This window comes from Collinsella sp. AM23-17 (genome assembly GCF_003470945.1).
In the GTDB taxonomy this organism is placed as follows: domain Bacteria; phylum Actinomycetota; class Coriobacteriia; order Coriobacteriales; family Coriobacteriaceae; genus Collinsella; species Collinsella aerofaciens_O.
The window spans coordinates 1-57671 of the sequence record NZ_QRHU01000011.1 but is presented as its reverse complement, the minus strand read 5'-3'; the positions used below and the strand labels follow the sequence as shown (position 1 = coordinate 57671).

Sequence of the window (57671 nt, the reverse complement as noted above, 5' to 3'; positions counted from 1 at the left end):
TAAGACCCTTGATAAACGATGCGGCTGCGCGCTCGGTGTTGTTCATGCCGGCAAGAATGCGACGCAGACCAAAGACAAACGGACGCATCTGCTCGTCGACCAACAGGTCCTCGTTACGCGTACCGGAGGCAACGGGGTCGATAGCCGGGAAGATGCGGCGGTCGGCCAGGTCGCGGTCGAGCTTAAGCTCCATGTTGCCGGTGCCCTTGAACTCCTCAAAGATGACTTCGTCCATCTTGGAACCGGTGTCGATGAGGGCAGAGGCCAGGATGGTAAGCGAGCCACCGTTCTCGATATTGCGGGCTGCACCCAGGAAGCGCTTGGGCGGATATAGGGCCGCCGAATCGACGCCGCCCGAAAGGATGCGGCCCGAGGCGGGCGCCGCCAAGTTGTAGGCGCGGGCGAGGCGCGTGATGGAGTCGAGCACCACCACGACGTCGCCACCCAGCTCTACGATGCGCTTGGCGCGCTCGATGACGAGCTCTGCCACGCGGGTGTGGTTGTCGGCAGGCATATCGAAGGTCGACGCCACAACCTCGCCCTTGATGGAACGCTGCATATCGGTGACCTCTTCGGGGCGCTCGTCGACGAGCAGGCAGATGAGGTGCACCTCGGGGTTGTTAATCGAGATAGACTGGCAGATCTTCTTGAGGATCGTGGTCTTGCCGGCCTTGGGCGGGGACACGATCAGGCCGCGCTGGCCCTTGCCGATCGGTGACACGATGTCGATGGCGCGGCCGGTAATAGAGTCCTTGCCGTGCTCCATGCGCAGCGGCTCGTTGGGATAGACCGGGGTGAGGTCGCCGAACTTGGGACGGTTGCGAATCTGCTCGGGGTCCAGACCGTTGACGGTCGTGATTTTGGCGAGGCCGGCGCGCTTGTCGCCGCCGCGCGAAGGACGCAGCGAGCCCTCGATGACGTCGCCCGTGCGCAGGCGCGCGGAGCGGATGAGGTAGGCGGGCACGAAGGCGTCGTCGTTGGACTTCATGTAGCCATGGGCGTGGATGATGCCGGAGCTGTCCGGGCGAATCTGCAGAATGCCCTTGATGTCGCGGAAGCCCTCGGCCTTCGCAGCGGTGACGTAGATTTCCTCGACGAGCTCGGCCTTCTTCTTGCCGGTCGTCTCGATCTCGAACTCCTTAGCCTTCTCGCGCAGCTCAGCGACCTTCATGGCCGCGAGTTCCTCGCGCGAAAGCGTGGGCTCGGTGGGAGCGGCATTACGCTCCTTGTTGCGCTGTTTGCGATCGCGCTGGCGGTTGCGACGGTCGTTGTTGCGGTCGTCCTTACGCTCGTTGCGCTCGTCGTTGCGCTTGTGCTGGCGACGGTTGGGACGAGTGCCGTCTTCGCCCTCAGCGGGGGCGGCACCATCGGTTGCGGCGGTGCCAACATTGGCCGCGGCGGCGTCATTGGCCTCGGCGCCAGAATCAACCTGCGCTTCGACATCCTGCTGCTCGGACGCCTTGGCCTTAACGGACTTCTTACGACCGCGCTTGGGCTTCTCGGACGCAGGCTGTTCGACGTCCTGGGCCTTGGCGACATCAGTCGACGCATCGGCGGTCGTCTCGGCAGAATCCTCGGACGCACCCTTCTTGGCAGCCTTGGCCTTTGACGTGCGCTTAGCAGCAGTACGACGGCTGCGACCGGGACGGACGTCGGCGGGCTCGGCATCGGCGGGAGCGGCCTCGGAAGTCGTAGCATCCTGGACGGGTGCATCGGCAGCGGTTGCAGACTCGGCGGTCGCCGCAGCATCCCGAGCGGCGGCGGCTGCTGCTGCGGCCTTCTCTGCCTCGACAAAGGCCTTGGGCTTGCGACCGCGACGGTGCGGGCGCAAAGCCGGATCGACAACGGGAACTTCGTTGGCCTCGACAGGCGCAGCGGGCTCAACAGGCAATGTGCCCTCCCCTGCCGCGGAACGGACCGAAGCCTCAGTGAGCTCGGGGGCTACCTGTTCCGCAACTTGCTCGGCCTTAGCAGCCGTGCGGCGGCGTGTGCGCGGTGCCGGCTTCTCGGTCGGCAGGTCGGCGGCAGGGGTCTCGATGGCGGCAGGCGTCTCGGGCACAGACGGAGCTGCAAGCTCGGTCAGAGCCGCGGCCTCGCGCTCGGCAGCACGACGGCGGGCGCGCACCACCTGAGCCTCGCTAATCTGCGCCAACGCACGTGCCTGCGCGACCTCATCGGAAATTGGCGCCGAGGAGTCAGCTGCAACGGTGCGCTTGGCGCGCGTCGTGCGCGTGGTACGGCGCTTGGGCTTGGTGACCTCCTCGCCGTCAGCGGCAGGCTTGGCCGTGCGGCGCGCGAGCTTGGGCTTTGCCGGAGCAGCCTCCTCACCAGTTGCAGGCGCAGGCGTCGAAGCAGCCTTAGGCGTCTCGGGAGCCGAGGCTTGCGCGGGCGCCGCGACCTGGTCCGACGCAACCGGTGCAGCGGGAGCGGCTTGCGTCGTCGTTATTTCGTTTTCTTGCTGTTGATCAGACACAGTGTTTGCTCAACTTTCTTTTCAAGCCCTGTGATCACATGCTCCCTGCACAAACCTTCAGGGCGGCTAAACAGTCTAGTTCCGTTCAAAACGACGGACATCATTGATCTGTATCGAGATGATTGCGTCAACTACGCAGCGTTAGTGTAACACAACCGCCGCCACCTGCAACTTAGTCATTGGGGGCGTTCTTAAACGACTAGTCAAAAGGGACACTCTTTGGTCTACCACCCACAAATCAGACTGCCTCCGCCAAAACTATGGCGGTTTACTACGACGAATCGATCAACCGCGACCACTCCGAAACATGTTGAACTAAAACCGCAGGTAGATGCCTTGCGCTTTTTTGCGAAAAGCCGGCGTGGTTGGAAATTCCCAATTCATCGTAGTAAACCGGCATAGTTTCGTATTTCCAGCAGTTCCAAATTCGTCAATACGTCGGCATTTGCGAAAAAAGCCCGACCTCCATGGGAGATCGGGCTTATAGGGCTCAGTTAAACCAAACCTACACGGTCAAATGACCCGCAGGTTACATCTGCTCGGGCGCGGAAACGCCAACGAGGGTGAGCACCAGGGCGAGCGTCACGCGGACGGCATCGCAAGCGGCCAGACGGGCACGCGAAAGTTCGGGGTCGACGGGACGGCCCTCGCTCGGCAGCACCTGGCAGGCAGCGTAGAAGCTGTGGAAGTCACCGGCGAGCTCCTCGGCAAAGTGCGTCAGACGGAACGGGGCGCGATCGCGAGCGCAGCTGGCGATCAGGTCGGTAAGCTCATTGAGCTTGCGCGAAAGGGCGAGCTCGGTCGGGTCGGTCAGCAGCGAGTAATCGACGTTCTCACCGATGGCCTTGGCGGCAACGGCCTTCATGCCCATCTCGTCGGCCTGCTCAGGCGTTACGTCAGCGGCACGGCGCAGGATGGAGCAGACGCGAGCGTGAGCGTACTGCACGTAATAGACCGGGTTGGAGTTGTCGCGCTTCTTAACGGCCTCAATGTCGAAGTCGACCATCTGGTTGGAGCTCTTGGAGATGAGCGTGTAGCGAGCGGCATCGGAGCCGACCTCGTCGACGAGCTCCTGCAGGGTCACCATGGTGCCCTTGCGCTTGGACATACGGACGGGCTTGCCGTTACGCAGCAGGTTGACGAGCTGGCCCAGTAGAACCTCGAACTTGCCGGGGTAACCCAGAGCGTCGCAGACGCAGCGGACGCGCTCGATGTAACCGTGGTGGTCGGCGCCCCAGATGTCGATGACGTGATCGACGCGCTGGAACTTATCCCAGTGATAGGCGACGTCGGAGGCGAAGTAGGTGTACTCGCCGTCGGACTTGATCAGGACGCGGTCCTTGTCGTCGCCCAGATCGGTGGAGCGGAACCACAGGGCGCCGTCCTTGGTGTAGAGGTAGCCCATCTTGTCGAGCTTCTCAAAAGCGCGGTCGACGGCGGAGGTGCCGGCGGTCTCGCCCTCGGTGTCCTTCACGTACAGCGAGCGCTCGGAGTACCAACGGTCGAAGTCGCAGTTGACGGCGTGGCAGAGGTCGCGCATGTTATCGACCATCTTTACATAGCCGCGCTCGCGGAAGCTCTCCATGCGCTCCTGCGGATCGGCGTCGACCCACTTGTCGCCGTCGGTGCGCCAGAACTCGGCGGCCTCGTCGATGATGTAGTCGCCGCCGTAAGAGTCCTTGCCCAAGGTCTCGGCAAAGTTGTCCTGATACGGATGGGTCTCGGGGTGCTCGTCGTTCTCGTCGGCAACAAAGGCGTCGCGGTCGGCGATCAGCAGCTTGTGAGCCTCGTCGATACCAACGCCCTGCTTGGCGATGATGTCGGCAAGCTGCATATAGCGCGTGCTGATGGAGTTGCCGAAGGTGTTCATCTGAGAGCCGTGGTCATTGATGTAGAACTCACGCTGGATGTCGTAACCGGCGTGGTCCATGACGCGGCAAAGGGAGTCGCCCAGAGCGGCCCAGCGGCCGTGGCCGATGTGCATGGGGCCGACGGGGTTGGCGGAAACGAACTCGACCTGGGTCTTCAGGCCACCACCGACGTTGGACTTAGCGAAGTCCATGCCCTTCTCGCGAGCCTCGCCAAAGATGGCATTCTTGACGGCAACGGAGAGGTAGAAGTTGATGAAACCGGGGCCTGCGATCTCAACCTTCTCGATCGCGGGATCCTCGGGCATATGGGCAACGATGGCCTCGGCGATCTTGCGCGGGGCGCAGTGGGCCAGCTTGGCGGACTTCAGGGCCATGGTAGAGGTCCACTCGCCATGAGAAGTGTCAGCCGGTCGCTCGATAGCGCAATCGTCAAGTTCAAATGCGGAAAGGTCGCCGGCCTCCTGGGCCGCAGCAAGCGCAGCGCGTACCAGCTCTTCAATCTTCTCGGGCATAGATCCTCCTTGTGTTAAAGCCCCCGAGCTCTTGGTCACTCGTAGGGCAAAAGCCAGAGTTTGTAGCACTCTATCACAAGCGAGGGGCACTGTCGCAGGGTAAAGCCAATCGAAATTGCATATGCACAAAATTGACTACAGCTTGTATGGAGTCACTCAAAGATGCCGGTCTGCCTGCAGATTATGCACGCGTTGAAAATGCATAAAGGTGTGAATGAGCTGCGTCTGTTATCGAATACTCTTACCTATCAGAGTTGTGTGCTTTTCCTGCATAAAGCGAGGATTTGCGCACGTCAGCGTGTTATTCTAGACATACGTAAATTCGTATAAGTTGGAGGTAGCATGTTCTCAATCGGTCAACACGTCATTCATCCGGGTCAGGGAGTCTGCACCGTCGTCGGTTTTAGGGACGACACGCCGCAGCCCATGTTGTTGCTCGAGGCCAAGCAGGGGCATGCGCAGACGATCCTTATGTACCCCGTGGCGCAGGCCGACCGTCTGCATGCCGCCATCTCTCAGCAAGATGCCGAGCACCTGCTGAGCCACTATGACGAGCTGGAGTGCGACACCTTTACCGAGCGCAACAGCTCGCTTGAAGAGACACACTTTAAGCAGCAGCTCAAGCTGGGCGCGCCCGAGACGGTCCGCGTGGCAAAGACCATGATGCACCGCATTCGCCAGGCCGAGGAAGCCGATAAAAAGCCCAGCTCTTACTATATGCGTGTACTCAAGGAAGCCAAGCGCCGCTCCATCGAGGAGTTCGCCGTGGCATTGGGCGTCACCGAGGAGGCCGCCGAAGCCCGCCTAGCCCAAGCCGCCCTCAACTAACCCATCCGCGCCAAAAACCACCACAAAGGGGACAGACACCTTTGTGGTGGTTTTTTCGTTCTAGTCGTTCTAGTAGTATTCATTCTTAGCGATACCTGCGAGCACAAGGAGTCTTTTATGGCAGAGCCACTTTCCGCCGGAATCACCCGCGACCGTGCGTTCGAATTGCTCAACGAGCACAATAAGGACCCGTTCCACATCACCCACGGCGAAACGGTCGAGGGCACCATGCGCTACTTTGCGCGCGAGTTCGACCCCGAGAACGAGGGGTTTTGGGGCATCGTCGGTCTGCTGCACGACCTAGATTGGGAGGAGCATGAGGACGACCCCATGAACCACACCATCTATGCGGCCGAGATCCTTGAAGGCGAGGGCGCCTCTCCCGATCTCATTCGCGCCATCCAGACGCACACGTCGGACTTCAACACCTCGCTGCCCAAGCCCGAGCTGCAGATGGAGAAGATCCTGTTTGCCTGCGACGAACTCACCGGCCTGATCGGAGCCGCCGTCGTCATGCGCCCGAGCAAGAGCGTCATGGACTTTACGACCAAGTCGCTCAAGAAGAAGTTCAAGGACAAACGCTTTGCCGCCGGCTGCTCGCGTGACGTGATTACGCAGGGTGCCGAGATGCTGGGCTGGGAGCTCCCCGAGCTCTTTGACCGCACCATCGCGGCCATGCAGTCCTTCGCCCCCGACCGCGACACCTTCCAGGCCTAACCGCCCACGCCACCTATAACCACCGCAAAGGGGACAGGCGCCTTTGTGGTGGTTTTTCGTTTGCAACAGGTTTAGGGACGGACCTGGCCGGTGCCGCGGAGCTTGTATTTGTAGGTGGTGAGGGCCTCGGCGGCAAAGGGGCCACGGGCGTGGAGCTTTTGGGTCGAGATGCCGATCTCGGCGCCCAGGCCAAACTCGCCGCCGTCGGTAAAGCGCGTGCTGGCGTTGGCGTACACGGCCGAGGCATCGACCGCGTCCAGGAAGCGCTCGCAAGCATCCGTGTCCTCGGCAACGATGGCCTCGGAGTGCATCGTGCCGTAGCGGCTGATGTGCGCGATGGCCTCGTCCTCGTTTGCCACGACCTTCACGCTCATCTCGAGCGCCAGATACTCGCGGCCCCAGTCCTCCTCAGTCGCGGCGACGTAGTCATCACCCTCGGCAAGCCCGGCATCGGCGCATGCGGCGCAGGTTGCCTCGTCGCCGTGAATGAACACGCCGTGATCATGCAGCACGGCCACGACCGCAGGCAAAAACGCATCGGCCACAGCACGGTCGACCAGCAGCGACTCGGCGGCATTGCACACGCCTACGCGCTGGGTCTTGGCATTAACGATAATGTTGAGTGCCTTATCAAAGTCGGCGGATTCATGCACGTAGATATGGCAATTGCCCGTGCCCGTCTCGATCACCGGCACAAGCGATTCACGCACGCAGCGCTGGATCAGGCCTGCACCGCCACGCGGAATGAGCACATCGACGATGCCGCGAAGCTTCATGAGCTCGCCGGTTGCCTCGCGGTCGGTAGACTCAATCATCGAGACGGCCTCACGCGGGAAACCCTGCGCCTCGAGGGCATCAGCCAGTAGCTCGGCAATCATGGCACACGAGTGATAGGCCAGCGAGCCGCCGCGCAGAATACAGGCGTTGCCGGTGCGGATGCAGATGCCCGCGGCGTCGGCCGTCACGTTGGGGCGTGCCTCGTAGACCATGGCGACCAGGCCCAACGGCACGCTCACGCGGGTGAGGTCCACGCCGCTTGCGAGCACGCGGTGGTCGAGCACGCGGCCCACAGGATCGGGCAGCTCGGCGAGCTTTTCCAGGCCGGCGGCCATGCCCTCGACGCGCTCGGGCGTCAGCAGCAGACGATCGAGCAGTCCGGCCGAGGTACCCGCATCGCGCGCGGCGGACATATCGAGCTCGTTGGCGGCAACGATGGAGTCGATACCGTTGCGCAGCGCTGCGGCCATGGCGCGCACGGCCTCCTGGCGCTGTTCATCGCTCGCCGTGGCAAGCGAGGCCGACGCTGCCTTGGCGGCAACGGCAAGATCGTGGACATACGTGGCTATATCGACCGACATGGGCGGCCCTTTCTCCTAGAAGTTTGCAACCATGGTAGCCGATTTGCGCATGGCCTCGCCCACGGCGGTAGAATTGGTCAACCCGAAACACCGCAACGAACGGAAGACTCACATGGCCCTCATCACTTCGTACCACGTCCCCGGCCTTTACGTCGAGGACCACAGCATCGACGTCCCCCTCGACTGGCGCGGCCTGGAGCCGATGCTCCTGGCCGTCGGCAGCACCATGCGCCGCGGCGCTATGCCGGCGCCCATCGCCGGCGCGCCCGAGAGCATCAAGCTCTTCTACCGCGTGGTTTGCGCGCCCGACCGCATCAACGACGATCTGCCGCTGCTCCTGTTTTTGCAGGGCGGCCCCGGCGGCGAGAGCCCGCGTCCGCTGTCGCCCACCAGCGATGGCTGGATCGAAGAGGCCGTCAAGCACTTCCGCGTGGTCCTGCCCGACCAGCGCGGCACCGGACGCAGTAGCTGCGTGGACGGACGCACGATTGCCACCTTGGGCGATCGCGCCGAGGCAGCCGGCGCCGATGCGGCCCGCTCGCAGGCGGACTTCCTCAAGCGCCACCTCGCCAGCTCCATCGTGCGCGATTTTGAGTACCTGCGCCTGGTGGGCTTTGGCGGCAAGCCCTGGGTCACACTCGGGCAGAGCTACGGCGGCTTTTTGACGTTGAGCTATCTGTCGCTCTTCCCCGAGGGCGTGGCGGCAAGCTTTACCTGCGGCGGCATCCCCCACGTGCCGGCGAGCGCAAGCGAGGTCTACGCGCACACCTTCCCGCGCATGGCTGCCAAGACACAGCAGTATTACGACCGCTACCCCGCCGACGTCGAGCGCGTGGCGGCTCTTGCCGATGCGCTCGAGGCTCAGAAGCCCGTGCTGCCCGACGGCTCGCCGATGACGGTCGAGCGCCTACAGCTCATGGGCAGCGACTTTGGCATGAAGCCGAGCTTTGAGCGCATGCATTGGATTATCAATCACGCTTTTGTTGACGGCGACGGCACGCTGACCTGCGGCGTCTCGATATCTGACAGCTTTTTGATGCGTGCCTTCGAGCGCACCAACACGCGCACGAATCCGCTGTACTGGACGCTTCAGGAGTTCATCTACGCCGACGGCGACACCATACCCATTCGCTGGGCCGCAGCAGAGGAGAAGGCCCATCGCGCCGAGTTCGACACGCTTACGCGCCCGCTCATGTTTACCGGCGAGGCCATGTTCCCGTGGATGTTTGAGCAGATGCCCGAGCTTAAGCCCTTCAAGCCCGCCATGGACCTGCTGATGGAAGACACCAGCTGGGACAAGATCTATGACCCGCAGCGCCTGGCCTGCAACGAGGTGCCGCTCCAGGCCGCGGTGTACTTCGATGACATGTACGTCGATTCGAGTCTGCAGCTCGACACGCTCAGCCGCGTGGGCAACTCGCACGCCTGGGTAACCAACGAGTTCGAGCACGACGGCCTGCACGGCAGTGTGGTATTCAAGCACCTCTTCGACGAGTCCCTCAACCGCGGAGACCTGCGCCGAATCTTCTAGCAAAGGAGTGTCCCCACCTGCCGGCACAATAGGAACGTCCCCAAGTGCCGGAAAAGGAGAGGCAGCACTGCTGGCAAAACGAGCCGCAGCGCTGCCTCTCTTTATGCAAACACTATCAAGTTGTCCCTATGGATTGCGGGCTTCTCGGCCAGGTCTGCGAGCAGGCGGTTGCTGGCAATCTGGTCCTGGCGGCGGCCGGCGGCGAGCTCCAGCACGTCCGAATCGGCCTCGGCGATACCGCGGGCGACAACCATGCCGCTCGGGTCGCACACGTCGAGCACATCGCCCTCGGCAAACTGGCCATCGACCTCGCGAATACCCACCGCGAGCAGCGACGATCCGCGGCTGACCAGCGCCTTCGCGGCGCCGTCATCAACCGTCACCGAGCCGTGCGCCTTGTCGCCCAGTGCAATCCACAGCTTGCGGGGTGCAATGTCCAGGCGCTCCGCCGGCGGATCGAACAGCGTGCCCACGCTCTCGCCGCGGGCCAAACGCACGAGCGCATCGGGCTCCTCGCCCGAGCAAATCACGCTCTGAATGCCGGCCGTCATGAGAATGCGGCTTGCACGGATCTTGGTGATCATGCCGCCCGTGCCCACCGATGTGGAAGAATCGCCCGCCGAGGCGATGATCTTGGCGTCGATCTTATGCACGACCGGGACGAACTCGGCCGTGGGGTCCTCGTGCGGATTGGCGGTATAGAGGCCATCGATGTCCGAGAGCGTCACGCACAGATCGGCGGAAACCAGACAGCTCACAAGCGCCGCCAGCGTGTCGTTGTCGCCAAACTTGATCTCATCGACGGTGACGGTATCGTTCTCGTTGACGACCGGCACCACACCCAGCTCCACAAGGCGCAGCAGGGCGTCGCGCGCGTGCAGGTAGGACGTGCGGCGCGCCGTGTCGTGGCGCGTGAGCAGCACGAGCGAGGTGAGCAGGTCGCGCGCATGGAACTCCTCGTCATAGGCCGACGAGATGATGCACTGACCAGCCGAGGCGCAGGCCTGCAGGCTCGGCAGGTCACCGACCGGCTTACGGTCGAAGCCCAGCACGGGATAGCCGCAGGCAATGGCGCCCGAGCTCACCACGACCAGGCGCCAGCCAAGCTCGCGCAGCGCTGCGGCCTGATCGGCAAGCCCGCCGATAAAGGCGCGGTTGACCTTGCCGTCGGCGCCCACCACCGTGGACGAACCGATCTTTACCACCATCGTTTTATAAGAAGTCGTCATACGTCAAACCAATCAACTGTTCAGCGAACGGCCGAGCTGGCGGCCAGGGAAGCGTGACTCGCCCCTACCGCCCAAGGAATTAGTGAGCCCAGGGAAAGGCAGAGGCCGCGGCCATGTTCTTACGCACGAGCTCGTCGCGCACCTGAGCCAGGCCCTGCTCCATACCCACCACATAGGTCTGCGGGTACAAGAAGCGCTTGAAAGCTGCGTCCAGATGGTCGAGCGCCCAAGCACAGCGCTCGCGCGCGTCCTGGATGCTCTCACGTGGAGCCACCGCACTGCCATCGCGCACGATCGGCACCAGCAGCTCGCGATACTCAAGTTCGGACACGTCGGTCACCAGGGCGGCATCGTTCACGGCCACAAGGGTATTGCCGCGCGCGGCGCCCTCCCCCGCCAGATGGTCCTCGTCGTAGATCATGTCGCAGACCGGGCCGCCAAAGCCGTCGTAATAACGGCGCACGCGTTGCACACCCGGGATCGTGCGCTTGTATGGCTGCTCAGAGAGCTTGACCACCGGCGTCCATGGATCTGCCTCGCTCGCACGGCGGGCGGAAAGCTTGTACACGCCGCCCAGCGCCGGCTGGTCATAGCAGGTCGCAAGCTTGGTACCCACGCCAAAGCTGTCGATGGGCGCGCCCTGGTCGAGCAGCGACTGAATCGTGTACTCATCCAAATCGTTAGAAACCGAGATCCCCACATAGGGCAGGCCCTCGGCATCAAAACGGCCGCGCACATACTTGGAGAGCTTGGCGAGGTCGCCGGAGTCGATGCGAATGGCCGACAGGCGCTCGCCCACCGCTTCCATCTCCTTGGCAACCGTAATGGCATGTTCACAGCCCTCGCGCACGTCATAGGTGTCGATGAGCAGCGTACAGTTCTTGGGGCTCGACTTGGCAAAGGCGCGGAAGGCCTCGAGCTCGGAATCGAAGCTCATCACCCAGCTGTGCGCATGCGTGCCAAAGACGGGAATACCGTAGCGGCGGCCGGCGAGCACATTGGACGTAGAGGAGCAGCCGGCAACGTAGCTCGCGCGCGCGACGGCCAAGCCGCCATCGGGACCCTGAGCGCGGCGCAGGCCAAACTCGGCAACGGGACGGCCGTCCGCCGCCAGCACCACGCGCGCCGTCTTGGTGGCGACAAGCGTCTGGAACCCAACGATGTTGAGCAGCGCCGTCTCAAGCAGCTGGCACTCCAGCGCGGGGCCGGTGACGCGAACCATGGGCTCGCGCGGAAAGACGAGCTCGCCCTCGGGCACGGCGTCGATGTTTACATGCGCACGAAAATCGCGCAGGTAGTCGAGGAATCCAGGCTTGAACATCGCGCCGCCGGCCGGGGCCTGGAGCGAGGCGAGGTAGTCGATGTCCTCGGGCGTAAAGCGCAGATTCTCGACCAGCTCGGGCAGTTCGGCGGTGCCGCACATGACGGCATAGGCGCTGCCAAAAGGATGGTCGCGGTAAAACGCGGTAAAACAACCCTGCTCATTGGCCTTGCCGCTCTCCCACAGGCCCTGGGCCATAGTGAGCTCGTACAGATCGGTGAGCATTGCAATGTCGGTGGGATGCGAGATGTCGGTCAAAGCCATGGGGCGACCTTTCGGATGCGTTGTGCAGAGGTTGAGGGTTGGAAAAGGGCAGAGTGTTCGGGCATGGCACCCAACGCGAATGGGCTAGAGCAGGCCCATGCTGGTCAGGATCGTGTAGCCCATAAAGATGACAAACGCGATGAGGGCAAGGACAATGATGATTTTTTGAGCCGGCGCCATGCCAGGGATCTCGTTCTCGCCCGTAGGCTCCTTGGAGGTAACCATGCGCTGGGCAAAGGTCATCTCGTCACGGCTCGGCTTGGGCTCGACGGACTTGGAACGAGCGACCTTTTTAGGCTGAGGTTTAGGTGCGGTGGGCGCGGGCTTCGCGGCGGCGGGCTTGGGCGCGGGGGCGACGTTCGCGGCGGCCTCCTCGGCCTTCGCACGCTCGGCACGCAGGGCGGCCAGCTCCTCACGCTCGCGGCGTGCCTCTTCCTGGGCCTCGCGACGAGCTTTCTCGGCGCGGAGCTCTTCCAACTCGGCGCGTTCCTCGGCAGACAGTGGTTGGGACTCAAGCTTGGCCATGGTACAGCCCTTCCTTTTAAAAAAAGCCGCCGACACAATGTCAGCGGCTTATCAAATCCAAGGGTGGAGACGAAGGGAGTCGAACCCTCGGCCTCTGCCATGCGACGGCAGCGCTCTCCCAACTGAGCTACGTCCCCAAGACAAGTTGATATTTTACCTACGGCTCGCCAACTGTCAACGCCCAATACCCAGTCTTTTTGGGACGCGGCTATTTTGACAACTTTTCGAGCAGGCGATCCTCTCGATGATTTTTTAATCCCCGTCCCAGAAAAATCATCGGCGAGCGCACTACTTTGCGCTGGTGAGGACGCCGGTGGTGTCGAACGCCGGGGTAAAGCTCTCGTCTACCGCTCCGCCTTCTTGCCAAAACATCGTCGTAAAGCCCAGGTCGTCGGCATGGTCGAGCACCTGCTCGTACTCCTCGCGCGTCACGGCGCGCGCCAGGTCGCCGCCTTGTTCGCGCATGAGGGCATTGGGCGTGTACTGGTTCATGACCGAGATCGGCACGTCGCCCACCGTCTGCCACACCAGGTCCAACACGCGGCACGAATCGTCCGCATGCCCCGGCAGCACCAGATGACGCACGATTATGCCGCGCCTCATGAGCCCGTCCTCGTCTACCAGCTCTCCCCCGCGGCGCTCAATCTCGCGCGCCATCTGGGCCAGACCCGACACGGCCACGCGCGGGTAGTCCTTAATATGAGAAAGCGACTGCGCAAGCCCGGCATCGGCATATTTAAAGTCCGTAAGCCACACGTCGACCAGGTCGCCCAGCGCTGCCACGGCACTCGCGCGCTCGTAACCACTCGTGTTGTAGACAATTGGGATGACCAACCCGCGCGTCCGTGCCGCGGCAATCGCGGCAGGCAACAGGTGCGCATAGTGCGTCGCCGTCACCAGGTTGATGTTATTGGCGCCCTGGTCCTGCAGCTCCAGCATAATCTCGACCAAACGCTCGGGCGAAATCTCAAGACCGAAATTGCCCGTCGAGATCTCGTGGTTTTGGCAGTAGATACATTTGAGCGAACAGCCGCTAAAGAAAATCGTACCCGAGCCGGCCTCGCCCGAAATGGACGGCTCCTCCCACATATGGAGCGCCGCGCGGGCGACCTTAAGCGTGTTGTCGGCGCCGCACACGCCACGCGCGCCCTCGTCGCGCGCCGCACCGCAACGGCGCGGACACAAATGGCAGGCGGGCGAAAAAAGTTCGGTCAACGGCGTCGGCATAAAAACATGCTCCAAAACAATGATTCAGCAGCTCAAACGTAAAGGGACCAACCGCACAGACGGCTCGAGCCCAAGGCGCCGTAATCGTCCGACACGATTTTTATAATGTCAAGACTGGAATCGACAAAGTGCCGCTTTATGATGTAGGTATTCCGCCCCCCGCGGAGCAACTGGGTGAACCGTCGCGTTTATTTAGGGAGCCCACACAGTCGTACCTAGTACAGGTATCCTTCGTTGTTAAGGACGCTGGAACAGTCGATGAGGGCACCCACCTGTTTTAGGTGGGTTCATTTTCGTAACGTGGGGGGTGGTTTTCATTTGCCGAAAACCACCGTTACAGCCCATATGGATCCCCGCCGGTATCCCGACAAGCCATCGACAACATCCCAATATCTGGTAAGCGCGTGATTATCGCTGCATGCAATTCCATGCACCCCCCGTGGTCGAGTATCATGGTTCGGCTATGCCCTTTGCGCATGGCGTTCTTCTGACCTTTTCCTTCGACGCTTGGCGGTTTTTAGATTCATGGCTTCATCCCCGAGCTACATACCGTACCTATGCGTGGCAGCGGCGGCCTTTATCACGACCTTCCTCATGGTGCCCCTGGTCAAGCGCTTGGCAATTAAGCTCGACGCCGTCGACTATCCTTCCAAGCGCCGCATCAACACCAAGCCCATCCCGCGTTTGGGCGGAACGGCGGTGTTTTTGGGCCTGGTCGTTGCTTGCATTGTGCAAATCCTAGGCACCTGGCACCTAGGCTGGCCGCCCGTTTTGGTGCCCCACCCCCGTCTGCACATCAGCTACCCCATACTTGCGCTTTCTTTTACCGTCATCTTTGCGACCGGCGCTATCGACGACGTCTTCCAGCTCAAGCCCAAGCAAAAGCTAGCCGGACAGGTCCTCGCCGCGCTTATCGCCTGTATCGGCGGCCTGCGGATCGGCGTCATCGTCAACCCGTTTGCCCCCGGCGAGATCATGCTCGGATGGCTCGCCTACCCCATCACCGTGATCTATCTGGTGGCATTCACCAACATCATTAACCTCATCGACGGCCTCGACGGCTTGGCCACGGGCATCTGCGGCATCGCGTCGTTCACCATGTTTTCGATGGCCGTTCTCTCGGGCCGCATCGACGCCGCCGCGCTCTCCATTGCGCTCTTTGGCGCTTGCCTGGCCTTTTTGCGCTACAACTTCAACCCCGCAAGCATCTTCTTGGGCGACTCGGGGTCGTTGCTTCTGGGCTTTGCACTGGGCTCCATCTCGCTGCTCAACGTGAGCCGCACCGCCGCGCTCACCTCGCTTATCATCCCGCTCATCGTTGCCGGCGTGCCCATCATCGACACGTTTAGCGCCATCGTGCGCCGCAAGCGCGCCCACATTAGCATCGGGCAGGCCGACAAGGGCCACATCCACCACCGCCTGATCCAAGAGGGCTACAACCAAAAGCAGGCAGTGCTCCTCATCTACGCCTGGTGCATCATGCTTTCGGCCGGCGCCGCCGCGATTAACCAGGTCGAGGTGCCCATGCGCGTGCTCATCTTTACCGTACTCGCCATTGGCTCGGCGGCCTTTGCCAAGCACCTGCACCTGTTTGAGCCCGTGCTGCGCCACCATTACAACAAGCGCACGCACGAGGACGAGCTCGTCACCCCCGACGATCCCGCCTTTAAGCAGGAGGAGCAGGCGGCAGAAGAACGCAGGGAGGAGCGCCACCACAGGCGCTAGGGTAAGCTGCCGAGGCTGCGCCCAGGCGCCGCCGGCCAAACGCGCAGCCACGCCGCGCCCATCGCACATGCCGCCGCTCTCCCGCCCCTCGCGTACTTACGCCCCGACCCTCCAATAAACGCGTTATCATCTTGACCCATGAACATACGTTAGGAGCAATCATGCCAAACGAGAACAGCTACGAAGTCGCGCTGCAAAAGAGCAACGCCATTCGCGAGGGCCTGGCCAAAACGCCCGAGAAGTTCACCATGCTCACCGGCGACCGCCCCACCGGCCGTCTGCACCTGGGTCACTACTTCGGCACCCTCAAGGGCCGTGTTGAGCTGCAGAACATGGGCGCCAAGACCAACGTGCTCATCGCCGACTACCAAGTCATCACTGACCGCGATACGACCGAGCACATCCAGGACAACGTGTACAACATGGTCATGGACTACCTTGCCTGCGGCATCGACCCCGACAAGACCATGATCTACGCGCACTCCGCCGTACCCGCCGCAAACCAGCTCATGCTGCCGTTCCTGTCGCTGGTCTCCGAGGCCGAGCTGGCGCGCAACCCCACGGTCAAGGCCGAGATGGAGGCCTCGGGCCACGAGCTCACCGGCCTTCTGCTCACCTACCCGGTGCACCAGGCCTGCGACATCCTGTTCTGCAAGGGCAATGTGGTGCCCGTCGGTCGCGACCAGCTGCCGCACATCGAGCTCACCCGCACCATCGCCCGCCGCTTTAACAACCGTTACGGCAAGGTGTTCCCCGAGGTCGACGCACTGCTGTCCGAGACCCCGCTGCTGCCGGGCCTGGACGGGCGCAAGATGAGCAAGAGCTACGGCAACGCCATTAACATCTCGATGACCGCCGAGGAGACGGCCAAGCGCATCAAGAAGAGCCAGACCGACTCCGAGCGCATGATCACGTTCGATCCCGAGAATCGCCCCGGCGTGTCCGGCCTGCTTTCAACCGCCGCCATCTGCACCGGCCGTTCCGAGGTCGAGATTGCCGAGGAGATTGGCATGGGCGGCTCCGGCCAGCTCAAGAAGTACGTGACCGAGGCCGTCAACGAGTACTTCGCGCCGATCCGCGAGCGTCGTCAGCGCTATGAGAACGATCTGGACTATGTGAAGGACGTGCTGCACGAGGGCAACCGTCGCGCCAACGAGATTGCCGAGCAGACCCTGGCCGAGGTTCAGGACGCCATGGGCATGGTGTACTAGGCAAAGCGCCTTCGCACAACATAGACGGTGAGGCTGAATCCTCACCGAAACAGGAACAGGCCCGCTGGCAGATAGTTGCCAGCGGGCCTGTTCCCGAAGTACACCGTTGAATCGCACAGAGGGGAGGAATGCGAATCAAACTCAACAGGGCAGGCTTTTTCATCGCCTATTGCCTGCTCCGTTGCTGAAAACAATATAGTTCACCGTGGTTTACTTTGCTGCGACAAACCGCGCCGCCATACCTTCTCCATAAGTTAACCTCGGTAAACCTGCCAAAACCACCACAAAGGGGATAGGCACCTTTGTGGTGGTTTAAGCCACGGCAGAGCCGCTAGAGCCCTGCAGGCCAGCGACAGGCGGCCAGATCGACGTGCATGTCGTCCTTAAACGCCACACCCTCCCCCAGCAGGAGCTCACGCTGAGCATCGGGGCCGCCAAAGGCAAAGCCCTCACAGATACGGCCGTCGGCAAACACCACACGATGACAGGGAATCTGGCCAGGACGCGGATTGCTGTGCAGCGCATAGCCCACATAGCGCGCGCTTCGTGGACGACCGGCGAGCAGCGCCACCTGGCCGTACGTGGCGACCATCCCTTCGGGGATCTGCTCGACCACCTCGTACACCCGCTCAAAAAAGCCCTCAGACGCCATTGTTCGCTCCCTTCCACCCGGAATAGCATAAACCACCACAAAGGTGCCTGTCCCCTTTGCGGTGGTTTTGGCAGGTGGGCTAGTTAACAGGCTGGAAGAAGGCTACGGCTACGGCGCCGGGGCCTACATGGGTGCCGATGGTGGCGCCGATGGTGTGAACGGGCAGTTCGCCCTCGGTGTGGCCAGCCCACAGTGCCGCGCTGTCCTCGATATACTTCTTGAGCACCGCATCCGAAAGGCCCGTATAGCCGAGCGCCAGCGGCATGGAAAAGTCGATGCCGCCTGCCTTTTCGACCTTCTGGTTGAGCAGGTTACGGCCGTTCTTGGAACCGCGCGCCTTGCCCAGCTGCACGATCAGACCGTCCTCGGCAGCCACGACCGGCTTCACGTTGAGCAGCGTGCCCACAGCGCCCGCCGCAGCAGACAAGCGGCCGCCGCGCACCAGGTACTCCAGCGTCTCGAGCAGGCCGATGACGACCACGCGGTCGCGCACGGCCTCGACAGCATCCGCGATCTCAGCCGCGCCGCGGCCCTCGTCCACCAAGCGCAGGGCATACTCGACCAGCACGCGCTCGCCCAGGGTAACGTTATTGCTATCCACCACGTACACATCGCCGCCCGGGGCCTCGGCAAGTGCGGTGCGGGCACTCTGATTGGTGCCCGAAAGCTTAGCGCCCACGGTAATAATCACAGCCTCATCGCCGGCCTCACGCGCCTCGGCAATCGCCTGCGAAAACGCGTACGGGTTGACCTGGCCGGTCTTGGGCAGCTCATCGCGCTCCACGAGCATCTCGTAAAAGCGCTGGTGATCGATGTCGACGCCATCCATGTACACATCGGTGCCAAAGGTGACGGACAGCGGCAGAACATGCAGAGCGGGGTGCTCAGCCGGCGACATATCGCTTGCGGAATCGGTAATAATGCGGACGGACATAACGAATCCTTTCTTGCGCAGGTCCCGCGCGGGGAATTTTGACAGCAATGCCCCGGCACGGCATACGCGCTCAAACGGGACTATGCAGTTTTTAATGGGAAGCAAATGCCTTGGCGGCCTTAGATCTCACGCAGGGTGTTGAGAATCGTACGCAGCGACGCATACATCTGCTCGCGCTGCTCCACACCCATAGCCTTACCGGTGGTGTCGAGCACCTCGCGAATGATGCGGTCCGCCTCGCTCATGCTCTCGCCGCCCAGAGCGGTCAGGCGCACCGGGGCACGATACTTAACGGCCGCATCACCCGAGTCGTCGACCTCGACGTAGCCGCCCTCCTCCAGATGCGCGAGCGTGCGCGAGACGGCGGCACGGGTCACGCCTGCCATGCGAGCCAGGTCAGCGCCAGTCAGGCCGTCCTTGCTGCGCTCAAGATAGTACAAGCACATAACGTCGGAGCCCTTGAGGCCCAGCCTTGCGCCCTCGGATGTCTTAATGCGCTGGATCTCCTTGTAGAGCCCGCTGATCAGTCCGACAAAGTCCTCGAAACGTGTCTCGTCGTTCTGCTGCATGGGAGACGACCGCCTTTCGCTTACATGATGCTAACGGGTAAACATCTTAGCCGCACGAGGCAACACCCATACCCAAATATCCCATTTGTTAACCCATCAACATAAAAACCACCACAAAGGGGACAGGCACCTTTGTAGTGGTTTTGACCGGCGAACATGATCCGCAGGCGTCGTTACAGTTCCACGCAGGGATTGTCGCGGGTCACAAGCGTCTTAACGACAACCGTCGCTCCCAGATAGCGCTCGAGCAACTCGGCGAGACGATCAACGGCAGCCTGGCAATCCCCCATCCGCTCGGGCTCCACGCACTCAATCGCCAGGAATGCATCGGCCGAATCGTCGGACAGCGCCGTGCGAACGCCATCGCGCCAGTTCCAGCAGCGGCATACGGCGCCCGCATCATCGATGTAGGCGAGCTCGCCGGGCAGCGTCGGGTCATCCGTTTCCTCGCCAAGTGGCAGGAACGCATCGCCGCCGTCAGTCACCTTCAAGCAAAGATCCCCCTCAATCGCATGCAGGTCCTCGCCGCCAACGGGCAGCGCGTAGGTCAGCGACACCGTGTTGTAGATGTCCACCGCGGGCGTAATGTGGCCCACCGGTTTGCCCTTGAGCACGCGCTTGAGCAGGTTCTCAATTGAGCAACGCGCGCCCTTTTTGGTCTTGAACAGCCGATAAGCCTCGCGCCATGCCTTGACCGGTGCGTTCTCGCTGATAGTATCGCTGGTCAGATGACGCTCCGCGTCGATATTGGCGCGGTCGAGCAACGCCGCAATCGCATCCACGTCCTCTTGAGGAATCTGAGCCGCGGGCTTCATGCCCTTTACGACCACAACACCGACAGCCGCCTGCGGAAATAGCTCCCAAAACGAATCCTCGGCAATAAAGCTCTTCATGTGCTCTCCCTTCATCGTGCGCGCCCGAGCGAGGGCGCCTAAACAAAAAGCGCCCTTACGACGGCCACCTTCAAAGTCCTACGGTGCCGCCACAAGAGCGCTTACGCTGCCCCCATCCGGAGAAGGGGGCAATATGTCAGGCGTATTGTAACCCGAGTCATCCGCGCGAGTAAAACCACCACAAAGGTGCCCGTCCCCTTTATGGTGGTTTTGGGTCTGAAGCAACGCTAGTGTCGGAGTCCCAGCAGGCCGCGGCCGCGATGACGGGCGTCGGCGTGCACCTGAGCGTGCGGACCGGCGGCCTTCACGGACTCGGGCAGGTGCGAGTACTTCTTCTCGAAGTTCTCCTCGAACATCACGGCCAAGTTGTGCGCCGCCTCGTCGTAGCGCGCGGTGCTCTGCCAGTACTGGCGCGGCACCAGGATGCCGTCGGGCACGCCGTGGCACGTGGTGGGAATGTCGACGTTAAAGATATCGTCATGCACGAATTCGCTGTCCTCGATGGTACCGTCGAGGGCGCGGGCCACCAGGGCGCGCGTGTAGGCAAGCTCGATGCGATGGCCCACGCCGTAGCCGCCGCCGATCCAGCCGGTGTTGACCAGGTACACACGCGTGCGGCCGTCGGCGATGCGCTCACCGAGCATCTTGGCATAGACCATGGGGTCGAGCGGCATAAACGGCTCGCCAAACAGCGAAGAGAACGTGGGCGTGGGCTCGGTGACGCCGACCTCGGTGCCGGGGATCTTGGCCGTAAAGCCCGTCACGAAGTGGTACATGGCGGCATCGGCCGTCAGGCGTGAGATGGGCGGCAGCACGCCAAAGGCATCGCAGGTCAGGAACAGCACGACGCTTGGAGTGGTGCCCATGCCCTTGGTCCACGCGTTGGGAATGTGCTCCACAGGGTATGCCACGCGCGTGTTGTGCGTGATCGAGATGTCGTCGTAGTTGGGCTTGCGGTTCTCGTCGAGCACCACGTTTTCGCAGATCGCGCCAAAGCGGACAGCGTTGAAGATCTCGGGCTCGTGGAAGGCGTCCAGGCCCTCGCATTTGGCGTAGCAGCCACCCTCGATGTTAAAGATGCCCATGTCAGACCAGCCGTGCTCGTCGTCGCCGATCAACAGGCGCGTGGGATTGGCCGAAAGCGTGGTCTTGCCGGTGCCGGACAGGCCAAAGAACACGGCGGTCTCGTGCGTGACGGGATCCATACTGGCCGAGCAGTGCATGGGCAGCACGTCGTCCTCGACGGGCAGCAGGTAATTCATGACGCTGAAAATGGACTTTTTGATCTCGCCGGAGTAGCCGGTGCCGGCGACCAGAATCACGCGCTCCTGGAAGTTAATGACCACGGCGGCGCTGGAGTTGAGGCCCTTGATGGCGGGATCGCACTGGTAGCCCGGCGCGGCGAGCACACAGAAGTCCGGCTCGCCGGTGCGTGCGATTTCACGGGCAAGCGGGCGGGCGAGCATCTGCTTAATAAAGAGCGCCTGGCTGGCACGCTCGCAGGCGACAAGCAGACGACGCGTATGGTTGCGGTCGGCACCGGCCATACCGCGAGTGACGAACACGTCGCGCTCGTTGAGATAGTCGACGATGCCGGCCTTGATGGCCTCGTAGCTCTCGACAGATAGCGGGCGGTTGACGGCACCCCAGGCAATCTTGTCGTGAACATCGGGGGTGTCAACGATAAAGCGGTCATTAGGCGAGCGGCCAGTGCGCTCCCCCGTCTCGATCACCAGCGCGCCGTTGGAGGCCATACGACCTTCGTTGCGACGGATGGCGTGCTCGACGAGCTCGGCTGCCGGCAGGTCGACCAGCAGGCGGGGCTGGTTCTCGGCAGGATCTTCGACCAGCGTAATGCCAAAGTTGGACAGAACTTCTGCAGGGGTAATACCTGGCATGGGGCCTCCTTTAAAAGCGCGACACGTGGACGCGGCGCGCACTTTACTCACGTAAAGCCCGTTGTACCCGATATGCAAAAACGTTTTTGCGGCAACGACGAAGCGCCCGCCCAACGGTCAAAAATCGCACGCAAGCGGCCTAGTTATTGGGGGCGTTCTTAAACGACTAGTCGTTGGGGACACTCTTGAACAGGCAGCAGCCAAGGAGTGTCCCTAGATGCCGGCACTCGGGGACGTTCCTAAAGTGCCGGCACATAAGGAACGTCCCAAGTGCCGACTACTGAATGGCACCGCCGAAATTATTGAACAACCTGCTCAAAAACACGAATGGACACCACCGCGACTATACTAGAGCGCAGTAGGAGAAAGGAACCGCCTTGAGTATCACGCCTCTCGATAGCATCCGCCGTGCCATCGCCCGCCGCAATGGCGTCGCCGACCCCGCCGTAGCGAGCAACGGCACCGCAAAGGCCCAGGGCGGACGCATCGAGAACGGCCTGTTCCCTGCCTCCCACACGGCCGAAGAGCTCGCGCGCATCCAGGAGCTGAGCCAGCGCAACGCCGGCGGTCCCGACAGCAGCCAGGCTACACGCCGTCGCCGCGAGCGCGATCGCCAGCCCGGCCCCATCCGCCGCATGGTCAATGCCTGGTGGAACCGCCTGCTCGGAGCCGTCTACGGCGGCGGCTTCTCCACGCAAGAAGCCGAGTACGAAGATCACGCCACCCGTCGCGACTACCTTTGGAATACCCTGGGCACCGCCGTATGGGGCATGGCGTTTCCCCTGCTCACCATCGTGTCCACGCAGCTTGTGGGCGCCGAGGAAGCCGGCAAGTTCTCCATCGCCTTTGTCACCGGCACGCTCATCATGATCGCGTGCAACTACGGCGTGCGCAACTTTCAGGTCTCGGACATCGACGAAAAGACCTCCTTCGCCTCCTACCAGCTCAACCGCTGGCTCTGCGGAGCGCTCGCGCTGGCATGCGGCCTGGTATACAGCAGCGCCCGCGGCTACGATGCGCAGATGGCCACGATCGGCCTGGGCGTCTACCTCTATAAGGTGATCGACGGCATCGCCGACGTGTACGAGGGCCGCCTGCAGCAGGCCGACAAGCTCTATTTGGCAGGCATGAGCCAAACGCTGCGTTCCGCCGGCGTCATCGCGGTCTTTAGCGTGGCACTGTTCCTCACGCGCAGCATGCCCATCGCGGCCATGGCCATGGGCATCGCCGCGATTGCCTCGCTCGTACTGGTCACCGCCCCGCTCGCCCTGCTCGAAACCGAAAAATCACGCCGCATGAGTCTGCGCGAGGCTGGCCACCTGTTTGTCCAGTGCGCCCCGCTCTTTGGTGCGCTGTTCCTGTTCAACCTTATCGAGAGCATGCCCAAGTTTGTGATGGAGGGCACGCTGGCATACAAATATCAGCTGTACTTTAATGCACTGTTTTTTCCGGCGCAGGCCATTTTGTTGAGCATTGGATTTATCTATAAACCGCAGCTCCTACGTCTGTCGAGCATTTGGGCGAATCCGCGCAAGCGTCGCCGCTTTGATCTGATTATTGTTGCCGTTATGGCACTGATCGTAGTCATTACTGGAGCGTGCGCCGCATTTATGGCAGGCCCCGGCATTCCCCTCATGAGCTTTATGTACGGCCTCAACTTTGAGCGCTACCGCACGCTTGCACTGCTAATGGTTGTCGCCGGCGGCGTCACCGCGGCAATCGACTTTATCTATGCCATTATCACGGTGTTGCGCCACGCCGGCGATGTCACCAAGATCTACCTGATCTGCTTCGCCGTAAGCGTGGTGGTGCCGGTGATCCTGATTAAGCTGCTGGGTCTGATGGGCGCTGTGGTGAGCTACCTAGCCATCATGGCCCTACTCCTGGTGCTACTGATTATCGAGTACGCCCACATCCGCCAACGCATCGAACGCGACCGCAACCCATACGGCGCCTAATTAGCTGCCCCCGGTCACCGGAATTTGCGATGGAATCACCCCGGCTGGGGTCTCGTTGCGGACAATATGCATCACGCAAAACTAAGTGAGTAGACTTTTGCCGAATCCCTGACCACACCGGCAAAACACAAGTCAGTGACCTGCGGTTTTGTTGAGGCAAATTTGCCGGCTGCTCGGCATTTCCAAAAAAGTCTACTCACTTAGCCAGCGGACAGCCAAAAAAGAACCGTCGCAACGTCGTTTGACTCCGTTGCGACGGTTTTTCGAGCATTTTCGCACTGCCGAGGACGCAGACGCTCCTCATTTCTCGCGCTTACCGAGCAAGAAAGCGCTATTCTCCGAAAGTAGTCAAAAAAGCTCCGTCCCAAATTAGCTACCACTTGCACCGATTATTCGCCCGGGTTGATGTTCGCGTAGAACTCCGCCCCATCATCGAGCCGCAGGATCCCGACGCGGCCGAACTCGGAGCCGGTGGCGGCGGCGCAGTCGATATCGATGCGATCGGGCACGCCGGCGGTATCCTCGCCACCCAGGCGCACGATCTGCCCGCGGCCCGACTCCTCATCGAGCCCCGCAAGACCACCGACCTCGCAATAACGCCCGAGCGACACCGTTGGCGTGTGACCGCTCACCACGACCGGACCCTTGCCCTCGGCAGAAAGCAGCCCGGTCGGCGCATCCCAATAGCCGTGACGAATCCACAGCAGGTCATCGGCCGACTGCACCGCGAGCATCTGCTGCAGCAGCTCGCGATCGGCACCCACCGCTCCAACGCCATCGGCACAATCGACGCCATGCTCAAGCAAAAACGCGCGCGCCGCCTTCATCTCGATTCCAGCATGTACCAGCAGATACGGGCGCTCCTCGGTCTCGGCCACCGCGTAGAGCGGCAGCGCGGCCATCCATCGCACGAGCTCCTCGTATGCGTCAAATTCCATGTCGTTGAGCTGCTCGCGCGTCGTCCAGCCACCGTTGATATCCCAGGTCTCGGCATCGAGCGGATCCTGGCCAATGATGGCATCGAGCATGATCTGCTCGTGATTGCCCTTGAGCACACGGGCGTTGGGCAGCGAGCGCACGAGCTTAATAACGCCGACCGGATCGGGCCCGCGATCGATCATGTCGCCCAGCACGTACAGCGTGTCGTCGGACGTCAACGAGATCTTAGACAGGGCCTCGTCAAGCGCACGCACGTGCCCGTGAGCATCAGATGTCACATAGATCGCCATGGTACGCCTCTCCTTGCATTGCGGCCAAAGCCCGGCGCCGCAACTAAAACTTCAAGTTGAACTTAAACGTTACCCATTGTACTCCGTAGCAATAAAGCTGGGAAGGGTTGCATACCGTCAACAGTCGCCAGCGCACGCCTGCCAACCCGCACCGCTCACGCCACGCCGTCTGGCCCAGCGCCCCGACCAGCGCCGCCCGCGTCGCAGCCTCGTGTCGAAAATGCGCACGCCCGCAATCCAAGCCCATAACCCACCATCTTTGGGTACAAATAACCGCAGACAACTGACCGCGCCACGCCAACCACCCAGGAGCGGACACCATCCATGAACCAGATCCTTCTTTTTATCGGCCTCGTCATCATTTTGTGCCTGACCATCAAACCCGTCGGCAAAAAGCTCCCCTTCCCCACCCTGCTTATCTTTATCGCGCTCGGCATGCTGTTGGGCGTCAACGGCCCGGCGCATATCGACTTTAGCGACTACGCACTCACCGAAACCGTCTGCAGCACGGCGCTATTGTTCATCATGTTCTACGGCGGCTTTAACACCAACATAGACCGCGCCAAGCCCGTCGCCGCGCCGGCGGTGCTGCTGAGCACGCTCGGCGTCGTCATCACCGCAGGCATCACCGGCGTGTTCGCCCACTTTGTGCTGGGCTTCGACTGGATCGGCGGCCTGCTGCTGGGATCGGTCGTGGCGTCCACCGACGCGGCCAGCGTCTTTAGCGTTCTGCGCGAGCACAGCCTTTCGCTGAGGGGCGGCACCGACTCGCTGCTCGAGGTCGAATCGGGCTCCAACGACCCCGTCGCCTACATGCTCACCGCCGTGCTCGCGACCCTCGCGGCGGGCGGCAATATCGACATTCCCGTGCTGCTGACCAAGCAGATCATCCTGGGCGTGGGGTTGGGCCTTGCCATCGGCTGGACATCCAGCCGTCTGATTGAGCGCGCACACGCAACGGCCGAAGGCGCGCAGACCATCTTCTTGTTCGCCGTGGCCATCGTCGCCTACGCGCTGCCGAGCTACCTGGGCGGCAACGGCTTTTTGGCCGTGTACCTGGCCGGCATTGTGCTGGGCGCGAGCGACATCACCGGCAAGGTCGAGCTGGCGCACTTCTTTGACACCCTCACCGAGATGGCCGAGATGACCATCTTCTTTTTGCTGGGCCTACTCGTCACGCCCGCGCGCCTGCCGCAAATGCTGCTACCCGGCCTGGCGCTCATGGCGTTTATGCTCTTCGTGAGCCGCCCCATCGCCGTGGGCCTGCTGCTGGTGCCCTTTAAGACCAACCCTCGCCAGGTTGCGCTCGTAAGCTGGGCGGGTCTGCGCGGCGCGGCTTCGGTCGTATTTAGTCTCTTTGCCGTGGTAACCGGTGTTCCCGGTGGTCACGACCTGTTTGACCTGGTGTTTGTGATTGCCGTGTCAAGCATTGTGGTGCAGGGCTCGCTGCTGCCAGCAGTGGCGAAGAAACTCGATATGATCGACGCGGAAGGCGACGTGCGCCGCACCTTTAACGATTACCGCGACGAGGACGGCATGTCGTTCGTCAAGCTCAAGATGGGAGCTGGACATCCGTTTGCCGGACGTTCGCTCGCCGACATTGGCAGTGCGACGGACATGCTTGTGGTTCTGGTGCTGCGCGACGGCGCGCACCCCGTGCTGCCCAACGGCGATACCGTGATCGAGGAAGGCGACCTTCTGGTTATGGCCGCCCCGACGTTTGAAGAGCGTGCCGAGGTTACGCTGCGCGAGGTCACCGTGACCCCCCACGGTCGCCTGGCCGGCCAGCGCCTGCGCGATGTGCCGCAAGGCAAGCATCCGTTTATTGTGGTGATGCTCAAGCGCGAAGGCCAGACGATCATCCCCGATGGCAACACCCTCATATACGCCGGCGACGAAGCCGTCATCGCCACGCTGGCGTCGTAGCGGCCACAGGGCAGCTAATTTGGGACGGCCTTCTTTCTAACTTCTTTTAGTAAGCCTTTTTTAAACGCAGTACTACCACCAAAAAACTTCTGGTCAGTATTAGTCTGCTTATTTGCCTGATATTTCAGACTCGTGAACTCAATGGTACAGACATAGTCCGCGGCCTGAGCCAAATAGTAATCCGATGAAGTTGTCGGCTTATAGATAACTGCATTTTTAGCCAAAGCGTAATCGATTGCCTTGTGAAGCGCACTCGAAACCGAACCCTGTCCTCCGTCGTAGTAAATCTTTACAGCATCAAACTGCTGAAACCAACTCAAATTGTCGAATATGAAATCGATGATTTCACGCCGCATCGCATCAGCAATCTGTTTAAGAGTTCGGTACCGATGCGTCTTGAATACAAACACCTTGTACGAGATGGGCAAATGTCGAAACATAACTCGAAATAGTGAGAACAGCCTTTTTCTCTCGCTGATGCCCAAGTCCTTGAACTGATCTTTTCCATTCATGAGAGGAGAAGCATGGAACGGAAGAAGCGGCAATCCGCTTTCGGCTACCGCCCTTTCATATTTCTCTATTCCCTCAGCGATGGGAATATCTTGTTCATGAAAAACAAAGGCCACAAGATAGTATCTTTCACGAAGATCATCGCTTCCAGATTCATCAATAAAGATACTCAGCTCTCGCATGGGCAATCCTTAATAAAAAAGCCGGGGAAAACGTCCCCGGCACTTGGAAGCCCTCTCTTAAGAGATGACCACCTAGTTTATACCATGAAGTTGGACGTATGTTCAAGCATGAGTATAAAATACAAACATATGTTCGTCAATAACAAAGATGGCCATCATTCAGCGTCATCGTCGACGGCAAAGTCGCGGAGGTCGAGGCCTTCGCGTTCGGCACGGGTCAGGAGCTCTTGGGGCGACTCATCCTCGATATCCACTACGTCGAGCATGGCGGCCGGAAAGCCCACGCCTGCTGCACTCCCCGCGCGGTCGAGCAGGCTCTCGCGCAGCTGATCTACATCAACTTCGATCTTCATGGTGAAACCTCCCGCCAAACCAGGCCCTTACTCGTCAGCGCCAAGCACTTCCACGGCAGCAACAAAAGCCGCAACCTGCTTGTCGTCCATCTGCGTGGCCAGGCGCCCCACGGGCTCATCGTAGGCGAACTGCACCTTATCGATAAAGCAATCCCAAGCACGCTCATCCACGCGCACGGCAGCCTCACAATACTGACTGAGCTTTTTGAGCCCATACCAAAACGCATTCACATGGCGCGCAGAATCCTCGTCCAGCACACCATCGTAGCGGCGTCCGTTAAACTTACGTATGCGCGCCACAGCAACCTCGAGCGAGTCGCCACCATCGGCCGAAGCCTCATCCACAAGCTCGGGAATCGCAACCTCTCGGCGAACATCATGCCTGGTAGCGCCATCGTACTCGCCCACCAGCACGTCTTCGTCAAGCCGAGAATCGTAGTCTAAATAGCTCGAGCCCCGGCAAATCCCATGCGGCGAGCCAGAGCCAAACGCACAGAACAACCCGCCGTCGGCAACAACACGACGGTAGGTCTCAAACGACTTCTTAACCTGAACGAGCAACTCGGAAAGCTCCCCGGCATCGCACGTCGTCTCGCACGCAACGCACACAGGCTCGGGCAACGATACTGGCTCCACCGTGCTCCCCACAACGCGGACGGCGCGCTCGGCCCGATACGCCTGCGCCGCTAAGCGCGCTCGCTGCGCAGCACCGCGCACGTTCGTAAGTTCACGCTCCAGCGCCACGTCACCAGCAACATCGCCAGCCAAATCACCCGTAAACCCATCAGCGTGCTGCGGCCCAGTCGCACTCAGCTCGGACTCAAACGTCGCCGTGATCATACCCGCAAGGTCCGTTGCGTCGGCGGCACAACGAAGTTGCTCCAGCTGCGTGCACAGCAGGTCGGCATCCAGGGGCACAGCATCCACAACGCGCACGTCACCCAGACGCGCCACGTCCTGCAGCACTAAAGCGCCGGCAGCATCGTACGCTGCGCGCACCCTGTCCGCCGTATTCGCACGCAGCTTTACCTCGATAAACGCAAGCGTCTGCTCCAGGCGCGTCAGCAGCTCGGCCTTGTCCTCCATGCGCAAAAAGGCAGCATAGCGGCGCTCCATCTGCAGCGAGCCCACAACACCCGCCTGCTTGCGAGCACGCGCAAGGGCCGCGCCCTCAACACGGCGCACGTACGTATCAACAGCCCGCACGGCAGATTCGCGCGCAGCGTGCTCGGCAGCCTCGACATCCCTAAGCACACCCAGCAGTTCGCGGGAGCGCGCCTTGCGCACCAACTCCCCGCGATCGTACTGCTCAAGCGTCGCCTGGCGTTTGGCCACCGATTCAAAGCCAAACAGCTCGTCGAGCAGCTCACCAACAGAACGCTCGTCCGCCATGGCGGGCCTCCTCACGCACTACGCACCAACATGTTCGCGGAACGCACGAGCACCGGACGCCCCGCTCGCCCGCACCCCTACAAATCCAGAGCCTTCTTCGCGGCGTCGACCGGATCGCCATCCATGTAGAACACCGGGCTCAAGCCCGAAATGATCTCGGACGAAACGCTCTGCAGGCCCGCGATGGCGCTCAGCGGCAAAATCACACGCTTGGCACCGGCGTTTTTGGCCACGCGCATAATGTCCTCGAGCCCGCGGATCTCGTCCATAGAGCCCGACATGCGCAAGATGCCCGGGACCGCCAGCGCAGACATCACCGGGCGGTTGCACGCCGCGGAGCATAGGCCCACAAACTCGGCAAGCGAAACTTCTTCGGACAGGCCCTTGCTCTGCAGATCGTTATAGAACAGCAGGTAGTCCTTGGAGCCAATGTGCATGCCCGGCGCCACGCGGTTCGCCAGGTTCACGAAGTTGTCGAACGCGGCCTCCAGCGTATCGCGCACCGGCTTGTTAAAGGCCACGCCCTCGTGCTTAAACTTGCACTCGCCGGCAACGGCCTTGTTCTCCAGCTTGTACACGGCAACCTCGCCGCCCTGCGACCTACCCACGCCAAACACGTGACCGGACAGCAGCGGCCCGTCGGGAATCAGCGTATCCTCGGTCTGCTCGGGCACGCGCACCACGTGCACGTCCTGCGGATTATCGGCATCCATATAGCCAAGGTTAACATCGATAAACTCGACGCCCGCCATAATCTTGAGCTGCTCCTTTACGCGGCGACGGCCCTCGATGGCGTAGTCCAGCAGCCAGCGAACGTCGTCCTTGTCCATAGCCTCGTCGGGGAACAGCAGCTTAGCCAAGCCGCTAAAGGTCTTGCGCACGGCGATCTCATCGCGCTTGTTAAAGTCGCTGTTAAAGCGGAAGTAACGGTCGATATGATGCGTAAAGTCTTTGCGGCGCATCTCCTTGCAAAACTCCGACAGGCAGTCGGTGATTAAGCCGTAATGCCTGGTCAGCAGGCTCGAACGCATCTTGGGAATCTCCCAGCCCGGCAGGTAATAGTGGATACGGTCGAAGAAGGCCGAATCGTTGTTAAACTCCGGCGGGAACGGATCAAACAGGTGCGTGGTCTTAAGGACGTTTTGCACGGTGTCGTTGATGTTGCCCTCAAAGACCATGGAGGCATCGGCGTTAATCTGGTCGCGGCCGCGCGCGTAGCTGCCACTCGCCATATAGTCCTTCATGATCTGCACGGCGTTGGTGTCCTTAAAGCGCATGCCGGCGACCTCGTCGAACGTCACGCAATCCCAATGGCCCACCAGGCCCACGCGATCGGCGCGCATGGAGTTCATACGGCCGAACAGGTTGGCCGTGGTGGTCTGGCCGCCCGAAAGCAAGATGGCATAGGGCGAGACCTCTTTGTAGATATGGCTCTTGCCGGTGCCACGGGGACCCAACTCGCACAGATTGTAATTGCGCTCGATCAGCGGCACCATGCGCTCGATAAAGTGCAAGCGCTCCTTCTCCGAAAGCTCGCTGGGCTCATAGCCGGCAGAGCGCAGCAGCATGTTGAGCCACTCGTCGCGCGAGAAATACTGGCGCTCGTCGATCATGGCCTCCAGGTCCAGGTTGGGCATCTGGATGGGCGTGAGCGACGCCACGCTAAACGGAGAGTCCTCGGGTCCGCGCTTTTTGCGCTTGGCCTTGGAACGGCGCGGCGCATCGTCGCCAAAGACCTCCATGCCAAACTCGTCTTCCTCTTCCATGGGATGACGATACTCGATGCTCATGATGCACCAAATGCCGCCCTGCAGAATCTTGGAGTAGTCGCGCACGTACTCGGCCGGCATCACAAACGGCTCAATGGTCAGATTGGCAAACGACGCCACGTAGATGTCTTTGTACTCGTCGAGCTTGGCCGTCACCTTATCGATGATGGTAAAGCGCCCCAGCTCGCGAATCTTGGACTTGATGCGCTCGGACTCGTCGGGGCGCACATAGTTATCGGTGAGAATCTTGCGGATGCGCTCCAGGCCCTCCGCCACGGCATCCTCGTCGTCTGTTGAGCAGTACATGCCCAGCAAGTACTCCAGCACAAAGGTAGGCACGTTGGCGCCGCGCTTCATAAGGGCCGTCAGGTCCTTACGCACGATCTTGCCGCCAAAGTGCTCGAGCAGCTTGCCGTCCAGTCCATCCATGTCGTAGCCGTCGTCCTCGGGAGCCTCGGCCACGGCCTGGGCATAGTCATCGGTCGAGGGCTCGTCCTCGGCGGGCGCCACGGCATCGGCGGGCGCAGCGGTCTCCGCCGGCTCCACCGCAGGCACATTCTCCACCGCGGGCACAGTCTCCACCGCAGGCACAGTCTCCACCGCAGGCACAGCCTCCGCCGGCGCACTCACATCAATCGAGGGAACTTCCCACAGATCGTCGTCATGGCTATCAAACATAGGGCACACTCCTAAAAACCAAAGTCAGCAACAGGGGCAAACGAAACAGCGATGGTGTACGTCTCGCGCCAAACGATCTTGCCCGTCTCGCGCTCACGGCAGACCAGATAGTACGGACCCTTGGCCGAGAATCCATCCGCCGCACGCAACGCAAACTTGGCATGCACAACGCGCTCCTGCGAGTTAACAGAAGTCTTGTTGGCATGCGCCTTAACCGTATCGCTCACCTCGTTGCCGCTTGCATCGGTAAACACCAGCTCGTACTCGCACGGCAGTACCTTGCCTTGGGCGGGTTCTTCCTGGATCAAGTTGACCGAGAAGAGCGAGTTGGTCACTCGACGTCCCTCACTTAGTACGCGCAGCGTCGCCGCGCGCGTATCGACAAAGTCCTTGGAACCCGAGCGCGCACGCCAAAATCCGATAACGGGCACGCAAAGCTCCTGCAGGCTCATGCCGCCGTGGACGTAGTTGTTAGTCCCGCCGGGACGCTTAAAGTGCACGTTCTCGCGCGGGGCAAATCCCTCAAAGCCGGCACCCAAACGCCCCATGTCAACATTAACAAACACCCTGCGTGCCTCGTCCGAAAGCTTGGCCACGGCCTCGTTGGGCACCACCAGATGACGCTTGCCGTGCATGACGGGAGCGTCAAGGAAGGGAAGGTCTGGCTTGCCGAGCATCTGGCACTCGTTGAGTTCCCGACGCGTGTAGATAAAGCCGTGATCCGCCGTTATAACAACACGCGCGCCCGGGGCGTCGGTGCACACACGACGCGCCAACGTGGCAAGTTCCTCCACGGTGTCCGCGCAGGCATCGAAAACATCATCCTGCGTAGCGGCCTTCTCGCCCGTGGCATCGATCTTGTTGTGGTAGAGATAAACGAGCTTGGAGTCTTTGAGCAACGCCTTGCGCTCGGTTCCCGCCATGTTGAGGTATGCGCTTGAGCGCAAAGCGCGGCTCGTAGACTCAACGTGGGTAAGCACGGCCTCGCGCTGCGGAGTCGTCGCAGTGGGCATGCCGTCAGCCAGCACAAACGAGCCATCCTCCGCAAGCTTAAGCGCTTGGTGTGGCAGCAGCGCGGGCATGCCCACCTCGGTAATGGAGGGAAAGACCGCCTGCATGCTAGAAACCTTGACGTTGCCGCCGCGCTCGCGCTCGAGCAGCGCCGCGACGTCGCGGGCCACCTCATAGCGCAGCGCATCGCTCACGATAACGACCGTCGTTTTGGCAGAACCCACAAAGGTGGGCAGCACGTGCCAGTAGAACTCATCCTGTCGTTCGGGGCCCTCGATATAGCCGCAATCGGCCCACTCCCCTTGCGCAGCGGATGCCCAGCATGCATTGGCATCGGCCAAGAACCAGTTACTGTAGAGATTCTCCGCCCAGTCCACTACGGCTCGGGCAGGCTCCTCGAGCACATCGCACTCGATGGAGCGTGCCCGCAAATACGCGGCGCACATATGGCGATAGGCAGCGTCCATGGCATACCAATCGGACGCGTAGGCATCCCACACCTGCTGGGGCTGCGCCAGATGGAACCCGCCCGCGTGCGCCTGCCTAAACGCGCACATATCGGCCACAGCGACAAGCAGGTCAAAGTAGCTCTCGACACGGCGGTACCAGCTTAGGTCGCAGCGACGCGCCGCAAAGGCGCGCGCATCTGCAACACGGTCCGCGCCCCGAGCAAACGAGCAGAACAGCTGCGAGAGCACGGCCTCATTGACGCACGGGAACACATCAAGCGAGGTCAGCACATCGATCGACAGGGCCTCAAACCGTGTAAAGAGCCCGCGGGCATCCTCCACCAAACGGCAAATCTCAAATAAATCCTCGCTCGACGCCTGAGCATCGGCAGTCTGGTCCCACGCACGCACCGCCTCAAGGCAATAGGGGCCGTATGCGGGAACCACATAGCTTTCGAGTCCCTTGAGCGCCCCCTCGGGAAGCGCGGTGGATGCCGCCGTGATGAGCACATGGGATGCCAGCGCAAGCAGCGAATCACGCTCATACAGCGGCCCCTCAAACCCATAGCAACGCAAAATGAAGGCAGAAAGGACATCGCGCACGCAGTAATTGTCCGCCAACTCGGCCAGTGCATCGGGGCCCTCATGCAGCAGCGTGGTCATGCAACCGCGCAGCACAAACGCAGGCCGCGCGTCGCCAGGCTCTTTACCGCCAAAAATCACCGTAAGGATGCCGAGTTCGATATCGGATGCGCCCGAGGCATGCGGAACACACGCGGCAAACTTAGCGCAGCGGGTCTTGGCATCAAAGAACGTCTTGTGCTCGCGCAGACTCTCGCGCACGGCGTCAATATTCTCGATACCCAGCTGATCGGCCAAAAGTGAAAGATAGTCAGCCTGGAACTGATCGGCATACAGCTCAACATCGGCAAGCCAATCACCCTCAAGCCTGCCGCGCGGACAACGGCGATACAACAAGATATCGTTCGCAAGGTCATCGCGGTTGATAAGCTTCTTAACGGCAAACATGCGGCCCTCGCAGGCCTCAACAAACCGCACCGGACGCTCAAAGTCACCGTGGGCGGGCATAACGCCATCATCGGCCCCCGCGCCGTCGAAACCCTCGGCAGCCAATCGCTCAAACTCATGGGCAAACTCGCCGTCCGCATCGTGCCAAATCACCACACGGCGCAGCATACATGCGGACAACGGCTGCAAAAAACGCAGCTTGAGCTGTTCTTCTACATCGATCTTGGGCATGAATATCCTTACCGTAATTGCAGTTACTTAATCTTTGCCAGCACATCCTGAAACTTGGCGTAGTTGACCTTGACGCCGTCATCCAGGTCAATCTTGATCATCTGGTCTGCCAAGTGGTGCAGCTTCTCTTCGTAGGCAATGGTCTCTTTAAGCTGGTCATTGAGCTTTTTGACGCGCTTATCCAAACGCACGCGCTCGCCGCGCTCGGCACTGGCAAGAGCATCGTTGGCATAGCCGATCTGGGCACGATAGCGCTCCTGCTGCTCATGCACATAGTCGGTGCGGATGCGAGCCAACAGGTCGGGCTGATATCGATGCATGTAAACAAGGCACTTGAAGCCGTTCTTTTTGCCACTGTCGAACAGCCAGTAGATAGGGCGCTTCTTATAGGTCTGGCAGTGGTCCTTAAAGAAGTCCTTCAAAAAGTAGGCGCGGATTACCTCGCGCGAAGTGCCCTTGCCGCCGAGCGCCTCGGCAATAAAGGCCAGGTTCTGCTCAAGCGTCTCCTCGCCGTACACGGTGCGCACAAAGTCGATAAAGTAGCGCACGATGTCGTCGTCAAAGTACTCGTCATCGGTAATGGGCAGCACGTTGTCGGCATCGGGCATAAAGGTCACGTGCGCGGGATCGGGCACCTTGGCCAGATAGTCGTCGACCGTGGCACCCTGATCGGCCAGGACCAGCCCGTCCACATCCAGCGAATAGCGGCCAAACATGCAGCCCACGGCATAGCTTATGAGCGAGGTGATCTCGTCACGCTTGGTGCGCACGTATTTATTGCCCTTATAGCTCTCGGGAATCTCATCGGCAGTGTCGAAAATGCGCGCCACCGAAACGTACTTATCCTCGACCTCGATGGGCACCTCTCCCTCCATGTTGTAGATCTTGGCAAAGATTCGGTTGAGCTCTTCCTCGTTAGCGCGAAGCTGCTCAAAGCGAGCATTGACCTCGGCCTTGCGGGCCTCGTATTTATCGGCGAGCAGTGTTGGCATGTTTACATCCAATCCAATCGAGCGTGATTCAGCTCAAGTAAACTTCATTTAAAACAGATGAGATAACAGGTAAAGGCACTGATTGTTCAAATGAGCAGGAACAAAACCGGGCTAAAGGGTGACGCCTATCTACTGCTAACTTTTGGTCCATCCTTAATAACCATTATCCATTGCAATAAAGTGGATTCCTTTATTACCGCTCGACCTTTAATTTGGCTTCCCTGTTTATTCTCAAAAACGTAATAAAGCTCACCTTTATATTTCGAAGTCTTAAATCCACCGTGAGCAAATGAATTTCGAATAAAATAAAAAAGAGCCTCTGTTTTGTTGAGTCCACTTTTAATAGTGTGAACGGCAAACTCGAAAGAACCGTCAAACGAGTCCAATCTATTAAGCTCGTCAAGCGTAGCCTCGATATCTTTCGCAGGAGCCCCTATCCATTTGCAATTCGGAAAACCCGATAATCCTCGCATCAAGGAATGCAGTGTATTGTAGCCACCCTTAGACCAGCCGAGCTCTCTAAAGGAAGTGCCCTTTTCTGACGTGCCAGGAACAGGCGTCTCCCATACGTAAAACTGAACAAGCTTCTGAAGATTAAGATCGCCCGATAGATTGACCTTACGCGCAAACGACCATTTACAAGCCATAAATATCGCCTACACCAATGGGTTGCGTTTGAAATCCCAAGAGGTTTCAAACGAATCCCAATCCGCTTCAGACTCAACGACTTGCTTGACAACAAGGGATTTAACGCCATCAGACGATTCCCGCGATGATACAACTGGAAAAGAGCCAACGACTCCAGCGCTCCAGTTCAATGTCGGATTTATCGCTTTAGAAAGTAGCTGAATTGCAGACGAATTTAACAGGCCGAGGAGATACCAATACATCTCTGGATTGGGATAACAAGCTGGGCCGGCATCGCCCATGACATACTCATCTGTATTTAAAGCCCTGAAACTAATGTCACCCGAGGTAATTAGCGACCAGCACAGACATGATCTGAAGTAATCAGACTCGTTAATATTACCTGAACCTGGAAACGCTTTGATCTCCTTGCCATCGTCCTTCCAACGCACGACATAATCACGATTACCATACCAACGACGATAGGGACCGCCTTTGGAGTAGAACTTATAATCAATGTCAATCAGTGAAGCAGAGACTTCGTACCACTGTCGAAGAAACAAGTCGTTATTTCCCGTAAACATCCCTTTACGTGTTTTCGCAATTTTTGCCAAAGACCGCCCAACCTCGAAGGAGCCGTTTGCCCCTTTCCCAAGCCAGTAGGCTATGGGGGTGCCGGGGATCTGCCTGAAGGCCTCGGCATCGCGGCGGTAGAACCAGCCGCAGTCGGGGTTTTGGATTGCCTCGAGGGCCTTGGGGGCCTGGGCAGCAGCTCCAACGAAGTCAGAAAGGCGAACATAGCCGCCCTTGTAGCCCTTAATGAATGAGTTGTGGAACGTATAGGAACAGATGGGCACAGTAGCGCCAGCAAAGCCCGAGTACTCAAGCTGGATGAGAGAAGTCAGCGTTCTGTCGTTGATAATCTCGTTGCGGAGCTTCTCGTAACTTCCGATAAACATCCAGACGAAAGGCGACATTACGCCGCACTCGCCATGATCTTTAGCAAATTTGAACATGCGAACGACAAAACTGGAGAACAGGTCGCTCTTCACGTCGGGGTAGTTCTTCTTGATCCACTTGCTCATGAATGGATTAAAGCTGCTGCTGCCCATATACGGAGGATTCGCAACGGTGCAGGTAAAACGACGGGACAGCTTCTCGCAGATGGCGGCAGCGCTTTCGAGCTTAGTTTTGGCCGTAGCGGCAAAAAGGTCATCGGAACAACTCGCGGCGGCAGCCTTGAGCTCGTCGATCTCGTCCTCTGAGGGATTGAGCAGCGAACCGATCTCGCCCAAATGACTCAGCTCCTCGGCGAGCTTCTTGTTACCCGGCAGCTCGTCCTCCCCTAGCGGGATGCTCGAGAGCACGGTAACGTCGGCGCGAACGCCACGCCTAAAGAAGCGACGGTCGTGCTCGCGGGCGCACATGGCAAGCGCCAGCTCCGCGATCTGTGCCGCGCGGGAATCGATTTCCATACCTGCAAGGTTTTTAGTAAGAATGAGCTCGGGAATCTCGCGTTCACGATAGCCGCGCTCCTCGTACATATGAAAGAGCAGTTCAAACGCGTAGACCAAGATATGGCCCGAGCCGCATGCCGGGTCGCAGAGCGTAATCTCCTCGGGGCTCGAGATGCGAATGAAGTCCTCGTGCTCCTCATCAGGCTCGATGTAGTACTCCATGCGCTCGCGCAGTGAGCTCCCGGGGTTGTTGAGCATCCACAGACGACCGAGCGAGTTCTCGACCATATAGCGCACGATCCACTCGGGGGTGAAGAGCTGCGTGGCAGGTGCGATGTCGGCCGCCGCTGCCTTACGCTTGGACTTGAAGAACTCGTCTTTAACGTCAGCGTTGTAGTACTGATACATCCAGCCCAGAACGGTCACGCCCTCGCGCCAGTCCTCGTCAGCGAGGACTGCATTGAGCTTGCCCACCACGCTGTCTGCCATCATAAGACCCTGGGGTAACAGCAGCTCCATGGCACCGCCCACACGTTCAAAGACACCCGGCAGGCAGTCGGCAAGTTCCTCGCTCTGCGCCACAAATAGATAGCGCCACAGCGGTTCGTCGGAACCCGCCATTTTGAGCTCCGCCACGCGCTCGGGGTCGGCCGTGGAAATCTCCACGTCCAGGGCGTTCTCCACAGCCTCGCTACCATGGCTGCCGTCCGCGCGGCTCAGCATGCGCATACAGCTGGGGAGCCAGCCGCGAGCCTCCATAAAGCGCATGGCCACGATACGGTTGAACCAGGTGTAGGCCGCACGGTCGCGCAGCGCGTCATGGCTCTCTGCGGTCTGCAGGCGCAACAGCTCGTCGCGCTGCTCGACCTCGAGTGGACTCAGAGGCTGGCCGTTGATGGTCTGGGACCCGGCAGGATCGGGCGCGGGGTCGGTGATGCCATAGCGCACCATCTGCGCCTCCACGCCGTTAATAAGTTCCACGCGAGCCCACGTGCAGAAGTTCTTGAGAGCGGAATCGTTCATGGTTCCCGTACCTTTCAAAACGCCATAAGCCGCCGGTGCATGTTTGGGCGCCGGCGACTGAGCGGGTTAGTTAATGCGGATCTCGTCGTTTGATGCAAGCGCCTGCATAAGGCGGGCTCGCAGGTCGTCCACGTAGCGTTCCACGTCCTCTGCGGTTGTGAGGCGGCTCGGCTTGGCCAGGTCGGTGCGGCGCACGGTCTTGACCTTGCGCCGGGGCTTGGGCACGGGCACGGGCACGGAACCGTTACTTGGCGTAGCGGTGCCCTTGTTGGTGATCTTTTTGACCACCTCGCCCGTGCTGGTGACCTCGGTGGAACGGCGCTCGTTTTCCATACGTTCGCGTGCGGCGTCCACGGCGTCGTATATCTTGTTGGCCGCCGTGATGGTCCAGCTTTCCCAGTTTGCCGCGAGGGCGTTAAGCTCGTTGAGGCTCTGGACGCCGTGGGTGCGGTTCTTGAACGACTCATACTTGGTGCCGGCGTCCGCTATGGCATCCTTGGCCTGCTTGACAAAACCCTCTTGGCTCTCGGCCTGCTTTTGCAGGTCCTGCAGGTCGTTCTCGATGCGATGCAAGAACTCGTTGCGGCGCATGCCCAGGAGCTTTTTAATGTCTTCCTCGACGGGGGCCATCAGCGGCTGCAGCTCTTTAATGCGGCTGTAGGGCTTGGGATCTTTGAGGATCTCGCGCACCGTTACCACATTCTCCACCGCGCCGGGAATGTCATCGGAGGCATACTCAATGCCCTCCGTGCGACTCAAGAATTCCCTGGCGTGGTCAAAAGCCGTTCGTTGGTTGGACTCGAAGAACTCAACCACCTTGTCAAAGTCTTCCTTGGCATCGAGCAGGCGGTCTTCGTGCTTGGTGAACGTGATCAAAAATGCCTCGGCCTCGTTCTGGTCCTTAAGGATGTCGGCCACCTCCGAGCGCATCTTCTCGCACTCGTCCTCACCGGGATACGGGAAGGCCGGCTTGATACCCGTGAAGTAGTCGCGTGCCATGGTGAGGCACGTCTCGCGCAAGTCCTCAAGGCGCTCCTTGAGCTCGGCTACGAGCTTATCCTCGTTGGAGGGAACGTTCTTAAGGTCAAACAGGTCGCGCATGAGCTCGCCCGTGGCGCGCAGCAACCGGTCGCTCATGCGCATGCGCAAGCGCACCTTGGCCTTATCGGCATCCTTGCGCAGGAGTGCCACCATGCGGCTGTCGCTAGCTTGGACCGTCTGACCGCCAAACAGCACCTGCGCGCGCTGCTCCACCACAAGCTGCGCCACCACATTTGCGATGTCGACCTCGCGCCAGCCAAAGGGCCTTTGCTGATACTGGCGTTGGATATCGCCCATAGCGGTATCCAGGTGGCGTTGGTGCTGCACTTTGAGGTAGTCCTCGACCTCCTTGAGCGCACGCGTGTTACCCGCGTCCATGCCAGCGAGCCCCGCTTGAACGTTGCCCGCCAGAGTGGAGCGGATATCGGAATCGCTCGTGACCGGCGCGCCGATGTAGTCGGCCTTTTCAAAGACCACATCGCACAGCTGCGCCAGCACCTGCTCAAAGACCTGGGCGGGTTTGGCCGCGCGGACCTCAACCATGCGGTCGTTGACTGCGCAACGTGCATGGAGCACGGCCTCGCTCAAAAGGGCATCGGCCTCTTTCTCGTTATAGGCCGCCTCGCGCATCTTAGACTCGACGATCTGGCGCGTGCTCGGCTGAAGCTCCTGGAGATTTCGCGTCTTGGCGTACTTGCGGATCTTGGCGGCGTTGACGAGCGTCTCCCAATAATCCGCCTCGTCGCTTAAGGCCACGATGGCCTTGCCCGAAGAAGCCAAGGCCAGCTCGATATCGTCCGCACGGCCCAGGTCGCTCGCCATGGTCGCCACGTAAAGCTCCATGCCGCCCATGCTGCCACCGTGGATTGATCCGTCCACATAGCGGTCAAACGGGAAGTCGTTGGCCCCGCGGTTGAGTTTGCGCGCGGTGTAGATGCTGTCGAACAGGCGCTTTTTGATAGACTCGATTACCTGCGCGCTATCGATTGGGGTGCGTGCGATCTCCTGCGCTATCTCCTGCTCCTCGTCGGTGAGGAAGCTATAGGTATCGCCCTGGCGTGCCACGTAGTTCTCGCGCTCCAGGCGGGCAAGGGACTCCTTGACGCGGTCCTTGAGGGCGCGCTTGTCCACGTCGAGGCCGTCGATCATAAGGATGGAGATGTTCTCGACCGTGGCCTTGACGTAGCCGATGTAACGAATCAAGTACAGGAGCTTAAGCACCCGGACGTCGTAAGGTTCAAGACCCTCCGCGTTCTCGGCCGCACGGACCGCGCGGTCGACCACCCGGTTGATGCCGGTCTCAAGATCTTTGGAGATAGTGTCGAAGAAGCGCCAGAGCGGCACGAGCGCACCGGTCTGCTCAAGTTGGATGGCCTGAGCGCTCTCCTGGAACGCACTAAGCATGGAGCGCTCGCCCGTGGACATGTGTTTGGCCTTGACGCCGTGTTTGCGCACCTCGGTCATGACATCGGGCAGAAGCTTGAACTGATAACCCACAAACGGGTAGCTGGCGACAAACTCCTTGGCGTTGGCGTAGCCGGCGAGGTCGGAGCGCGAGCCACCCTCAAAGGTAAAGTTGTTTTTGAGCACGGCGGCGTCTTGCTCGTAGACCTGTGCAAGCATATCGGCCGCCGACGCGGTCTTCTCGAGCACACGGCGCTGGATGACCTCGTCCACGCTGGAGCTGGAGAGCGAAAGGCGGGTATTGAAGCGGCCTTGGATCTTTGAAAAGTCGTTGCCCACGGGCAGGCTCAGGTTGTCGATGGCCTCCTGGCTCGTGACCATCACCCACACGCGGCCACCGCAGGCGGCCCCCAGCTCCTCGACAATGGTCTGAAGGCTCAGCATAAGGCTTGGGTCCTGGTCGTTTGTAATAAACTGACCCACCTCGTCGACCATAAAGAGCAGGCGGAAGTTGCCGCCGCGGGCCGCCGCCTGAGCGTCCACGTAGTCCTTAACCTTTTTGGCAAAGACATCGGGGGCCAAAACCTCGTCCTCAGAACCCTCGAGCCAGTTCCATGCGGCCTTTTCGCTCATGCCGAGCACGCTCTGCAGCACCTCGACGACGTCGTCCTCAAAGTAGCTGTAGGTGTCGCGGGTCTGGAGCCAGGACTCGCCGTTGACGCGCTCAAAGGCCTCGCGGAACTCCTGGGTCTTGCCCAGGGAATCGATGTGATCCTCGAGCTTTGCAAGCTTGAGGTCCTCGCCGTAGAAGCCGCGTGCCTCGTAGAACATGCGCTCAAAGCCGCGAAGCAGCGCCGTGGGAGCCGTATCGCCCTGCTTCCACTGGCCCGCCTTGCTATCGATGTTAAAGAGGATGGCTTGCGTGGGCACCGAGCAGGCGCGCTCCATGGCAGCCGCGACCATGGGGTCGACGATCTTGCCATCAAAGTAGCGGATGGCGCTCTTACCGCCAATCTGGCGATTCTCGAGCAGGTAGCTCAGCATCTTGAGAAAGTGCGATTTACCGGAACCGAAGAAGCCGCTGATCCACACGCCGATCTTGTCGGTGCGCACATCGATGGCATCGCCGTAGGCCTTGAAGAACGTGGCAAAGTGCCCCTGCAGCTCGCGCGTCACCACGTACTCGTCAAGCTCCTGACGGATGGACTCGTCTTTTGAATCCTGGACCTTGACCACGCCGTTGATGGAGCGGTTGATGTCTTTTGCAAAGAGGTCGCGAATGATCGTGTTGTCCATGGGTGCTCCTTTGGGTTTGGGAACGTTATGGCAAAGGGTTGTTACCGGCGGCAGGGCCTTGTATGCGGGGAGCCGTGCTTACGAGATATCGATGGCGCGGTAGTAGTTATCGGCCGGCAGACGGTTAAAGAGCTGGAAGGAAGAGCCGTTGAAGCTGCCCGGATAGGCGGCGATCACCGGCACATCATCAAAATCCGCGAGCATGCAGTGGAGAAGCGTGTGCATGCGAAAGAACGGGAAGACCTCACCTGCACCGGTGAGGAGGATGACGTCTCTGGGCACGTGCGGCTCGGTTTGTTCAAGGATGCACGCGGCGACTTTCTCGGGCGAGGCGAACTTGGCCACGTCCTCGAGCACGCGCTGGGTACCGCGACGCTCCTCTTGGCGCGGGATGGTCTTGAGGACGCGGCGCTTTTCGAGAATTGCCAGCACGGCGTCGTAGAGATTCACGACCTTGAGCGTGCACGGGAGCTTGCCGGCCTCGGCATCGCGTGAAAGGACGTCAAATAACGCACGCGCCTCAAACTCGAGCGCAGGGTCGTAGCAGAAGGTATGGAAGCCGATCTCGTTACCTATGCCCTTGTTGGCCAAAAAGTCCTCGCTGCACAGGCACTCACGCAGGAGCTGCGCGCGGCGCTCAAATTCTTGGCGGGCGCGCTCGGAGCGGGCATGCGCCGCCACGACACTCTGGCGGGAATGGATGCCGATATTGGTGGTGAGATCGGTCGCCGGGGTGACTACGGAATCGGAAGTGCTGTTGACGGAAGCCACGCTACATCACCGCCCTGCCGGTAAGGGCCGCGATAAGAGGCTGCTCGCCCAGCTGGACCAGGCCCTGCTCGACCTCGGGGTCGAGAAAGAGCGGGGACAGGCGTTCGGACTCCGGGCCCTGACCCTCGCCTATAAGGCCGGCGTGGCGGAGCGTCTGGCGCAGCGAGCCCTTAATGCGCTTGACCGTGGCCTCGGTCCAGCGGGCCGCGTCCGGATACTCCGTGGTAAAGCGCGTCATAAAGGCGTTGAGGTCAGCCGCCGTGAAGGCATAGTCGAAGTTTTGCAGGCGCTCCCCCACCTCGACGAGCACGAGCTCGCGCACGATGTCGTAGCGGCAGATCATGCTGTAAAAGATGGCCTGGTCCGCCTGCGTGGGAGTACCAGATGCCATAAGGCCGGTTAGGGATAACGCAGCCTCGGCGGCAGTATTGGGGTCGATGCCGCGCGCGGCGCACGCGGCGTCCGTGGGCATCATGGCGTCGAGGCGGCGAAGGCACACGGTTGCGCGGTTGGCAACCATGCGCTCCGTAGGATATTGAAAGAGGTTATCGCTCTTTACGCGTACAATGACCTGCTCGTCGCTTGCGCCCTGCGTGCGCAGAACAGCGACGATGCGCATCTCATGCGGGAGGAATTGCTCGCGGGTGAGCCCCCCCCCCCCCGAACGCTTTTTGTGGTTACATCCACAGTGCACGCTCCAAGGGTGTCAAAGGCTGTCACAAGTGCGCCGCAGCCCGGCAGGCAGGCGCGGCGCACATGACAATAATCATACCTGTTGGTAAAAAAGTTACCACGACCAGCGTGTCAAATGTTGAGCAACAAAATTAAATCCGGTTAACGGTTATTTTCGCAGCTCAGCAGCTTTGACGAGATCGCCCCAAATCACACTTGCCAGATAAACGCGCTTGCGAATGCAGACACGCACACGCCCAAAGCCACCTCGCATCGGACCCCCACCCTCCACTACACTCAACATTGAGTTATACATATGATTCCATGTAAGGAGCTTCATATGCCAGACGTAAAGCCTATTTCCGATCTGCAACGCACCTTTGGCGCCATTGCAGATATCTGCCACAAGACCAAAGAACCCGTCCACCTACCCAAAAACGGGTCGGCGTCGTCTGTCGTCATGGATGCCGAGGCCTATGACGAGCAGACGCGCGCACTTGCTGCCATTCAGCAATCCATCGCCCGCGGTTACGACGACCTCATCAACGCCCGCATTCGCCCCTGGAAACAAGCAAAGGTCCAGGCGGGTCAGATGCGAGCCTCGAGACAACCCTCCCCCATGTAACCATCCTGTAAATCATAGCGGCGCAGTCGAGTTTTACCATGATGCGGTCGCGCCTGGCGCTGCACTGTGCTAAAGTATCCCGAACGTTCAAACGACTACGAGGGGGACCTAGAAGATGGCACGTGTGCACAACTTCTCAGCTGGCCCGGCCGCGCTGCCCACCAGCGTGCTCGCCGAGATCGCCGACGAGATGATGGACTACCGCGGTTGCGGCATGTCCGTGCTCGAGATGAGCCATCGATCTAGTATGTACCAGCAGATCATCGACGACGCCGAGGCAACCCTGCGCCGCCTGCTGAGCATCCCTGACAACTACCGTGTCCTGTTTTTGCAGGGCGGCGCCACGCTGCAGTTTGCGGGCATCCCCATGAACCTCATGCGCCGCGGCCGCGCCGGCTACGTCGTGACCGGCAACTTTGCCAACAAGGCGTACAAGGAGGCCGCCAAGTACGGCGAGGCCGTGCTGCTCGCGAGCTCCGAGGACACCAATTTCGACCGCATACCCACCATAGTCGACATCAACGCGCGCATTGCCGCCGAGGCCGCGGGCGGCGGGCTCGACTACGTCTACATCTGCCAGAACAACACCATCTTTGGCACCATGTACCACGAGCTGCCCGCTTGCGACGACGTGCCGCTGGTCGCCGATGTCTCGAGCTGCTTTCTGTCGCAGCCGCTCGACGTTGAGCGCTACGGGCTCATCTACGCCGGTGCGCAGAAAAACGCCGGCGCCGCGGGCGTGACCGTGGTCATCGTGCGCGACGACCTCATCGCAGATGGCCCCGCTTTTGCGCAGACGCCGCAGTACCTGGACCTTAAGACCCAGGCCGCCAAGGGCTCCATGCTCAACACGCCCAACACCTTTGGTATCTACGTGTGCGGCAAGGTATTCCGCTGGGCTGAGCAGACCGGCGGACTTGCCGCCATGGCCGAGCGCAACTGGGCCAAGGCCAACCTGCTCTATAACCTGCTCGAGCACAGCGTGCTGTTCCATGGCACCACACAGGCCGACAGCCGCTCCATCGCCAACGTCACGTTCCGTACCGGCGATGCCGACCTCGACGCCGCCTTTGTCGCAGGCGCGGCCGAGCACCAGATTCAAAACGTCAAGGGTCATCGCCTGGTGGGTGGCATGCGCGCCAGCGTCTACAACGCCGTAACCATGGAAGACGCGCAGGCACTGGCCTCGTACATGAAGGACTTCGAAGCGCAGCATAGTTTGAGTCCGCGATCTAACTAGCCCGCAACGCGCGGGCCGACCAGCCATCTCAGACCACCCTGTATAGATCAAAACCTGCTAAGGAGTTTTCCATGCGCAAGATCAAAACCATCGACGACATCACCAAAGACGGCAAAGTCGAGTTTGGCGAGGGCTACGAGTTTGTAAGCACCGCCGAGGAGGCCGACGCCATCCTGATGCGCTCGACCGACCTGCACGGCTACGAACTGCCCGAGGGCATTCGCGCCATCGCCCGCTGCGGTGCCGGCGTCAACAATATCCCCGTCGAGGAGTATGCCAAGAAGGGCGTCGTCGTCTTTAACTCCCCCGGCGCCAACAGCAACGCCGTCAAGGAGCTCGTCCTGGGCATGTTGGTGCTCTCGAGCCGCGGCGTGGTGCAATCGATGAACTGGGTGCGTGACAACGCCGACGACCCCGAGATTCAGGTCGATGCCGAAAAGGCCAAGAAGGCCTTTGTGGGCCGCGAGCTCAAGGGCAAGCGCATCGGCGTCATCGGCCTGGGCAACGTGGGCTCCAAGGTCGCCAACGCCTGTGTCGATCTGGGCATGGACGTCTACGGCTACGACCCGTTCATTTCCGTCGAGCACGCATGGGTGCTGAGTCGCGAGGTGCAGCGCGTGGGCACGCTCGAGGACCTCTGCCGCAGCTGCGACTACCTCACCGTGCACGTGCCCAGCAAGGCCGATACCATCGGCATGATCAGCACCGAGCAGATCGACCTGCTGGCGCCCGACGCCGTGCTCATCAACTACGCGCGCGAAACCATCATTGACGAGGACGCCGTCGACGCTGCCCTGCGCGAGGGCAAGCTCAGCTGGTTTAGCTGCGACTTTGCCACGCCCAAGACCGTCAAGATGCCCAACACGTTTATCACCACGCATTCGGGCGCCGGCACCGGCGAGGCCGAGGCCAACTGCGCCGACATGGCCATCAGCGAGCTCAAAGATTACCTGGAAAACGGCAACATCGCGCACAGCGTCAACTACCCCGCCTGCAGCATGGGCAAGGCGCGCGCCGCAAGCCGCATTGCCTGCCTGCATGCCAACGTGCCCAACATGATCGGCCAGATCACGGCCATTCTCGCCAAGGACAATGCCAACGTGCAGCGCATGACCAACGAGTCCGCTGGCGAGAACGCCTACACCATGTTCGACACCGATGAGCACCTGGACGGCAGCACGATCGAGGCGCTCAAGCAGATTCCGTCGATGTATCGCGTGCGCGTGATTAAATAGCGCCGGTGCCAAGCCTGCCAGACAGACCACGAAGCCCATTCGCCCCCCGTTTTCACGAAACGGGGGGCGATTTTGTTGCTCCGGACGACTTTAAAATGATACCCAGAACAAGTTTTTTCAGATAATCGATAGTGAGGCTCCAGTCGCTAAGCACACCCGCTTTGATAAACAGCTTTATCAGGGACTTTAGTAGGTAAAAATCGGTCTCTATGTGCCGAATGTAAGTTGACTGTCCATTTTCCGAAACAACTTATTCTAGGTAGCATTTTTAAGGCCCTTCCAAGGCAAAATATAAGTATTTTGCGACCAAAACTCTAGTCCGCGCGACCATTTTCCGCCCGCGCGGCTACATTCCCGCCCAATCGATAAAAATCTCCTCACGAAGCCGCCGTTCGAGCTCCTGCTGCCGCGGCGTCTTGTCTTTCAGCGGCACATCGAGATAGGAAATGATGAGCTCCATCACCACGCGGAAGGCATCGGAATCGGCCAGCTGACCATAGGTCATCAGAACGACGGGATATCCCATGGCTTGCAAGGCCGTCGTTCGATCGGAGTCCGAGATCTTGGATTCAATGGATCCGTGAATGGCTTTACCTTGGCATTCAACCAGACACTCTCGACTGCCGTCCTTATTTGCCAGCAGGATATCGGCATAGCGCCTATCAAGCCCCGAAATCAGGCGGGCGCTGCGCGTCATACGAATCTCAACGTTATTGGTAGGGCGCAGCCCTTCGCCGCCGCGCAACCTCGTAAGGCCAAACAGCATCGAAGCCTGGACCTCAAGCGGCGATGCCGCCACCCCCGTAATGCATTTCGCGGCACGTGTGAACGATTTAGCACCGCGGAGCCCCGGGATCTTATCGACGTACTCTGTAAGTTCAGAGAACTCGATCAAGGGCGGTCGTTTCCACAGGTCCGTTGGATTCCCCGAGACATCCTTTACATTTTCCCAACCCAACCGTGCGTCACCCCACCGGTCCCCATATGCCTGCACAAGTGCCGACTTTACCTGAGGCGCAATCTTGCACACGGCAAAGGTGCCGCACATCTCATACATGCACATGATTAAACGCTCGTTTGAGACCGAGGAAGCCAGGGTCAGCAGGGTAAAGAGCGGGGACGCAACATCGAGGCCAAACTCCGTCTGCCGCATGGAATCAAACGGCCTCTCCCCGTTCCAAACATGCCTGACAATGCGATCGCCCTTGCGCCCGCAGACGCCCTGCGCCAACACGTGTAACGGGGTGCCCAGGAAATGCTTGACGAGCGGATGCTCACATAGGTGCTCCCTGCGCGGATCGTCCGCAGAATTTGGCAGGTCCGGCATTATTGCCAAGACCTGTGGAGGTATCCGGTGATACCGAAAGGCAGATATGTCGCACAGTATGTCGTCCATGAAGGGTACGTACCCACTGCTTCGTTTGTGAACCCGCTCAGACGGCGAGCGCGATGGCTCGGCCTGCGAACGGCAAATATCGCCACGCGCATGTCGCAGATCTCTCAGGAGACTTACAATCGGTTTGGAAAGCAGACTGATTGTGAGGTTGCATATGGTTGATGAGGACTTTGCCTGGCGGCTTACGCAGGAGCTCGTGCGGATCGACAGCTCAGACCCGGGCGCGTATGAGGACGAGATCGAGCACTTCATTAAGAGGCTCATTGAGCAGCAGCTGGCGCAGCTTGATAGTCCTGCGCTCGATGCCGTGCAGATTGAGGAGCTCGAAGTACTCCCCGGGCGCCGCAACCTTATGATTACCGTGCCGGCCGTAAGCGACGAGGCCCGACTCGTCTACATCTGTCACATGGATACCGTCACCCTGGGCGATGGCTGGGAGGCAGACACGCCGCCGCTCGGAGCGATCGTGCGCGACGATAAACTCTATGGTCGCGGCTCCTGCGATATGAAGAGTGGCCTGGCCTGCGCCATTGCCGCACTGGTCCATACGCTCGAGCGCGTGGCGGCGGATGGCGCGCTGCCCCGCCGCGGCTTTTCACTCATCTGCTCAGTCGACGAGGAAGACTTTATGCGCGGCTCAGAGGCCGCGATCGATGCCGGCTGGGTCGGCTCGCGCGAATGGGTGCTGGACACCGAGCCCACCGACGGACAGATTCAGGTGGCGCACAAGGGTCGCACGTGGTTCGAGATCGAGATGACCGGCGTCACGGCGCATGCGAGCCAGCCTTGGAAGGGCGCAGACGCCGTCGCCGCCATGGCCGAGGCCGTCTGCGCGCTGCGCCGTGCGTTCGCGGCACTGCCCGTGCATGATGAGCTGGGACCATCGACCATCACGTTTGGCCAAATCGAGGGCGGATATCGCCCCTACGTCGTACCCGACCGCGCCAAAGTTTGGGTCGACATGCGCCTGACCCCGCCGACCGATACGGCCGCCGCAATCAATATGGTCGAGCATGCCATCGCCGTCGCCGAAGCCACCGTTCCCGGTTGCCATGGCAGCTACACCGTGACGGGCGACCGCCCCGCCATCGAGCGCGATCCGGTCTCTCCCCTTCTAGCTGCACTCAAGTGCGCAGCAGACGATGTAACGGGCACGGATACGACCGTCGGCTTCTTTACCGGCTACACCGACACTGCCGTCATTGCCGGCAAGACGGGTAACCGTAACTGCATGAGCTATGGCCCAGGCTCGCTCGCGCTCGCCCACAAGCCCAACGAATATGTGCCCCACGCCGACATCGTTCGTTGTCAGCAGGTGCTAATCGCGCTCGCCGATAACGTGCTCTGGGACGCGAGCGGCCAAGTTGGGGCATAATAAGCCGCGAACAAACCGACTCGTGCGTTAGGACCGCCCCATGAAAGCACTTCCGTTTCCCTGCATCCGCCCGGCTCAGGACCGCGTGCTCGAGGCACTGCCTGCAATGGGCAGCATCCTGAGCGGCAACGATGCTCTGCGCGGAGCCATTGCCGATGGTCTGATGCTCAAGGATCCAGGCGCGGCGTATTACGTGTACGAATGCTCGGGTGAGCCGGGACGCGTGACGGGTGTCGTGGCGATTTGCCCGGTTAACGTGCTGACGGGCGGCGACGAGGCTGCCGCCGAGAGCATCGACGCACTCGCCACCGCGCGCGCGATCGCCGAGCTCAAGGTGCAGCCGCGCCCCGTGTCGCTCGCCTACGAGGCGTCGCCCGTCATGGATATCATTTTGAGCGCTGCCAAAGAGGGCGCATCGCTCTACGCCGTCACCGATCCCGCGGGCGTCACACATCGCGTGTGGGAGGTCAAGCGCGAGGACGCCGTTGCCGCCATCCGTGCCATGCTCGATCAGGCGCCCGACCCGGTGTTCGCCGGTGACTCCGCCTATGTCGCCGCACTGGCTGGGGCATCGCAGATTCTGGCCGACGAGGCCCGCGCTGCCGGCGCCTACTCTGGCAAAGAGCCGTTCAACTTTGCTGTAGCCGTGCTGTTCCCCGCCGCGCAGGTCAGCGGCAGCGCGCCGCAGGTTCCGACGGGTCTGCTCACTCACCAGGTCTCACGGTTCTAGCGAACTCAAACGCTAAGCTGGAAAACCCAGCATCCAAACAAACAAGGGGCGGAGATGCAGCAAACGCATGCACCTCCGCCCTTTTCGCATCAAACAATTACGCCGGTAAACCGGGCCGCAACGTCAGCGTTATCCACGCTGCGGACCTGCCGCCGCCACGAGCGGCTCTAGCCCCAGCTCGCGTGCGTAATCCTCCTGCGTAAAGACTTCGACCAGTTCAAACGTATCGGCCGCGTCGTCAAACGCAAAATGCAGCACTGAGCAGTTGCCCGGCACGCGTTCGTGCTCGTCGGCCGCCGCGCCCCGCACGTGGTCCAAAAACTCCTTGATAGCTGAGCCATGACTTACCGCGAGCACGCACGTATGGTCCGGACGCTGCATAAGATCGGTCAGCGTCGCCACCATGCGCGTGCGCACCTGGATCTGGCCCTCGCCGCCAAACTGCCGATAGAAGTCGCGCCACGGGCGCTCGGGCATAAGCATCACGCGCTCGGCCTCAAAGTCGCCAAAGAACCACTCACGCAGGCCGTCCAGGCGCTCGTACGCCAAGCCCGGCCACAAGTTGGCGATAGTCTGCTCGGTGCGATGAAGCGTAGAGGTGTAGGCATGATCGGGCTCAATGCCGCGCGCACGTAAAAACATGCCGGCGCGCGCCGCCTGGCCGCAACCCAACTGCGTAAGCGGCGAGTCACTCCACCCCTGAATGATACGCTTAAGGTTGAATATCGTCTGTCCATGACGGACCAGATACAGATCTTTATTCATAGGGGTCCTTTCGTTCGTTACCAACCCAAGAGCGAAAACGCCCCGTCGCAATAGCCAAAATGAAGCACGGCACCGTTGTCGGGTAGCTCTCCCCCGCCAGTCACATACTCAAGAAACTCCTGGCAGGCTGAGCCGTGGGAAACCGCCAGCACGCAGTCGTGCTGCGGCCGGGCCATAATACGGGACAGCGCCGCGACCATGCGCGACTGAAGCTGCACTTCCGACTCGCCGCCAAAGGCCACCGGATAATCGCCCCAGGGCTGCGGCGGCATCTCGCGATTTGATGTGCCCTCCAGCGAGCCAAAATGCCACTCACGCAGGTCATCGACCAGCTCAATGGAACGGCCCTCGCCAACGATAAGCTCGGCCGTATGCCGCGCCCGGCCCAACGGCGAGGAATACACATGATCAAAGGCCACGCCACGCGCCGCAAACGCCGTACGCGCCGTCAGCGCCTGCTCGCGCCCGCGCGCCGTAAGCGGCGAATCGTGCCAGCCCTGCAAAATGCTCTGCACATTGAGCTCAGTCTGCCCATGCCGCACCAAATACAGATCTGCCACACGCCCTCCCCTCGTACCACCACAAAGGGGACAGGCACCTTTGTGGTGGTTTACCGTCTGATCACGCCGCGGTGACGCTCAGCTACACCAGCACGTCGGCGAGCGAACGCTTGGGTACGTGGTGCACCTGTGCCTCGTCGCGCCAATAATTGATGGAGCCATCGGGGTTGGAATCGATCGCATCGATCACCTGTATCTCGGCCGGAACGCCAAAGGCCATGATCAGCTTGAGCTCATACTTGTCGTTATCGAGCCCCATGGCATCGATCGCATGGGGCGTAAAGGCCTTGAACATGCAGGCTGCCACCTCGGGCGTAGCGCTGCGGGCGGCGAGCATCATCGTCTGCGCGGCAATGCCCGTGTCGACCTCGGTAATGGGAGCGGCAGGCTTGCCCGGAACGGCGCGCTCAGCCAGAATCGCGATGTAGCCGGTCGGGCGCTCGCCCTCGGCAGGACCCGGCCAATCCTTAAGTGCGCCGGCCCATGCGAGCTCGTCAAATACACGCGCGCAATCCTCGGCACCGCTCACCACATGAAGACGAAGACGCTGAGCATTGGCACCACACGGGGTCAGGTGCGCCAGCTCCGCCAGCTCGAGCAAAAACTCGCGCGGCACGCGCATGGACTCGTCAAAACGGCGGCACGTGCGGGCGCGGCGGACCAGCGCGTCAAACGTGTCCAGGCCGAGCTTTTCGCAACCTTGCTTCGCCATCGACTCAGCGCTTACCGGCGCCTCGGGAACTGCTTCGTTCATAGGGACCCCCAATACAAGCCAATTGTCCTTAGGAAAATCTAACCTAAAACGTAGGCAATAACGAACAGGGCTGCAATGTTCTACACCTGTTGAATAGAAAATCGCGACGTGGGGAACAACGGAAACAATTCAGGGCCTTTGGGTTACGTTTCGCCCTCCCCGACCCATACGCCAGCGCCTTTAGGCGATACTGGTTGTAACGATCAAGGCTTACGCCGCACGGAAAGGAGACATTATGGGCATCTTTAAGAACGATGACCAAAAATCGAGCCAGTTTGGATTTGACGAGAAAAGCATGGCGGGCAAAGCCGTCAAGGCCGTACGCTGGATCTACGCCATCACGGGCGTCTTAGCGCTCATTGCTGGTATCGCGCTGCTTTTTGCACCCGCCAAGTCCCTCGTCTTTTTGACGACCGTCCTGGGTTTTTACTTTGTAATCACTGCTGCCATCAGACTGTTCACTGCCATTTTTGAGCCGCTGCTGCCCACCGGCTGGCGCGTGACGAGCATCATCTCCAACCTACTCATTATCTTGGGCGGCGTCATAATCCTGCGCAACCAGGCCTTCTCGACCGCGACGCTCACCACGATGGTGGTTATCGTGGCCGGCTTTGGCTGGATTGTCGAAGGTGTCATGTCCATTCTGGAGTCCGAGCTTTCGTCCAACCGCGCCCTCGCCATCCTGAGCGGCGCACTTTCCATCATCGCCGGCATGTTCGTGTTTATCTATCCGCTGTGGTCGGCCAAGATGCTCGTCATCTTTAGCGGCGCCGCGCTGCTGGTGTTTGGCGTAACGCTGATTGTTCGCGCTATTCAATTTGGCAAACTGGTGCGCTAGATGCCACGAACGCTCTTTATTGATGCAGACGCCTGCCCGGTCACGCGCGAGTCGATTGACTGCGCGCGGCGGGCGGGCGTCGCCGTTGTTATCGCCGGCAACAGCACGCAAAACCTGGAACGGCACATTCGCCGCGACGACCCGCGCGATGCCGAGCACGCGCGACGCGGCTTTTGGGTCACGACGCTCGACGTGAGCGTGGGCGCCGACAGCGCCGACTTTGCCATTGTCGAACGCCTGCAGGCGGGCGACGTGGTCGTGACGCAGGACATTGGCTTGGCGAGCATGGTGCCCGGGCGCGATGCCGCCGCTATCGGTGTGCGCGGGCGCGTCTACGACAAAGCAACCATCGACATGCAGCTGTTTATTCGCCACGAGGAAAAGAAGGTGCGCCGCGCCGGCGGACGCACTCGCGGGCCGGCGGCATTTACCAGCGAAGACCGCGCCCGCTTTAAACGCAACCTCACCGAGCTGCTGCGCTAACCAAGGTAGATTTTTGGGACATGTCCGGAAATCTACCTTTTTGTTTTGGCGATTGACGCGCATCCAGCGCCCAAGTCATGGCGGTAGATTTTACGGTATACCCCAGTTTTTACGGCCTATCCCAAACATCTACTTAGAGGCCAAAGGCGGAGAGGATGAGGCCCCAGCCAGCGCCGATGACGTACATCATGATCAGGAACACGGCATTTTCGCGGGCGCTGCGGTTGGTGCGGAACAGCACCAGATAACCCACGCCGGCGGAAATGAGCGTGCCGGCGAGCATCGGGGCCAGCTGCAGCGCGCCTTCCAGGTACAGTTGCGTGATGACGACGCTGGCCGAGCAGTTGGGGATCAGGCCGACGAGTGCCGAGCCCAGGACCGCAAGCGTCTCGTTGCCGCGCAGGAACTGCTCGATTGCGGACTCGCCGAACGTCTCGAGCACGGCAACCAGAATCAGCGTCACCAGGAAAATGAATACCGATACCTGCACGGTGTGGGAGATGGCGCTGCGGATAATCGACAGGACAGGCGTCCCTTCGTGGGAATGGGAGTGACCGTGACCATCATGGTGTTCATATTCGCCCTCATGACCGTGATCGTGGCCATGTCCGCGTTCGTGCTCGTCCTCGTCTTCATCACAACCGCAATGGTCGCGCTCGCACAGCTCGTGGATGTGGTCGGCGCTCACGCCTGCCTCGGCCACCTCGTCGATGATGTCACCGCCGCTGTGGTCGTCGTGCGCGCAGTTCACGTGGGCCGGGTTGGCCGCGGTTCCCAGCACGGTACGGCGAATCGCCGCGTGCGCGCGGGCGTTACGGCGCAGGCCGCGAATGGCAGCGTCCACGATAAAACCCGTGACCAGTGCGATCAGCGCTTTCGAAGCCAAAAGCATCGCCATAGTCTGCACGGGAACCTGCTCGGCAAGTAGCAGCGGCAGCATCTCGTCGGAGGTCGAAAGGAACACCGCCACCAACGTGCCCAAGGTCACGACACGGCCGGCGTACAGCGTGGCCGCCATGGCCGAAAAGCCGCACTGCGGCACCATGCCCAGCAGCGAGCCAACCACGGGACCCGCAGCGCCGGCGCGCTTGATAGCGCCGTTGACGCGGTCGCCCGCAACGTGCTCAAGTGTCTCGAGAGCAAGATACGTCACCAACAAAAACGGCACCAGCGACAGCGTGTCCTTGCCGGCGTCGAGCAGAATATCAATCAGTAAATCCATGACGGATGGAACCTTTCGTGTCTTTCGGCAGCATTGTAAAAGTCCTAGCGGTCAACTAGGGTATTGTAGTTGTCCCGGGCGCGGTGCCAATAGTTGCCTATGGTAAACTATCATCTCGCCATAACTCAGTAACCTCGAGCCGCACAACGCGGCCCGTCCAAGGAGTAGCATATGAACGTATCGCAAGCACTCGAATACGAGCGCCAGCCGTTTATCCCCATGTTTATCTACGGCGACCACGGCGCCATGGAGTCCGAGCGCCAGAAGGGCGAGGAGGCCCTCAAGGTGCTCGAGACCGAGTACTTTACCGCCGAGGGCGACCCCGGCTTCGACTTTGCCACCGTGCGCGACCTGGCCGACCGCAACCGCGACCTGTGCGACCAGATTGGCGAGGCGCGTCTGCGCAACGTGACGCCCGCGACGCTCTCGCGCGGCCTGTCCGATGCCGACACCTGCGCCGCCATCGGCAAGATGCAAAAGCGCACCGCCGCGTCCGTTATGCGCGAAATCCGCGGCGACCGCGACGCGCTCGGCGTGGCCTACGCCCGCAAGCCCATCCAGGGCACCGTGCTCGGTATCGACATCGAGACCACCGGCCGTGCACCCGAGCGCGGCTATATCATCAACGTGGGCTGGGAGATCATGGAGCTCACCAGCGACGCCGTCCCGCATGACGCCGAGGCACACTACTGCGGCCTGCCCGACATCTACCGCGGCGAGGATGTGCCGTTGTCGAATATCCACCACATCACCTGGGACGACATCGACGGCAAAAAGCCGTTCCGCGAGAACAAAGAGCTGCAAAAGCAGCTGCTCAAGCTTATGAAGAAGTACCCGTACATGGCACACAACGCCGCCTTTGAGGACAGCTGGTTCAAGATCCACCTGGACGGCTACGCCGAGGCACGCCGCGCCGGCAAGATCATCGTCATCGACTCGCGCCAGATCTGCCGCAGCCTGGACGCCGACGTGCGCTCGCTCCCCCGCGAGTCCGCCCCCGCCGCGCTCGAGAACTGGGCACGCCGTCGCGGCACCCTCGCGCCCGACGCCAACGAGCAGCACCTGGGCCTCGACGACACCGACCTCATGCTTCGCACGGTACAGGCCGAGTTCAACCTCAAGAACCTGTTTGCGAAATAGCAACGTCTGAGACAAACACTGCTTGCTCACGAGCGGCCTCGCAGCGGGAAACACCGCAGCGGGGCCGCCCTACGTTCCACAGATAGATCTGCCATCACAAATTCTGAACCCTCATTTTGAACGATTTCGGCCAATTCCCGACACGTAATTCGTTGTCGGATGGTGATGCATCGATATCAAATGTGCAGCAATTGAGTTTTTATATGCTATAGCTAAGCTGCGAGAACATTGATTTTAGGCGTGCCAGCCCATAATCGCGTCAAGCTTTTGGACAGCATTTGGTTAGGCCCCTAAAACGGCTTTCCCACTCAGCGCCATCAACACGGCATTAGCTGACACGATATATACCATGAGTATCGTATTGTCACATACCACTGCAAAAGCGGTCTACCAGGCCGCGCATTCGGCGTCTGCGAAAGACACCGAGCCCTGTAACCCTGCCGCGATTTACGGATCATGTCCCACCGGAACGCTCCTTGACGCAGCCGCAGAATGGCTCACCAAACACGATGTTTCCCTCGACGCAAATGATTGCCTCGAGGTAATGGTGTTTGATCGCAAGAATGCGCGCCATGCAACGAACTGTCAATGCCACGTTTCGTCAAAACGATTCTCGAACTCACGCTTTATAGAGCTCAAAGATGGCATCTTCATTGTTGGCGTTGAGCTTTGCGCACTTCAGGCCACCACCTATCTCCCTTTTCGCGAACTGGTGGAGTACTACTTTGAATTGTGCGGCGCTTACTCCCTTGGAACCGACTCTTCCACCTCGTATAACGAGCGTTTCGCGCTCACCTCGACCGAAAGGTTAAAACAGTTCTTTAATTCCATTACCAGATGCGACGGTCTGGCCCTTGCCCGAAAGGCGATCCAATGTGTGCGCGAGGGATGCCGGTCTCCTATGGAAACGGCCTTTGTCATGATGCTAACGCTGCCTAAAAGCGAAGGAGGGCTTGGTATTAAGGGAATTGAGACCGATTACGAGGTGCAGGTCACCGCTGCCGCAAAGAATCTCACGAGACGCAAAAAGTTCTTTATGGATGCGTATCTAAAGAAATCTCGCACAGACATTGAATACAACGGGTTTTATCATGACGCGGAAGAAGATCGCGCCATCGATGAGGAGCGCAAGAATGCGCTTGCGTCCATGGGATACGGAATCATCACCGTCAGTCGTTATTCCTTTATGCATGCCAGCGCTTTCGTTAGGGTCATGGAGGCGATCCAACGGAAAGAGGGCATACGTCCCTCGCGTCTGCCAAAAGACTTTCAAATCATGCAAGAGAACCTGAGACAGTTTGTGCTCAGAAGGTTTATAGAAGAGAAAAAACGAATTCAGAAGCAGCTTCGCCAGGATTCCGAAGATCGTCAACGAATCGACCTCGAAAAAGCAACACTCGAAGGTATCACGCTGGATGACCCGACAATAAATGAAGTTCCGGCAATCGATGACATGCAGACTGTCGAATCCGACAGCCCATCATTTGCCCAAATAAGCAGCCTCGCGCCCGAGGGCAGGGTAGCGCACAGAGATGTGGTGTAAGAGGCGGGGCATGCCCCGCCTCTGCCC

Annotated in this window: 45 protein-coding genes and 1 tRNA gene (1 of these 46 running past the window's edge); 16 read left to right on the top strand and 30 right to left on the bottom strand. The window is 60.4% G+C overall.

The features are described 5' to 3' along the window. Together rho and argS are read right to left on the bottom strand one after the other, a co-directional pair. A protein-coding gene (gene rho, locus DW645_RS05505; RefSeq protein ID WP_233514432.1) for a transcription termination factor Rho crosses the window boundary here: on the bottom strand, positions 1-2473 show its 5' portion. The gene continues 74 nt to the left of window position 1, outside the view; only the first 2473 of its 2547 coding nucleotides appear in the window; it begins with the start codon at positions 2471-2473; its stop codon lies beyond the left edge, outside the window. Between the two features lie 529 nt (positions 2474-3002). Continuing rightward, positions 3003-4856, bottom strand: coding sequence for an arginine--tRNA ligase (argS, locus tag DW645_RS05500; RefSeq protein ID WP_117786947.1), 1854 nt, complete (start codon positions 4854-4856; stop codon positions 3003-3005). Positions 4857-5198: 342 nt separating this feature from the next. On the opposite strand from argS, the gene DW645_RS05495 reads away from it, so the two are divergent. Continuing rightward, positions 5199-5684, top strand: a complete 486-nt coding sequence (locus DW645_RS05495; protein WP_089572030.1) for a CarD family transcriptional regulator — start codon at positions 5199-5201, stop codon at positions 5682-5684. Positions 5685-5801: 117 nt separating this feature from the next. Beyond that, positions 5802-6401, top strand: coding sequence for an HD domain-containing protein (locus DW645_RS05490; protein WP_118226718.1), 600 nt, complete (start codon positions 5802-5804; stop codon positions 6399-6401). Positions 6402-6472: 71 nt separating this feature from the next. Here the strand turns inward: DW645_RS05490 and DW645_RS05485 are convergent, their stop codons facing one another. After that, positions 6473-7759, bottom strand: coding sequence for a glutamate-5-semialdehyde dehydrogenase (locus DW645_RS05485; RefSeq protein WP_118226716.1), 1287 nt, complete (start codon positions 7757-7759; stop codon positions 6473-6475). A gap of 112 nt (positions 7760-7871) precedes the next feature. Here DW645_RS05485 and DW645_RS05480 point away from each other — a divergent pair, with 112 nt between their 5' ends. Next, positions 7872-9290, top strand: coding sequence for an alpha/beta fold hydrolase (locus tag DW645_RS05480; protein WP_118226714.1), 1419 nt, complete (start codon positions 7872-7874; stop codon positions 9288-9290). 101 nt (positions 9291-9391) lie between these two features. Here DW645_RS05480 and proB read toward each other — a convergent pair whose 3' ends face one another. The 5 genes from proB to DW645_RS05455 all read right to left on the bottom strand — a co-directional run bounded on the left by proB (position 9392) and on the right by DW645_RS05455 (position 13856). Then, positions 9392-10519 carry a glutamate 5-kinase gene (gene proB, locus DW645_RS05475; RefSeq protein WP_118094627.1) on the bottom strand — a complete coding sequence of 376 codons (1128 nt, stop codon included), beginning with the start codon at positions 10517-10519 and terminating at the stop codon, positions 9392-9394. 79 nt (positions 10520-10598) lie between these two features. Next, entirely contained in the window at positions 10599-12104 is a 1506-nt protein-coding gene (locus DW645_RS05470; RefSeq protein ID WP_117583751.1) for a nicotinate phosphoribosyltransferase, read from the bottom strand. Between the two features lie 84 nt (positions 12105-12188). Further along, positions 12189-12629 (bottom strand): hypothetical protein, encoded by a 441-nt coding sequence (locus DW645_RS05465; protein ID WP_117635034.1) that lies wholly within the window; start codon positions 12627-12629, stop codon positions 12189-12191. A 64-nt stretch (positions 12630-12693) separates the two neighbouring features. Further along, positions 12694-12766, bottom strand: a tRNA-Ala gene (locus DW645_RS05460). A gap of 151 nt (positions 12767-12917) precedes the next feature. Beyond that, positions 12918-13856: a radical SAM protein gene (locus DW645_RS05455; RefSeq protein WP_118226712.1), complete on the bottom strand. Its 939-nt coding sequence runs from the start codon at positions 13854-13856 to the stop codon at positions 12918-12920. 525 nt (positions 13857-14381) lie between these two features. On the opposite strand from DW645_RS05455, the gene DW645_RS05450 reads away from it, so the two are divergent. Further along, positions 14382-15581 (top strand): MraY family glycosyltransferase, encoded by a 1200-nt coding sequence (locus DW645_RS05450; protein ID WP_118226710.1) that lies wholly within the window; start codon positions 14382-14384, stop codon positions 15579-15581. Between the two features lie 161 nt (positions 15582-15742). After that, positions 15743-16792 (top strand): tryptophan--tRNA ligase, encoded by a 1050-nt coding sequence (gene trpS / locus DW645_RS05445; RefSeq protein ID WP_089572045.1) that lies wholly within the window; start codon positions 15743-15745, stop codon positions 16790-16792. 331 nt (positions 16793-17123) lie between these two features. Here trpS and DW645_RS05440 read toward each other — a convergent pair whose 3' ends face one another. The 5 genes from DW645_RS05440 to pckA all read right to left on the bottom strand — a co-directional run bounded on the left by DW645_RS05440 (position 17124) and on the right by pckA (position 21738). Then, positions 17124-17444 carry an MGMT family protein gene (locus DW645_RS05440; RefSeq protein WP_118065061.1) on the bottom strand — a complete coding sequence of 107 codons (321 nt, stop codon included), beginning with the start codon at positions 17442-17444 and terminating at the stop codon, positions 17124-17126. A gap of 79 nt (positions 17445-17523) precedes the next feature. Then, positions 17524-18378, bottom strand: a complete 855-nt coding sequence (locus tag DW645_RS05435; protein ID WP_117648374.1) for a DegV family protein — start codon at positions 18376-18378, stop codon at positions 17524-17526. Between the two features lie 119 nt (positions 18379-18497). After that, on the bottom strand, positions 18498-18947 hold the full coding sequence (locus DW645_RS05430) for a MarR family winged helix-turn-helix transcriptional regulator (RefSeq protein ID WP_022093866.1): 450 nt from the start codon (positions 18945-18947) through the stop codon (positions 18498-18500). Positions 18948-19120: 173 nt separating this feature from the next. Beyond that, on the bottom strand, positions 19121-19840 hold the full coding sequence (locus DW645_RS05425) for a B3/4 domain-containing protein (protein WP_118226708.1): 720 nt from the start codon (positions 19838-19840) through the stop codon (positions 19121-19123). 227 nt (positions 19841-20067) lie between these two features. Beyond that, entirely contained in the window at positions 20068-21738 is a 1671-nt protein-coding gene (gene pckA, locus DW645_RS05420) for a phosphoenolpyruvate carboxykinase (ATP) (RefSeq protein WP_199408627.1), read from the bottom strand. A gap of 377 nt (positions 21739-22115) precedes the next feature. On the opposite strand from pckA, the gene DW645_RS05415 reads away from it, so the two are divergent. After that, entirely contained in the window at positions 22116-23696 is a 1581-nt protein-coding gene (locus DW645_RS05415; protein ID WP_233540719.1) for a lipopolysaccharide biosynthesis protein, read from the top strand. Positions 23697-24085: 389 nt separating this feature from the next. Here the strand turns inward: DW645_RS05415 and DW645_RS05410 are convergent, their stop codons facing one another. Further along, entirely contained in the window at positions 24086-24925 is an 840-nt protein-coding gene (locus DW645_RS05410; protein WP_118226707.1) for a metallophosphoesterase, read from the bottom strand. Between the two features lie 324 nt (positions 24926-25249). Here DW645_RS05410 and DW645_RS05400 point away from each other — a divergent pair, with 324 nt between their 5' ends. Beyond that, positions 25250-26851 carry a potassium/proton antiporter gene (locus DW645_RS05400; RefSeq protein ID WP_118226703.1) on the top strand — a complete coding sequence of 534 codons (1602 nt, stop codon included), beginning with the start codon at positions 25250-25252 and terminating at the stop codon, positions 26849-26851. A 14-nt stretch (positions 26852-26865) separates the two neighbouring features. Here the strand turns inward: DW645_RS05400 and DW645_RS05395 are convergent, their stop codons facing one another. The 11 genes from DW645_RS05395 to DW645_RS05350 form a co-directional block, all read right to left on the bottom strand. Further along, entirely contained in the window at positions 26866-27543 is a 678-nt protein-coding gene (locus DW645_RS05395) for a DUF3800 domain-containing protein (protein WP_117776136.1), read from the bottom strand. 155 nt (positions 27544-27698) lie between these two features. Further along, positions 27699-27896, bottom strand: a complete 198-nt coding sequence (locus tag DW645_RS05390) for a hypothetical protein (RefSeq protein WP_117786726.1) — start codon at positions 27894-27896, stop codon at positions 27699-27701. A gap of 27 nt (positions 27897-27923) precedes the next feature. Further along, positions 27924-29288, bottom strand: coding sequence for a hypothetical protein (locus DW645_RS05385; RefSeq protein WP_117786727.1), 1365 nt, complete (start codon positions 29286-29288; stop codon positions 27924-27926). 77 nt (positions 29289-29365) lie between these two features. Then, on the bottom strand, positions 29366-31735 hold the full coding sequence (gene brxL / locus DW645_RS05380) for a protease Lon-related BREX system protein BrxL (protein ID WP_199575655.1): 2370 nt from the start codon (positions 31733-31735) through the stop codon (positions 29366-29368). A gap of 11 nt (positions 31736-31746) precedes the next feature. Beyond that, positions 31747-34455, bottom strand: coding sequence for a BREX-1 system phosphatase PglZ type A (pglZ, locus tag DW645_RS05375; RefSeq protein WP_118226701.1), 2709 nt, complete (start codon positions 34453-34455; stop codon positions 31747-31749). Between the two features lie 23 nt (positions 34456-34478). After that, the gene (locus DW645_RS05370) at positions 34479-35447 is read right to left on the bottom strand and encodes a hypothetical protein (RefSeq protein WP_117786729.1); all 969 of its coding nucleotides are present in this window, start codon (positions 35445-35447) and stop codon (positions 34479-34481) included. 125 nt (positions 35448-35572) lie between these two features. Beyond that, positions 35573-36094 (bottom strand): hypothetical protein, encoded by a 522-nt coding sequence (locus tag DW645_RS09895; RefSeq protein ID WP_117786730.1) that lies wholly within the window; start codon positions 36092-36094, stop codon positions 35573-35575. Positions 36095-36103: 9 nt separating this feature from the next. Next, positions 36104-38554, bottom strand: coding sequence for a BREX-1 system adenine-specific DNA-methyltransferase PglX (gene pglX, locus DW645_RS05365; protein WP_118226699.1), 2451 nt, complete (start codon positions 38552-38554; stop codon positions 36104-36106). 66 nt (positions 38555-38620) lie between these two features. Next, positions 38621-42295, bottom strand: coding sequence for a BREX system P-loop protein BrxC (brxC, locus tag DW645_RS05360; protein WP_118226697.1), 3675 nt, complete (start codon positions 42293-42295; stop codon positions 38621-38623). Between the two features lie 78 nt (positions 42296-42373). Beyond that, positions 42374-43066 carry a DUF1788 domain-containing protein gene (locus DW645_RS05355; RefSeq protein WP_117786733.1) on the bottom strand — a complete coding sequence of 231 codons (693 nt, stop codon included), beginning with the start codon at positions 43064-43066 and terminating at the stop codon, positions 42374-42376. Position 43067: 1 nt separating this feature from the next. Continuing rightward, positions 43068-43760, bottom strand: coding sequence for a DUF1819 family protein (locus DW645_RS05350; protein WP_255413344.1), 693 nt, complete (start codon positions 43758-43760; stop codon positions 43068-43070). A 318-nt stretch (positions 43761-44078) separates the two neighbouring features. On the opposite strand from DW645_RS05350, the gene DW645_RS05345 reads away from it, so the two are divergent. From DW645_RS05345 to DW645_RS05335, 3 genes are all read left to right on the top strand, one after another. Continuing rightward, the gene (locus tag DW645_RS05345) at positions 44079-44363 is read left to right on the top strand and encodes a type II toxin-antitoxin system Phd/YefM family antitoxin (RefSeq protein ID WP_158565244.1); all 285 of its coding nucleotides are present in this window, start codon (positions 44079-44081) and stop codon (positions 44361-44363) included. Positions 44364-44478: 115 nt separating this feature from the next. Further along, positions 44479-45603, top strand: a complete 1125-nt coding sequence (gene serC, locus DW645_RS05340) for a 3-phosphoserine/phosphohydroxythreonine transaminase (protein WP_118226693.1) — start codon at positions 44479-44481, stop codon at positions 45601-45603. Between the two features lie 71 nt (positions 45604-45674). Beyond that, positions 45675-46838, top strand: coding sequence for a phosphoglycerate dehydrogenase (locus tag DW645_RS05335; protein WP_118226691.1), 1164 nt, complete (start codon positions 45675-45677; stop codon positions 46836-46838). Positions 46839-47184: 346 nt separating this feature from the next. On the opposite strand, the gene DW645_RS05330 is transcribed toward DW645_RS05335, so the two are convergent. Next, positions 47185-48234 (bottom strand): hypothetical protein, encoded by a 1050-nt coding sequence (locus tag DW645_RS05330; protein ID WP_118226689.1) that lies wholly within the window; start codon positions 48232-48234, stop codon positions 47185-47187. Positions 48235-48388: 154 nt separating this feature from the next. On the opposite strand from DW645_RS05330, the gene DW645_RS05325 reads away from it, so the two are divergent. Together DW645_RS05325 and DW645_RS05320 are read left to right on the top strand one after the other, a co-directional pair. Further along, positions 48389-49609, top strand: a complete 1221-nt coding sequence (locus tag DW645_RS05325) for a M20 family metallopeptidase (protein ID WP_117786403.1) — start codon at positions 48389-48391, stop codon at positions 49607-49609. A gap of 40 nt (positions 49610-49649) precedes the next feature. Next, a complete protein-coding gene (locus tag DW645_RS05320; protein WP_117637782.1) occupies positions 49650-50339 on the top strand; it encodes a DUF1015 family protein in 690 nt (229 codons plus the stop codon). 129 nt (positions 50340-50468) lie between these two features. Here the strand turns inward: DW645_RS05320 and DW645_RS05315 are convergent, their stop codons facing one another. The 3 genes from DW645_RS05315 to DW645_RS05305 all read right to left on the bottom strand — a co-directional run bounded on the left by DW645_RS05315 (position 50469) and on the right by DW645_RS05305 (position 52418). Then, positions 50469-51104, bottom strand: a complete 636-nt coding sequence (locus tag DW645_RS05315; RefSeq protein ID WP_118226687.1) for a histidine phosphatase family protein — start codon at positions 51102-51104, stop codon at positions 50469-50471. A 17-nt stretch (positions 51105-51121) separates the two neighbouring features. Then, positions 51122-51664: a histidine phosphatase family protein gene (locus DW645_RS05310; RefSeq protein ID WP_055252053.1), complete on the bottom strand. Its 543-nt coding sequence runs from the start codon at positions 51662-51664 to the stop codon at positions 51122-51124. A gap of 82 nt (positions 51665-51746) precedes the next feature. Next, positions 51747-52418 carry a nitroreductase family protein gene (locus tag DW645_RS05305; RefSeq protein WP_118226686.1) on the bottom strand — a complete coding sequence of 224 codons (672 nt, stop codon included), beginning with the start codon at positions 52416-52418 and terminating at the stop codon, positions 51747-51749. A gap of 235 nt (positions 52419-52653) precedes the next feature. Between DW645_RS05305 and DW645_RS05300 the strand changes: the two genes are divergently transcribed. Beyond that, positions 52654-53256: an HdeD family acid-resistance protein gene (locus DW645_RS05300; protein WP_117773002.1), complete on the top strand. Its 603-nt coding sequence runs from the start codon at positions 52654-52656 to the stop codon at positions 53254-53256. Continuing rightward, positions 53257-53739: a DUF188 domain-containing protein gene (locus DW645_RS05295; RefSeq protein WP_118226684.1), complete on the top strand. Its 483-nt coding sequence runs from the start codon at positions 53257-53259 to the stop codon at positions 53737-53739. It abuts the gene before it with no gap. Positions 53740-53872: 133 nt separating this feature from the next. On the opposite strand, the gene DW645_RS05290 is transcribed toward DW645_RS05295, so the two are convergent. Further along, positions 53873-54961, bottom strand: a complete 1089-nt coding sequence (locus DW645_RS05290) for a putative manganese transporter (protein ID WP_118226682.1) — start codon at positions 54959-54961, stop codon at positions 53873-53875. 171 nt (positions 54962-55132) lie between these two features. Here DW645_RS05290 and DW645_RS05285 point away from each other — a divergent pair, with 171 nt between their 5' ends. Together DW645_RS05285 and DW645_RS05280 are read left to right on the top strand one after the other, a co-directional pair. Beyond that, the gene (locus tag DW645_RS05285; protein WP_055252061.1) at positions 55133-56101 is read left to right on the top strand and encodes a hypothetical protein; all 969 of its coding nucleotides are present in this window, start codon (positions 55133-55135) and stop codon (positions 56099-56101) included. A 349-nt stretch (positions 56102-56450) separates the two neighbouring features. Next, complete coding sequence (locus DW645_RS05280) at positions 56451-57644, top strand: hypothetical protein (RefSeq protein ID WP_118226680.1); 1194 nt, start codon at positions 56451-56453, stop codon at positions 57642-57644. Positions 57645-57671: the final 27 nt, after the last annotated feature.

Bases quoted from the DNA above. Each gene is read 5' to 3' on its own strand.
- DW645_RS05490 (WP_118226718.1), top strand. From the start codon at position 5,802: ATGGCAGAGCCACTTTCCGCCGGAATCACCCGCGACCGTGCGTTCGAA.
- brxC (WP_118226697.1), bottom strand. From the start codon at position 42,295: ATGGACAACACGATCATTCGCGACCTCTTTGCAAAAGACATCAACCGC.
- DW645_RS05320 (WP_117637782.1), top strand. From the start codon at position 49,650: ATGAAAGCACTTCCGTTTCCCTGCATCCGCCCGGCTCAGGACCGCGTG.
- proB (WP_118094627.1), bottom strand. From the start codon at position 10,519: ATGACGACTTCTTATAAAACGATGGTGGTAAAGATCGGTTCGTCCACG.
- DW645_RS05400 (WP_118226703.1), top strand. From the start codon at position 25,250: ATGAACCAGATCCTTCTTTTTATCGGCCTCGTCATCATTTTGTGCCTG.
- DW645_RS05395 (WP_117776136.1), bottom strand. From the start codon at position 27,543: ATGCGAGAGCTGAGTATCTTTATTGATGAATCTGGAAGCGATGATCTT.
- DW645_RS05370 (WP_117786729.1), bottom strand. From the start codon at position 35,447: ATGCCAACACTGCTCGCCGATAAATACGAGGCCCGCAAGGCCGAGGTC.
- pglX (WP_118226699.1), bottom strand. From the start codon at position 38,554: ATGAACGATTCCGCTCTCAAGAACTTCTGCACGTGGGCTCGCGTGGAA.
- serC (WP_118226693.1), top strand. From the start codon at position 44,479: ATGGCACGTGTGCACAACTTCTCAGCTGGCCCGGCCGCGCTGCCCACC.
- DW645_RS09895 (WP_117786730.1), bottom strand. From the start codon at position 36,094: ATGGCTTGTAAATGGTCGTTTGCGCGTAAGGTCAATCTATCGGGCGAT.
- DW645_RS05470 (WP_117583751.1), bottom strand. From the start codon at position 12,104: ATGGCTTTGACCGACATCTCGCATCCCACCGACATTGCAATGCTCACC.
- DW645_RS05325 (WP_117786403.1), top strand. From the start codon at position 48,389: ATGGTTGATGAGGACTTTGCCTGGCGGCTTACGCAGGAGCTCGTGCGG.
- brxL (WP_199575655.1), bottom strand. From the start codon at position 31,735: ATGTTTGATAGCCATGACGACGATCTGTGGGAAGTTCCCTCGATTGAT.
- DW645_RS05330 (WP_118226689.1), bottom strand. From the start codon at position 48,234: ATGGACGACATACTGTGCGACATATCTGCCTTTCGGTATCACCGGATA.
- DW645_RS05315 (WP_118226687.1), bottom strand. From the start codon at position 51,104: ATGAATAAAGATCTGTATCTGGTCCGTCATGGACAGACGATATTCAAC.
- DW645_RS05450 (WP_118226710.1), top strand. From the start codon at position 14,382: ATGGCTTCATCCCCGAGCTACATACCGTACCTATGCGTGGCAGCGGCG.
- DW645_RS05465 (WP_117635034.1), bottom strand. From the start codon at position 12,629: ATGGCCAAGCTTGAGTCCCAACCACTGTCTGCCGAGGAACGCGCCGAG.
- DW645_RS05440 (WP_118065061.1), bottom strand. From the start codon at position 17,444: ATGGCGTCTGAGGGCTTTTTTGAGCGGGTGTACGAGGTGGTCGAGCAG.
- DW645_RS05295 (WP_118226684.1), top strand. From the start codon at position 53,257: ATGCCACGAACGCTCTTTATTGATGCAGACGCCTGCCCGGTCACGCGC.
- DW645_RS05305 (WP_118226686.1), bottom strand. From the start codon at position 52,418: ATGAACGAAGCAGTTCCCGAGGCGCCGGTAAGCGCTGAGTCGATGGCG.
- DW645_RS05485 (WP_118226716.1), bottom strand. From the start codon at position 7,759: ATGTCGGTCGATATAGCCACGTATGTCCACGATCTTGCCGTTGCCGCC.
- argS (WP_117786947.1), bottom strand. From the start codon at position 4,856: ATGCCCGAGAAGATTGAAGAGCTGGTACGCGCTGCGCTTGCTGCGGCC.
- DW645_RS05335 (WP_118226691.1), top strand. From the start codon at position 45,675: ATGCGCAAGATCAAAACCATCGACGACATCACCAAAGACGGCAAAGTC.
- DW645_RS05300 (WP_117773002.1), top strand. From the start codon at position 52,654: ATGGGCATCTTTAAGAACGATGACCAAAAATCGAGCCAGTTTGGATTT.
- DW645_RS05410 (WP_118226707.1), bottom strand. From the start codon at position 24,925: ATGGCGATCTATGTGACATCTGATGCTCACGGGCACGTGCGTGCGCTT.
- DW645_RS05480 (WP_118226714.1), top strand. From the start codon at position 7,872: ATGGCCCTCATCACTTCGTACCACGTCCCCGGCCTTTACGTCGAGGAC.
- DW645_RS05390 (WP_117786726.1), bottom strand. From the start codon at position 27,896: ATGAAGATCGAAGTTGATGTAGATCAGCTGCGCGAGAGCCTGCTCGAC.
- DW645_RS05435 (WP_117648374.1), bottom strand. From the start codon at position 18,378: ATGTCCGTCCGCATTATTACCGATTCCGCAAGCGATATGTCGCCGGCT.
- pckA (WP_199408627.1), bottom strand. From the start codon at position 21,738: ATGCCAGGTATTACCCCTGCAGAAGTTCTGTCCAACTTTGGCATTACG.
- DW645_RS05430 (WP_022093866.1), bottom strand. From the start codon at position 18,947: ATGCAGCAGAACGACGAGACACGTTTCGAGGACTTTGTCGGACTGATC.
- trpS (WP_089572045.1), top strand. From the start codon at position 15,743: ATGCCAAACGAGAACAGCTACGAAGTCGCGCTGCAAAAGAGCAACGCC.
- DW645_RS05280 (WP_118226680.1), top strand. From the start codon at position 56,451: ATGAGTATCGTATTGTCACATACCACTGCAAAAGCGGTCTACCAGGCC.
- DW645_RS05285 (WP_055252061.1), top strand. From the start codon at position 55,133: ATGAACGTATCGCAAGCACTCGAATACGAGCGCCAGCCGTTTATCCCC.
- DW645_RS05385 (WP_117786727.1), bottom strand. From the start codon at position 29,288: ATGGCGGACGAGCGTTCTGTTGGTGAGCTGCTCGACGAGCTGTTTGGC.
- DW645_RS05495 (WP_089572030.1), top strand. From the start codon at position 5,199: ATGTTCTCAATCGGTCAACACGTCATTCATCCGGGTCAGGGAGTCTGC.
- DW645_RS05425 (WP_118226708.1), bottom strand. From the start codon at position 19,840: ATGAAGAGCTTTATTGCCGAGGATTCGTTTTGGGAGCTATTTCCGCAG.
- DW645_RS05345 (WP_158565244.1), top strand. From the start codon at position 44,079: ATGCCAGACGTAAAGCCTATTTCCGATCTGCAACGCACCTTTGGCGCC.
- DW645_RS05290 (WP_118226682.1), bottom strand. From the start codon at position 54,961: ATGGATTTACTGATTGATATTCTGCTCGACGCCGGCAAGGACACGCTG.
- DW645_RS05455 (WP_118226712.1), bottom strand. From the start codon at position 13,856: ATGCCGACGCCGTTGACCGAACTTTTTTCGCCCGCCTGCCATTTGTGT.
- pglZ (WP_118226701.1), bottom strand. From the start codon at position 34,455: ATGCCCAAGATCGATGTAGAAGAACAGCTCAAGCTGCGTTTTTTGCAG.